This window comes from Rhodococcus sp. GB-02 (assembly GCF_053470465.1).
In genome coordinates this window covers 804,858-862,528 of record NZ_JBPUKE010000004.1, presented here as the reverse complement: position 1 = coordinate 862,528, position 57,671 = coordinate 804,858, and the positions used below count along the sequence as shown (strand labels likewise).

Sequence of the window (57,671 nt, the reverse complement as noted above, 5' to 3'; positions counted from 1 at the left end):
CGCCCGACTCCAGGTCGGGGATCGCACCTTCGACAAACCGCATCTCGTAGTTCTGTGCCCAGGCGATGAACTCGGGGAACGGCAGTAACGCAACGTCTTCGGCCGACGGGACCTCCGGCATCGTGATCTCGGTCGACGACCAGGTTTCACGCCTGGTGCCGAACACTGCCGTCGCGGTGGTGGCGACGGTTCCGTCCTGCGACAGTTCGATCGACCAGTGCTGCGTCGAGCGGTTGGTGCGCACCGGGCGGGCGGAGATCTCGAACGCACCCTCGGCGATCGGACCGGCAAAGTTGACGGTCAACGACAGCGGATCGCCGAGGCGTTCGGGGTGCTTCAGTACGGATTCGAGCAACGTGGCAGCGGTGACGCCGCCGAACGGCCCGACCATGTTGTTGTACGCCGCATTGGTTTCACCGGTCGACAAACCGGCGGTGAGCGACGCCAAGCCGACAGCAGCGTCAAAAGGATGGGGTGGTGCAACGGTCTCGGTCATCGCAGAACTCCTGGTGGTGGAATCAATTCGGCTCTATGTATGACAACATACATAGAGCCGAATTCTTCGCGACGGTCAGGATCCCGCACGTGCGAGGATGGCCTCGGCCAACTCTTCGGCTCGCTCTTCCGGGACCCAGTGGCTTCCGCCTTCGAGCACGACGAACTCGTAGGGCGCGTCCACGAATTCACCGCAGCGCTCTGCGCCTGCCCGGCCGAGCGCCGAATCGCCGGTGCTCCAGACGTACGTGGTCGGCACCGTGGTGCGATCGATGTCGCCGAAATCGCGCGTCATCGCGCGGTACCAGTTCAAGGCGCCGGTCAGCGCGCCCTCGCCGCTCAGGACACGAATGTGCTCGTCGGCGAATTCAGGATCGACCTGGCCGTCGAACATGGCGCGCAGCCGGCGGAAGTTGTCCTCCGACAACACTTCCTCGGCCTTTCCCTCCTGTCGGAGAAGGCCGATGTACGACGAGCGTTGCTTCTGGTCCTCGTCCTCGCGTAGTGCCCAGCCGAAAGCTGTGGGGTGGGGGACCGAGATCGCGGTCAGGCTGCGGATCCGGTTCGGATGGCGGCCGGCGACCTGCCAGGCGACCGCCGAACCCCAATCGTGGCCGACAAGATGTGCGTCTGGCAGACCGAGTGCGTCGAGCAATCCGACGACGTCGGCTACCAGGTGCTCAATGCGGTAGGCATCCACACCTTCCGGGCGTGCGCCGGCGGAGTATCCGCGCTGATTCGGTGCGATCACGCGGTATCCCGCAGCGGTCAGTAGGGGCGTGACCTTTCCCCAGGATGCGGCGCTCTCCGGGAATCCGTGCAGCGCGACCAGTGGAATACCGTCGTCCGGGCCTGAGATCAGTACGTCGAAGGTGAGGTCGCCAACGGGGATTTCGAATGTACTCGTGGAAGACATGACTCTCACCGTACGTCGAAAAAGTGAACCCGAGGTCAGTTTCGAGGTGGATTCCAGTTGGCCATTCCGAGCATGATGATTCGCAGCTGCTTCTTTGCTCGTGTGATGACGGCGGCTTCGTCGCGATGTCCGGCAGTTCCGGCGTCCAAGAGTTCGACGACGGCACCGAACATCGTCGAGACGATCAGATCGGCGGCCATTTCCAGATCGTGAGACGACCAGCTTTCGAGTCCGGTAGTTCTGGACAGATCGAGGGTCAATTCGCTGACGAACAACCGCATTTCGGTGGCTATCGCGCGTCGCACCTCGCTGACGCCGCTGTAGCGTTCACGGCAGAGGAACCGAAACTGTCGTTCGTGCGTATGTACCTGTCGCACAAGGATGCCCAGTGACGTAGTGGCGTCCTTGGTGCTGGGGTTGCGCCTGGCGTCGCGCAGCATCTGACGCAACATGCGCATGCTTTCCTCGACGAGGACAACGCCGAGATCTTCCAGGGAAGCGAAGTGGCGATAGAACGCGGTCGGAACGATTCCGGCTTCCCTGGCGACCTCTCGCAAGCTGATTCCGGCGAAGCCTCGGTCGGCCGAGAGATCCATTGCCGTGTCCAAGAGGGATTGGCGCGTGCGCTCCTTTTTGGCGGCACGGCTTTCCGGTTCCTTGTTGTCGGGTTCCCTGTTCTCTGGGTTCACCGGTCCGGCCTTCGTCACGACGTCGAGTGTAGGTACAGGCATCCCGGCTCCTTTCGGCAACTCATGTAACCCGGGTCACATTCTTGTTGACATGTACTTGTGTGCACCTGTCACACTATCTTCGGTGAACATTTGTACACTGAATTCACGCAGTCGGGGAAGCCAGCCCGGCAAACGATTTACCCGGCAATCGAAACACGAGGAGGGTCATGACAATCGCATCTGCTCCTGAGAACACGACACCGAAGCCCACAGCTCGGCGCGGACTGTCCTTGGTGGGACTGATCGAAGCCATGGCTGCTCCACATCAGATCGACCGGTACCTCGAGTTGGTCAACCCGATGGCGACCGTTCGTGACATCCGCGCGCAGGTTGTCGCCGTCGACCATCCGACCGCTGACTCCGTCACTCTGACGCTGCGTCCGACTCGCCAGTGGCGGGGTTTTCAGGCGGGCCAGTTCGTGCAGTTGGGCGTGGTGATCGACGGTGTTCGTCACACTCGCTGCTACTCGCCGGCCGGGGGCGCGACTACGCGAAACGGGCTGATCGAGCTGACCGTGAAGGCTCATCCGGGTGGATTGGTGTCGCGGTATCTGTACGCCAACGCTGTGCCGGGACTTGTAGTCAGTCTTTCGCAGGCAGACGGGGTGTTCTCCCTCCCGGTCGACCGCCCGCGTCGAGTGTTGTTGATCAGTGGTGGCAGTGGAATCACCCCGGTGATGTCGATGCTGCGGACGCTCGTGGACGAGGAGCATTCGGGCGAGATCGTGTTCGTGCACTACGCGAACACCGATGCCGACGTGGCGTACACGCGCGCCCTGAAAACCATCGCCGAACAGAACTCGAACGTGAAACTGGTACTCGTGTACACCGAAAGCGGTGGAGGTGATCTCGAAGGTTTCTTCGACCGTGGTCACCTCGACGCGGTGGCCCCGTGGATCGCTGATCCGGAAACGGTCGATGCCCAGGCTTATCTCTGTGGGCCTCCCGGACTGATGCGAGGAGTGCGCGAGGTTTTCCGTGAGGTCGACGTCGAGCACTTGCTCAATACCGAGGAATTCGCACCCGCGGTGGCCGAGCCAGGTGAGGCCGGCGGTGAGGTGTCATTCACCAAAAGTGGAGTGGCGGCCGAGAACTCCGGCGAAACACTGCTCGAACAAGCGGAAGCTGCGGGCCTTAATCCCGAATACGGATGCCGGATGGGAATCTGCTTCTCCTGCACCTCCGTCAAGAAGGCGGGTCGTACCCGCAACGTGCGCACCGGTGAGACCGACGACGAGCCGGACAAGAAGATCCAACTGTGCGTCAGCGCTCCCGTCGGCGACGTCACCGTCGACATCTGAAGTCCCATTTCCCTCACGACTGTCTGGAGACCGACATGTTTGGACTTTCACTTCCCACGCTCCCTTTCCTCGGCAACGGTTCCGATGCGAAGAACGACGCTCCTGTTGTCCTGACGTACGAGCAGGTCGAGGAGATCGGCCGCGAGTTGGACGCACTGCGTGATCGCACCGTCGCCTCACTCGGTGCTGAGGATCGGGAGTACATCTACAAAATCATCAAGGCGCAGCGTGGTTTCGAGGTCGCGGGTCGCGGCTTGATGTACCTCGGCTTCCTACCTCCGGTGTGGCTCGCGGCGGTCGGTGCATTGAGCGTGTCCAAGATCCTCGACAACATGGAGATCGGCCACAACGTCATGCACGGTCAATACGACTGGATGCGTGAGCCCGGGCTCAATTCCGAAGTCTTCGAATGGGATACGGTGTGCCCGGCCGACCAGTGGCGCCACTCGCACAACTACATGCACCACACGTACACCAACATTCTCGGCAAAGACCGCGACATCGGATACGGCATCCTGCGTATCGACGACGCGCAGAAGTGGAACCCCTATTACCTCGGTAATCCGGTCTGGGCTTTTGCGTTGATGATGCTGTTCGAGTGGGGGGTGATGATGCACGACCTCGAGATCGAGAACGTCATCCAAGGTAAACGCAAGTGGCACGACGTCAAGCCGCTACTCAAGGGTTGGTGGAACAAGGCCGGCAAGCAGGTCCTCAAGGACTACGTCATCTTCCCGGTTCTCACGGGGCCGCTGTTCGTGACCACTCTCGCGGGGAACGTCACCGCCAATCTGGTCCGGAACGTGTGGACCTACTCGATCATCTTCTGTGGCCATTTCCCCACCGGCGTCCAGAGCTTCACCGAGGACGAGACGGCGGACGAGACTCGCGGTCAGTGGTATGTGCGGCAGATGCTCGGCAGTGCCAACATCGAGGGAAGCCCGCTCTTCCACATCATGTCCGGCAACCTCTCGCACCAGATCGAGCACCACCTGTTCCCGGACCTGCCTGCGCATCGTTATCCGGAACTCGCTCTCCAGGTGAAAGAATTGTGTGGGAAGTACGGTTTGCCGTACAACACCGGTGGGTTCTTCAAGCAGATCGGTTCGGTGTGGGGCAAGATCTTCAAGCTCGCTCTTCCGCCCGGTTTGGTCAAGTCGAAGACCCCTCCCGGTGTTATCGTCGAGCGCCAGCGAACAGCAGCCTGAGAGGCACACACTGATGGTCGGGAAATTCGAACGCCGCAAGGACACGGTCCAGGAACTGACCGAAAGTGCAGCCAACCACGTGGGCTCCATCGCGATGATCATCGCCGGGGCAGTTCGAGACGTGACGCGCGAGATCGGTGACTGGGTGTCCGACGGTATCGAGATGCGTGAAGCGGCGAAAAAGGCTGCGGCTGACGATCGTTCGGAAGCTGTGACTATCGAACACGACGACACTGATCCGCCTGAAGACTGGCGTTGATCCGACTGCGCCGTACCCGTTCGGCATGACCGACGACGTTGCCCTCCGTCCTTTGTGGCGGAGGGCAACGTCGGTTTCATGGACCGCATCCCGATCAATGGCGGTGAATTAGCCACTGATCAGTGGGAGATGCTAAGCAGCGCTCCCGAGACTTGCCGAGTCGAAGCTGCCGAGCCCGGTGCTACCGAGACCGCTGCTGCCGACCCCGCCCAAAGCGAGCGCGTTGCTGCTGCCCGCGCTCAGTAGCTGGACGATGATGTTGATGACGATGGGGTCGCCGGTGAGCGGGATTGTAGGCACAGGGAGACCTGCTTTCTGTTTCGAGATGTGGTGAGAATGTGAGCGGCGACGGGATCGTCGACGTAGTCAGGACGTCTGTTTCAGGCACTTCCGGTGCTGCCGAGCGACACGATCGAGCCGTTGCCGAAGCCGAGTGCCCTGGAGAGTGAGCCGAAGTCGATAACCAGGCTGCCCTGGGTGTGCGGGTTTATCACGGTGATTCCTGTCTGCGCCGCGACGTTTGTGGTGCGAGCGGGTAAGTCGATCAGGGAGCAGGCGTCGTGGGAGTTTCGCCGCCGCCGCCGATCGGAGAGTTGTCGGTGTAGAGGAAGCTGCTGCCCGCGTTGAACATCTGAAGGACGGTGTTCAAGACAACGGCCAAAGCGCCTGTGGTTGGTGCGGCGATCATGTGCTGGCTCCTGGTTTCAGCGGTGGCGACATGGTGGTCACCGTGGTCACCGCCCTCACAGTGTCAGGCGGCTTGGAGCGGGCCCCGTGCGAGAGAATCTCGCCCAGGGCCCGCGATTCGTCCTAGGAGACGCCGCCGCCATCCGTCGAGCCCGTGCCGGTGCTGCCCGCGTTGAAGAGCTGCAGGATGGTGTCGAAGAAGGCACCGAGGAGAGCGTTGTCCTGGCCGTTGATCATGTGGTTCCCCTTAATTGTTACTGGTTTGCGCGGTGATTCGCACCACACTTTTATAGCCCGGCTCGGTGCGGAAAAGTGGGGTCGAGGCCACCATTCGTGGAGAGCTAATAGCGAGGGTGTGAGTGTTCACACTTTCGCTGGACGGTTGTCCACATCAGTGCTGGCGAAAGAAAGCGAGATCATCGCAGCGCGCAGTTTGAGCAGCTCAGAGGGTAGGGCTGGATCCAATCCGGTCAGGGCGGCGATGCGCTTGATCCGGTTGTCGACGGTGTTCGTGTGCAGGCCCAGTGCCGACGCGGTGCGCTGGCGGTGCTGGCCGTTTGCGAGATGTATGGACAGCGTCTGCAGCAGCTCCGGATTGCCGTGGAGTGGCTTGAGTAGGTTGATCAAGCTGTCGCGGCCTGCGCCGCTCCGCGTCAGTTGGTACTCGAGCGCGAGGTCCTCCATCCGGTATGACCGCGCCGGCAGTCTCAGGCGCCGCACGAGTTGCGCCAATTCATGTGTTGTTGCCTGGGCGGCGGCAATGTCTCCGACGGCGGCACTCTCGCCGATGGCCGTGATCTCCACCCCGACCGTCGCACGCGCACTTTGGATGATCTCGCACACTGATTTCCAGTCGGGTGTGCCCTCGATCAGGACCAGACCGCGCTGCGGTGCAGGCGCTTCGAGCAGTGTCGAGCCGAAGTGCGCCGCGATCTTCGCCTGAACGACCGTGAGATCGCGATAGGCCTGTATGCGCTGGTGCGTGCCGTTTCGGGCTCCAGTTCGAGCAGGCGGAAGGTTGACCATCAGCCGCAGAACGAGATAGCGGGGTGCGAGCTCGATGCCCATCTGTAGTGCGAGTTGGGTGGGGTCGTCCCCGTCCAGCATGGCTTTCACGAGGGCGCCGGCGGAGTATTCGCCGAGCTGGGAACCGGCTGGAAGAGCCGCGAGATAGCTGATCGAGATGAATGAGTGAAGCCGCTGCGCCAGTGCAAACAAGAACTCGTTGAGATCTCCGAGATTGGCGGAGTCCCCGGCGTCGGCCCGACTGAGGATGAGGGTGCGGAAAGTGCTGATGCCCTCGTTCGTCAAGCTGAGAATTGCGCTGAGTGGCACGCCTTTCAGTGCTTGTTGGACGGTCATGGTGTGAATGCCGTCCAGGTCTTGGTCGGTGGGGAGTTTGCGGTGATCCAATAGCTGGATCCCTACTTGAAGCCCCTGCACGATTACCGCGATCAGCTCCCGACGTACTGCCTCCGTTTGGAGGGAAGCCAGCGTCGGGTTGGCGCGGGACAAGTGATCTACGAGATCGCTTGCCAGTGGGATGACGTCATTGACCGCTGTGGAGGCGGGCTTGCCTCCCAACATGAGCGGTCCCGGGTTGTTCAGCAGCGCTGGGGACATGGGTGGCCTCCTCTAGACAGGTGCGTCGCCTGGCACAGGCACCCGGAGGCTCGGCGCGTTACGAAGCGGGGTACACGCTGAGGCCTTGTTCGGGGGCATACTCGCCGCTGAAATTTGCGGATCGAATTGCGCCAGGCGTTGTGATTTCTACCACATGAACGATCGTCCAACTGTGAAATGGACAAATGTGAAGATAAGTCCATATGCCCCACGCGCTGCGGACCTAAACAATCGTCCACTTACGGTGTTTTTCGACGTCACAGCGGAAAACGGATTCGGAGGACACCACGAGTTCCGTCTGCGATCATCGCCGTCGCCTACGGGGTGCGTCGCGGGCGATTTGCTCAGATCATGCTCGAGGGCCCTGGGTCCGACGCTGTCGCGGGACCCAGGGCCCTCGAGGCCTAGGTGTTGATTCGACCAGTCCGACGTACGGGGACCGGTTCAGGGTGGAGGCACCCTTTTCTGTGCTGCCGTCTGTGTTGCGAAAATCTCTAGATGACGCCCAGCGAAATCATGGCGTCGGCGACCTTCACGAAGCCTGCGATATTGGCGCCGTGAACGTAGTCGCCCGGCTTGCCGTACTCGGCAGCGGTGTTGATGGTGCGCTTGTGGATACCGCGCATGATTCCGGCAAGGCGCTCGTCGGTGTACTCGAAGCTCCAGGAATCACGCGAAGCGTTCTGCTGCATTTCGAGAGCAGAGGTTGCAACGCCACCGGCGTTGGCTGCCTTGCCGGGGGCGAAGGCCACGTTCGCGTCACGGAAGAGCTGGATGCCGCCGGGGGTGGTGGGCATGTTCGCGCCTTCGGCAACGGCCTGAACTCCGTTGGCGATCAAAGTCTTTGCGGCATCTTCGTCGAGTTCGTTCTGAGTCGCGCAGGGGAGTGCGACGTCGCAGGGCACGTCCCAGATGGAACCGTCGGCGATGAACTCGGCATGCGGAACTGCGTCTGCGTACTCGCTGATGCGGCCGCGGCGAACTTCCTTGATCTCCTTGAGGAGGTCGAGATCGATGCCCTTCTTGTCCACGATGTATCCCGAGGAATCCGAGCAGGCGATCGCGACGCCGCCGAGCTGGTGGATCTTCTGGATGGCGTAGATGGCGACATTGCCGGATCCGGAGATCACGACGTTCTTGCCTTCGAGGCCTTCGCCCTTCGCCTTGAGCATTTCGGCGACGAAGTACGCGACGCCGTAGCCGGTGGCCTCTGTGCGAACCTGCGATCCGCCCCAGGTGATGCCCTTGCCGGTGAGGACGCCCGACTCGTACGTGTTGGTCAGCCGCTTGTACTGGCCGAACAGGTAGCCGATCTCGCGGCCGCCGACTCCGATGTCGCCGGCCGGTACGTCTGTGTATTCACCGATGTGCCGCTGCAGTTCGGTCATGAAGGACTGACAGAAGCGCATGACCTCTGCGTCCGAGCACCCCTTGGGATCGAAGTCCGAGCCACCCTTGCCGCCGCCGATAGGCAGGCCGGTGAGTGAGTTCTTGAAGATCTGCTCGAAGCCGAGGAACTTCACGATGCCCAGGTTGACGCTGGGATGGAAGCGCAGGCCGCCCTTGTAGGGGCCGAGTGCACTGTTGTACTGCACGCGGAAGCCGCGGTTGACGTGAACGTTGCCCTGGTCGTCGGTCCACGGCACGCGGAAGATGATCTGGCGTTCCGGCTCGCAGAGCCGCTCGATGAGTCCGGCGTCGGCGTAGCGGGGGTGGCGTTCGAGCACTACGTGAAGAGACTCGAAGACTTCTGCGGCGGCCTGATGGAACTCGGGCTCTCCTGCATTGCGAACCAAAACCTGATCGTAAATCTGCGCTACGCGGTCACGTACGGACACCGCTCACCTACCTCATTGTGAGAACTCTTTTACATTTCCGTTACATACTAGGCGCCTTTATTGCTGTACCGGACAACTGTCCTGTGAAGGTGAAATCGAACACAGCTGTCACTTGTGTCAGTTGAACGGGCGATTTATAACAATTTGCTCAGCTTTCACTCTCTTAACACAGTCCAAATGGTTTGCTTCTGCGGTCGGGGATCACTGTGCCTGTGGTCCGAACGCGAGTCGAAATGATCAGAGGGGCTGCACGTGCGTAAAAAACACTCCATGTCGGCGATGTTGTCGATAGGCGTCGTCACGATTGCCGCGACGATTGCCGCAGCACCGTCTGCGTCGGCGATCGGTGGACCGTGTGGTTCGGGAGGAAGTGGCTCCGCCGGATCGATGACGGGTTCGCTCGGTTCGCTGACCGGATCACTCGGCAGTGGTTCCGCCGGTACCGGCTCCCTCGCCAACGCGTTGCCTTGGATCACCGGCGCGCCCAACGGCGCTCTGCCGGTGCTGACCGGCCGGACCAAAGCGATCGAAATGGTCACTGGTCCAGGCAGTCCCAACAACACTATCGAGCGGTTCAACGTGTCGGGAACCGACCTCGGAATCATGTGGGACAACGGTCTTTCGGGGCCGAATCACGACGTACTGATGGCATTCGGCGATACGGTTGGCGACTGCGACACCCCGGGCGACGACTGGCGCAGCAACGTGTTGTTTCGCAGCAACGACACCGCCATCGCCGATGGCATGAAGATCGACAGTTCTCCGTTGGACGGCCCCAATCATTCCAAGGAGATCATTCCGGGATTCGGCATTCCGGGCGAGTTCACCACCATCCCGACCGCTGGAATCTCTTACGGTGGTGTGCAGTACATCAGATTCATGTCCGTTCGGTCGTGGGACGAACCCGGAGCCTGGACCACCAACTATTCGGCTCTGGCTTTCTCGACGGACAACGGTGAGAACTGGGAGCTCGATCCGGCGACGGTTCGCGCGAATACAGAAGGACTCGGTATCCCGGGGATTCCGGCGGTATCACCGATCAATTCCAACTTCCAGCAGAGTGCCTTCCTCGACGGTCGGGACGGCTATATTTACGAATACGGAACTCCCTCAGGTCGTTTCGGTAAGGCGATCCTGGCGCGAGTGGCCGGAGCCGACATCAGAAACCTTGGTGCCTACGAGTACTGGGACGGCTCCGGTTGGAGTCCGCGAGATACCGATGCGGTGCAGGTCATCAAAGCGCCGGTCAGTGAACTTGCCGTGCAGTGGAACGACTACCTGGACAAGTACGTTGCCATGTACACCAGTGCCGAGGGCAACCTCGTGATCCGTCAGGCCGACCAACCGCAAGGCCCGTGGAGTGGCACGCAAACTCTGTTGAGCGGAATCACGTTGCCCGCGTTGTACGGCGGATTCATGCACCCCTGGGCGAGCGGACAGTTCCTCGAATTCGTCGCCACCACGTGGGACCGTTACAACGTCATCTACATGCGGACCGATTTGAACGGACTCCAGATGGCGTCGTCGGATTCCCGCGATCGTCCGGACCCCGCGACCACCGGTGAGGCTCGCGTCCTCGAAGTCACGATGCCGGAAGACCGCTAGCCCGAACAACGCTCAACAACTGTGGCCTGCAACTCGATCGAGTTGCAGGCCACAGTTCTGTGGGCGTTGATGTTCGGGTGATGCTCAGAGAATGAAGAGCATTTCCTGATACGTCGGGAGTGGCCAGTGATCGTCGGCGACGATGGTTTCAAGGTAGTCGGCTGCGGCGCGCACCTCGGCCATCGCGGGCAGTAGTGCGTCCTGTGCGTGCTTGGCCTGATCGAACGGTGACTCGCCGGCGTCGGCGTCGATGGCGGCGCGCAGGGTGGCGAGCGCAGTTCGCAGGGCCGCAACGGGCGCCGACACTTCTTCGAGTGAAGCAGAATCCGGTTCGAGGCCGGCGGACTTCAGTGCGACGAAATTTTGAGCAACTTCCGTCTGGTGGCGCACTGCAGCCGGAAGGATCAGCGTCGTACCGATTTCGGCGGCCAGGCGGGCCTCAACGCCGATGCTGAGTGCGTACTGTTCGAGTCCGACCTCGTAGCGACTGTGCATCTCTCGGTGGTTGAACACCTTGTACTTCTCGAAGAGTTCCATCGAGGACTCGGTGATCAGTTCAGGCAGGGCGTCCAGCGTTGTCCGAAGGTTCGGCAGCCCGCGAGACTCGGCCTCGATCTGCCAGTTTTCCGAGTAACCGTCGCCGTTGAAAACAACCGCACCGTGGTTGGTGATGATTTCGGTGAGCAGGTTCTGGACGGCGGTGTCGAAATCGGCGCCGTCGGCGACGGCGGCTTCCAGTTCGGTGGCCATGTAGTCGAGAGCCTCGGCCATGATCGTGTTGATGGTGACCATCGGACCGTTGACTGTTTGCAGCGATCCCGGCGCGCGGAACTCGAAACGGTTGCCGGTGAAGGCAAATGGGCTGGTGCGGTTGCGGTCGCCCGGATCGGTCGGCAGGACAGGAAGGGTGTCGGCGCCGATCATCATGGTGCCCTTGTCCTTCGACGACGTCGCCGCACCCTTGGCGATCTGCTCGAAGACGTCGGCCAGTTGATCGCCGAGGAAGATCGAAATGATGGCCGGGGGAGCCTCGTTGGCGCCGAGGCGGTGATCGTTGGTGGCTGATGCGACCGACGCGCGCAGGAGGCCCGCGTATTTGTGGACGGCCCGGATGACTGCGGCGCAGAATACGAGGAACTGGGCATTGTCATGCGGATTGTCTCCCGGGACAAGCAAACTGCCGAGTTCTGAGTTGCCCAGAGAGAAGTTGACGTGCTTGCCGGAGCCGTTGACGCCTTCGAACGGTTTCTCGTGGAAGAGACATTCCATGCCGTGCTTCTTGGCGATGGTCTTGAAGGTTGTCATCAGCAACTGCTGGTGGTCGGCGGCGATGTTGCCTCGCTCGAACATCGGGGCGATCTCGAACTGGCCGGGCGCAACCTCGTTGTGCCGCGTCTTGGCGGGGATACCGAGTTTGAACAGTTCACGCTCGGTGTCCATCATGAACCCGAGCACACGTTCCGGGATCGCCCCGAAGTAGTGGTCGTCGAACTCCTGGCCCTTGGGCGGCTTTGCACCGAAGAGGGTTCGGCCGGCGTTGAGGAGGTCGGGGCGGGCGAGGAAGAAGTGGCGATCGATCAGGAAGTACTCCTGCTCGGGACCGCAGAACGACACGATGTGCTCGGGGTCGGTGTGGCCGAACAACTTCAGGATTCGCTCGGCGTGGTAACCCATGGCCTGCTGTGAGCGCAGCAAGGGGGTCTTGTGGTCGAGCGCTTCGCCGGTCATCGAAACGAACACGGTCGGGATACACAGTGTGTTGCCGTTGGGGTTTTCGAGAACGTAGGCCGGGCTCGTGACATCCCAGCCGGTGTAGCCGCGAGCCTCGAACGTGTTGCGCAGCCCGCCGTTCGGGAAACTCGAAGCGTCGGGTTCACCTTGGATCAAGGTCTTGCCGGCGAACTCCGCCAACGCACTGCCGTCACCGACCGGTTCGAGGAAGCTGTCGTGCTTCTCGGCCGTCAGCCCGGTCAGCGGATAGAAGACGTGGGCGTAGTGGGTTGCGCCTTTCTCCAACGCCCAGTCCTTCATCGCGGACGCGACTGCGTCGGCGACCATGGGATCAAGCGGTTTGCCTTGCTCGATCGTCGCCATCACCGACTTGTAGACGAGCTTGGGCAGTCGCTTCTGCATGACCACCTTGTTGAAGACGTTGGCACCGAACACCTCGCCGGGTGTCTCGTCGGTTGTGAAACTGACCACTGGAGGTGTGTAGGCCTCGACGTCCTTGATCGCTTGCAAGCGAACTGCATTTCCACTCATGTGCTTACCCCTCGCCCGGGCCCAGGGCTGCGCTGCTGATTGCGAGCCCGACTTCGGCAAACCCTACGAACCTCCGGTATCGGGGGTGTTTCGTAGATATTGCGCCTGTCCGCAAACTTCGAGTCACAACGGAAATGTCGATCTGTCGGAGGTCTACGGGAGACTTCGAGCAGAGGGGTCAATGCTGGACAGTCGAATCGGAGGGTCTTCTTGATCAGGGTCTTGGTGCCAACCAGAGTGGATCGGGGCGATCTCGCGGAAGTGCTTCGGTTGTACGACGAACTTGTCACCGAGACCCGAAAAGAGGACGGCTGCATCAATTACGAGTTATTGCAGCGCACCGACAATCCCTGCGAGCTCGTATTGGCCGAGGAGTGGGAATCGCAGGAGCACCTCGACGCACACACCCATACCGAGCACTTCGTCAGGTTGGTCGCGGCGCTGGACAAGCTCGAGACGGCGGCCCCGGCGCAGATCTTCACGAAGGTTCTGTAGCGGCGGTGCGCGGCTTCGGTGCCCACCAAGGGGGCAGACAACATTCCTCAGCTGCCCTGAGCGTCGACCCGACCCGACCCGACCCGATCCGAGACCGGGAAACGGCCCCGCGTCGGCATCGGTAGACGGTCTGACATCGCCAGTTCGGCGACTGTGCTTTCAGTGTGCGATCGGGTAACTGGTGAAGCGCCGCCGCACACCGGAGATGAACTCCCGCCGAAGCGGACACCACTTTCCTTCGCCTACGAAGATCACAGTAACTCTGTCGACTCGACATATGGCAGCGGTCTGCAGGGCAGGGGCCGCGAGCTTGCTGGCAGCGCCAATAGGGACACCGGTGGCCCCTGCACCCAGCCAGTGGTGATCGACCGTAAGAAATGTCGCTCAGAACCCCGAAATTGGACGAATGTTCAGATTCTTCTCAAAACGCCCACCAGAATCTATTTGCGACGGCTACGCTACCCGTCAGTAATGTCGTGAAGATCACATTTTCATTCACCTTGGTAGTTCTACCTGGAGGTATCCATGCGCCAATCCTTGATCCGTCGCCTGGCGACACCCGTCATCGCGGCCGGTGCCGCGATCACGCTGATGTTCAGCGGTGCCGGCACTGCCGTCGCCGATGATTCGACCCCACCGCCGCCTGCGTGGTCGGGAGACAAGACGGCTGACAATCTCAGATGGAGCCTGAGCTTGTCCGCCGTGAACGGGAACGCGGTCGACCGTACGCAGCCGGGTGTCAATGTTGTTCACCCCGGCGACACCGTCACCTTGACCTCACAGATTTGGAGTGCCGGCGGGATCGGCCGTTACATAACCGGAATGCGGCAGATCCAGCCTGCCGGCTTCGAGTACCTCTCTCACACGGTCAGCAGGGAGTCGTCAGTCACGAACGGGGGCGCCGCGGGGATTACGGCCTATTGCGCGGGCGGCGGTTGCAGCAAGGTGCCGATCCTGGGAAACAAGGGCTATTACGATCAGGTGATTTTTGCCGTAACCTATCAAATCCCCACTACCCAGGCGTTTGGCGACTTCAATGCCGGTTTCGTGTTCGATGTCTACGCCTTCGGTTCGCAGTCGGGGGCTAACCCTTCGAGTGCGGGGGTGCGCGTCGTCGATCCGAATGTGACGACCACAGCCACTCTGACCGCCCCGGCCGACGCAAAGACAGGTGAGCAGGTCGACCTCAGCGCCAACGTCGGCCCTGCGAACGCCGTCGGTACCGTCCAGTTCAAGGACGGCGACAACAACATCGGTGGACCGGTCACAGTATCGGGTGGTGCGGCATCTACACAGCACACCTTCGATGCGGTAGGTACGCACGCCGTCACTGCAGTCTTCACCGGCGGAGCCGGATTCCATGACGCCACCTCCGCAATCTCGACCGTGAACGTTACTGCTGACACCACGACCACATTGAGCGCTCCGGCCACCGCGGTAGTTGGCGCCGACGTCACGATCGCGGCCACCGTGACGCCCGCCGACGCGGTGGGCACTGTTCAGTTCAAGGACGGTTCCGTCAACGTCGGTGAACCCGTCGCAGTCGTGAACGGTCAGGCCACGATCACCCGCACTTTCGTCGAGGCAGGCTCGCACAACTTCACAGCTGACTTCACCAGCGAAGCCGGATTCAACGCTTCTACATCTACCGCGTCGGCACTGAACGTCACAGACGCCGACTTCGGCACCACCACTACGGTCCTCGAGCCGGTCACGGCGACCGTTGGAGTCGAGACGAACCTTTCGGCGACCGTGCGTCCGATCCCCAGCGCCGGTCAGGTCGAGTTCACTGTCGACGGCGTACCGGTTGGCACTGCCAGCGTAGGTACCGGTGACGGTGTCGCGGTTCTCCCACATACCTTCGACACCGTCGGAACATCCAATGTGGTCGCGAAGTACCTCGGAACCCCCGGTTTCACCGATTCCACATCTGCCCAGTACTCGGTAAACGTCACGGCAGTCCAGCCCAACCGAGCTGACACCAACACCGTCCTCGGCGTCACCGGACCCTCCAGGGTAGGCACCGCAATGACATTCACCGCAACTGTCGCTCCGTCGACCGCAAACGGGATGATCCAGTTCAAAGTCGGTACCACCCCGATCGGTGCACCCGTCGCCGTCGTAGACGGTGTCGCCACCACCTCGCACACCTTCGAAACCGAAGGCACCTACCCAGTTACGGCCGTCTTCACAGGCGGCGACGACTGGAAGGACTCCGTGTCCGGCCCCACCGTCGTCAGTATCTCCACCGCAACCACTCCCGAAGGCGGCACCGGCAGTTTAGGTTCGCTCTCCGACATCTTCGGTAGCTAGTTCCGCGCCCGTAGCCAGGTTCGGAGCGCACGCACGCAGCGCCCCGAAACCTTGGGCGGGCAACACCGTACTTCCACTCATCCGTAGGAGAATTCGTGCAGAAGAAGAGGATTCGCCGACTCGTCACACCGATCGGTGTGGGAGCGCTCGTCGGCGTCACAGTGTTCGCCGGAGTACCTGCCCAGGCTCAAACCGTCGACACCACATTCCTGTCGTCGTGTCTGGCAACGCCGTCTGCGGTAGCCGGGCCGACCGCCATGAGTCAGTTGGCCACGGTGTCCGCCGAGGCTCCAGCATCGGTCAATGCCGGTGACGAGTTTGACGTCATCATTACACCGCCGCCGATATCGGTCCCTAATTCGGTCTCGGGTGCGAGTGTGAAGAGTGTTTCGCGCATCAAGATCGACGTAGATATTCCCCAGAACGCCGAGTATCTGGGCGGTGAGATCGTTCCGGGCACCAGCGTCGGCCTCAGTGGTGTGGCGCCGAATGTGCTGCGCATCAATGAATCCGGATACCCTGACCCCGCCGGTAAAATCATCCGACTCTCGGGCAACAATGCCACGATCGGAAACGGTCCCAACACGAGCACCAGTAGCGAGGGCGGCATCGTCGCTTTGGCCACCAGCGGCGAAAACACGACCTTCAAGTTGCCGCAGGTCAAGGCGAGGCTCAGAGCCGGCGAATCGGGCAAGGTCGAGATGACATTGCGCACTGGCGGCGACTCCGGGACGTGGAACAACGACAAGAACTTTCTGTCGTTCCTTCCCAAGGCCACTTTGGTGATTACCGCGTGGGCGCCGACCCGTTGTACGCCACGCGACAACGAAGCCTCGCCACTCAACGCCGGTGCAGGCCCATTGGTTACGACCAATATCATCGAAGCCGACAAGCAGACCACCACCACCATCGATGCTGCTGGTGCTGTAAAGAACGGCGCGGAGGTCACCCTGACCGCGAACGTCGCCCCTGCTGCGCAGGGTGGGACGGTCGAGTTCTTCGACGGCGCAACCTCTCTCGGGACAGTCGACGTCGCTGCCGGCAAAGCTTCGATTACGCACACATTCGACACGGATGGTGACCACGCGATCACAGCGGCATTCTCCGGTTCGGCTGGTTTCATCGCTTCGACGTCGGCGGTCAAGACAATCAATGTCAGCACCGACGACACTCTCACCACCCTCACGATGATGAGTCCGGACGAGGCGTACGTGGGGCAAGACGTCAATCTTCGCGCGCAGGTCACCCCCGCAGTTCAGGGTGGCACCGTGGAGTTCACCGTCGACGGCAACAACACAGTCTCCGGTACCGTCGGCACCGACGGCACCGCGGTCGCGCCGTACAATTTCGACAGCACCGGCACCCATAAGGTTGTCGCACGTTATTCGGGTACTCAAGGTGTGTCAGGTTCTGTTGCACCGGCATTCCCGGTCAGTGTCACCAATGCGCCGCCGGCGGCTGTTCAGTCCACAACCACGCTCGACGCGGTTGGAACGATTGCCAAAGGCACCCCGGTCACGCTGAGAGCAACGGTCGATCCGGCCAATGCCAACGGTACGGTCCAATTCAAGATCGGTAGTGCCCCACTCGGCGGTCCCGTCACTGTGGTGAACGGCGTTGCGACGCTCCCAACCACGTTCAACAATTCGGGTGAGTACAGCATCACCGCTGAATTCATCGGCGCTGCAGGGTTTATCGGTTCGGCTTCTGCTCCGCAGGCGCTGACGGTTCCCGGCTCTACCGATCCGGGTACCCCCGGCGATGGAGGTAGCCTCGGCGATCTGTTCGGCAATATCTTCGGGTCCTGATCCCGCAGAGTTCGGATATCTCGTCAATTTCCAGGCAACGTGGAGTGCGCCTTCGGAAGTCGGTGCACTCCACGGGTGCAGGGCCGTGACACAAGGCGATGGCCGAGGTCGCCGCCTGTGAAGCGATCAGTGTGCGGCATGGTCTGATGACCATCCCCGCAAGATGACGTGGAACCGGAGGGACGTGGGCTCGTCGACCGGCAGTCCCCGAGGTTTCTCGCGGTAGGCGAGCCCCCACTCGATCAAGTCGAGATTCGTCGTACGCCAACCGACGTGAATCGACACCGAGTATTCAAGTCCAGATCTGAATCCCTAGTCGGACAAGTTAATCCATCCACACATCCAGTAGGAGTTTCCGTGCGCCGTATCCCGCTCTCAGCACTGATAGTCGCGGGCTCACTGATACTGGGCGGCGGAATTGCCGCGGCTCAGGGCAGCCTGCCCACGTCGGGGAGCGACGGTGGCACTTCGATGTCACCGTCGTACCTGACCGACGACGCCGGCCGCTCCTTGATCCTACGAGGGTTCAACACGGCGTCGAGCGCAAAAAGCGCACCCGACGGCATGCCGAAGTTCACCGAAGCCGACCTCGAACGAGAACACGGCGACATGGGAACGAATTTCGTGCGTTTCCTGATCTCCTGGCGTTCGGTCGAACCAGAACCAGGACAGTACGACCAGGAGTACCTCGACCGCGTCGAGGACCGGGTCAGCTGGTACGCCGAGCGCGGATACAAGGTCATGCTCGACATGCATCAGGACGTCTACTCCGGCGCGATCACACCAGAAGGCAACAGCGGCAACGGCGCCGGCAACATCGGCAACGGCGCGCCGGCCTGGGCGACCTACATGGACGGCCTTCCCGTCAGCCCTCAAGACCGGTGGGAGCTGTACTACATCCAACCCGGGGTGATGCGCGCATTCGACAACTTCTGGAACACCACCGGCCAACACCCCGAACTGGTCGAGCACTACGCGAACGCCTGGCAGGCGGTGGCCGAACGTTTCGCAGGCAATGACACCGTCGTGGCCTACGACCTGATGAACGAGCCGTGGGGCGGTTCCCTCCAAGGCCCCGCATTCGAAGGTGGACCACTCGCCGCCCTGTATCAGCGAACCACCAACGCCATCAGGGAAGTTGATCAGGACAGCTGGGTATGTGTAGCCCCGCAGGCAGTCGGCGTCAACCAAGGTGTCCCCAGCGGACTCACCAAGATCAACGATCCACGAGCCGGCGAACAGCGAATAGCCTACTGCCCACACCTGTACCCACTGCCCCTCGACCTCGGTGACGGATACTCCGGCCTCTCACGCACCCTCACCGACGCGACCATCGACACCTGGCGCGACAGCGTCGAACACATCGCCGGAAACGTACTCGGCGGCGTCCCGGTCATTCTCGGCGAATTCGGGCTCGACACAACACTGCCCGGCGCAACCGACTACATCGACCGCGTCTACACGACCGCCCGAGAACTCGGCGCGGGTGTCTCCTACTGGTCCAGTGATCCCGGGCCTTGGGGCCCGTACCTGCCGGACGGAACGCAGACACTCCTCGTCGACACCCTGAACAAGCCGTATCCGCGTGCCGTCGCGGGCACACCCACCGAATGGTCCTCGACCGTTGACCGCCTTCAGCTGACGTTCACCCCGGACCCCGCGGTGACGGCACCGACCGAGATCTATCTACCCGCGAGCGGCTTTCCTGGCGGCGTCGACGTCGCAGGCGCCGACATCGTGAACTGGAACCCCCAAAGCCGTCTTCTCACAGTGGAAACCGCGGACGATACGGGTCCCGTCACGGTCACGGTGACGCCGGCAGCCTGATCCACATCGGATGTGACTCGACAATCGTGAAGGTCTGACCCTCTCGGAAGCAGGCTGATTCTGCTGTGCCACAACGGGTGAGCGGACGAGGTCATGGCACGTACTCGTCTTGATTCAGTGCCCAACATTGGTTTTTGGTTCTACCGCTTCAGCACGGCACAGAAGCCCACCACCGATGAGGCCTGAGCGGTGCGCAGGATGCGGGAGGGGAGAGGCCCGCGCGGTCAAAGACTTGACGGTGTTTTCGAACTTGCCGAGTGATCGTAGCGGCATGAAGGTCGGGGGTCAGGATCAGCGCTGCCAGCCAACTCCGCGCCAACCGACCGGCGGCATGTGCAGTGGATCCAATTCTGTTGGAGGGATTTACGCAAATGCCAGCCGGCCTGAACGGGCGGTCTAAACGGTGACGTCGGAGTAGGGCATGTGCTCTGACACCCAAGGAAATACGAATTCCATCAGTAGTAGCACGACCGCGACCACGAGAACGATCGCCAGTAGGGCCTTCACTGGTCGGGGGCCGGGGAGCGCGGCCCAGAGGTAGCCGTACATTCATTGCTCCTGGAATGCCGAGGGAATGGTGCCCGAAGTCTTCGAGATTGTTTCGACGAGAACAGCATGGACGATCATGCGTTCGGTGTTCGAGTAGAGCGGATGGCACGTGGTCAACGTCAACATGCTTTCCAGTTTGGTGTCAGGCTCGGGCCAAGGATTGCCGGGCAGCGGGTTGACGACCGCAACATCCCCGGGCACGGTGATGTGCCGCCCGAGGAGATGGGAGTAGTCGCCGTCGGACACGCGGTCGGCTTGCTCGGGACTCAAGCAGGCTTGCGCCGCAGCGCGACGTTCGGGCGAAGCCTGGTCGAGTGGGAGCAACCGGTATGTCACCCATTGGAACTCGGTCTCCACGACGACGGCATCACACGAATCGAGTCGATCCAAGTGTTGGAAGACTGCGCCGAATCCGATGCGATGCCCGGCGAGTGCGAAATTTCCTGCTTCTCCGGGCATCTGCGATTCGGGGTAGTGGCCGGGGCCGGCCCGTAGGTCCTCGTTGCGTGTGCCTTCGACGACGGCTGATACCACGTCGGCACCGAGTGTGGGGAGGTACACGCGCGCGAATCCCTCGCCGAGCACCGGGGCCGGCGGTGCAACAGGGTTACCGGCCGCAACCTGGTCTTTGTCCTTGCCCCACGATTCCTCCAGTTGGGCGTTGACCTCGTCTTGCAGCCGCCCCGAGGCGATATTGGTCCAGAACGCCTCGTAGATGACGAAAAGCAGGATGAGGACCCCGGCCGTGAGGAGCAGCTCACCAATGACCTGGCCTAACCGCGGCCGCCCAGGAACCGGATGCTGTGAATCTCTCATGGACCGGGATTCCTCTCCGCCGCCGGACTAGTTGCCCGCGCTGATCGTGGCGCTTCCGGTACCGCCGAGAAGGTCGTACAGGAATACGGACAGGCGACCGAGGCCGTCGATCGCCGCAGAACCGGTGGTCTGGATGTCCTTGATGATGATCGGGAACGGGAGGATGGACATGGTGTTTCTCCTTCGAGGGGTGGGCCGCGGGGGCGGCCGAGAGATAGTTACGTCGTGACGGTGAAACAGGGCGGGTGCGACCAGGTGTAGGTCGCACCCGCGCTGTTTCGGTATTCCTGGTTGGGAGTTACTCCTGGCCAGGTGCCCGCTTGCGGCTACGCAGGGCAAGCCATGCGCCACCGCCGATCAGTACCAGCGCCAGAACGGCGAGCCAGACGACGTTCGCGCCGGTTACCGGCAGTGACGATGACTGGTCCGGTTTGGCCTGAGCAGGATTTCCCGGAGCAGGCGTGCCCGGAGCACCGTTGTGTCCACCACCATTATTGCCGGGAGTGTTGTTGCCGGGAGTCGACACGTCAGTGCCTGCTACCCCGGGTACTTCAGAGCCCGGCCATGTCGGGATTTCCCACGGCGGCAGCGGAATCGGGATCGGGATGATGATCAGCCCATTGCTGCTGGTTTTGTTCTCGAGTCCCAGGATCACCGGTTTGTTTGCTTCGCCGGTGAGCTTGACTGAAGCTCCGGTCGGTTCGCCGTCGATCTTCGAGACGTCCGCCTTGCCTTCCTTGACGCCCCAGATCACTTCACCCCACTTGACGTTGGTGACGTCGGTGTGAGCACCGGTTTCTGTGAAAGTGATGTCGGTGTTCAGCGGGAACTGGACCCGGCCGTCGATGACGGAGGCGTCGCACTGGGCGGTCGGGGTGACCGAAGCGCCAGGTTTGACATCGAGGACGCAAGACCGCGCCTCATTGTCGATGTCCGTCCATGTAGCCGTGACCTGGAAGATCGTGGATCCGTCCTTGGCCACCTGGCTGCCCTTGGGGCCGGTCACGATCTTGTCGATGTCCACCTCGGTGGTCGGTATCGGGCGGTTGTGGATCTCCACGACAGCCTGCTCGCCGGCCACCACCTTGACGGTGTCGCGGTATTCGGCGTCGCCGGCATCCGCGGGCACGTAGTAATACGGCCGCGCCCAGTCGATACCGGCCAGGGGCTTGGGGTCGACCTCGGAGAAGGTGATCACCGTGTTCCGCGGCACAACCTCGTCGGAGGTCCAACTCCAGTCGTTTCCGGCATCGAGGGTGATGGTCTGGCCCACTGCCGGGAAATCAGTTCCAGCGGGGAGCGCCGGATCGATTCCGTCGATACGGACATCGAACGTCGCGCCGTCAGGCAGGTCGGCCTCGGGGGCGCGGACGGGGTTGCCGTCAGCGTCGAGGATGAACTTCGTGAATTCGACCGATCCGAATTTCCACAGCGCCTCGTTCGACAGCGTGATCAGTCGACCGTCGGTCGGGTCGTCGGAGACTATGCCCGTCGCGGTTCCGTCGAGGTTCGAGTGCAGCCACGATTCGCCTTCCGGGCTGGTGCCCCAGGAGATCGTGCCCCACTCGACTCCGGCGACTTCGGGACGGCCGGTCTCGGTGAAGGTCACCTCGGTGCCGACGGGGAGGTCGACGCCGAGCGGTGTGGTCTGTCCCTGCTTGACGCTCAGCACTTGGGTGCGGTACTCCACACCGTCGCGCCAACGCGCCTCGACCGTGAACTCGACGTCGTCGCCGATGGCCTCGGCGGCCTCACCGCCGACCTGCTTGGCGATGCGCAGAGTGCCGTCGTTGACGTCGACGAAGTTCGACACCTCGATCTTGCGCAGATCCTTGCCGATGGTCACCACGGCTGCGTTGTCCGGATTGATCCTGACATTCCCGGAGTATGCGGGCACGCCATAGGCGAGACCGTCACCGTTTGCCGGAACTAGCTCTGTCAGTGTGACTTCGGTGCCGCCGGGCAGGTTCTCGCCGAACGGAACCGGGGTGCCGTCGGACGGAAGAGACAGCGTCTTGCTCTGCGGGTTGTCGTCCGTGTCGAGCCAGGTGGCAATCACGTCGAAGCTGGCCGGTACGGCCTTGTCGAACGCCTTCGGACCCGTGAGTTTCTTGCTCACTTCGAAGGTGCCCTGCGTGATCGTGGCCTCGTTGGTGACGGAGACCGTGTTCGCCGACGCATCGGTGCCGATGGTGAGCATTTTCGGGTTGATCACCGGCTCCGACCAGGTTACGAGGTCGGTGTTCATCGGTTGGACCTCGGTGAAGGTGACTTTCGCTCCGATGGGCAATTTGCCCAGGTCGTAGTGCTGACCGTCTTTCAGGGTGAATTGACGCAGCTCGTTGCCGGCGGCGTCGTCGCCGAAGGCGATCTCTGCGTTGACGACGAAAGCTTCGAGTCCCGTGCGCGCTCCGTCACCGATGACGGACTTGGTGATCCTCGCCGATCCCAGGCTCGCTTTGTTGAGCAGTGTGACACCAACATTGCTCTTCGGCGTGATGGTCACCAGCGCCTCGGTGCGGTCCCCGTTGAGCGTCACGCCCTCTGACGGTCGGAACGTCCCTCGCTCGAAGTACACGCCGTCAACGGTGGGGAGGTTGATCTCGGACAGGCGGATCTGCCAGCCGGTGCCGCGGGGGTTGAGTCCGCTGACCGGCGTTCCGTCAGCCTTCACCTTGATCTCGTAGGAACTGGCCGGGGAGTCGGTCGCCGGATTTTGCCCCGGGGCGAACTCCTCGACTTTCACAGTGAACTCGGTGTTCTCCGGGAATTTTTCGGAAAAAGGCGCGATCTCCTTCAGCAGCGAGAACGAGCCCCGCGAGACACCTTGGCCGGTGCCGCCACCGCCCCATTCCTGCTTGACACTCTGCGTCGACTGAGTCTTGCCGTTGTAGAAGACCGAGTTCCCGTAAACCGTGCCGCGCTGATCCAGCCCACCGCTGCTGGTGCAGAGGGTGTAATCGATGAAATAGCGTGTCTCACGGTTGTAGTCGCCCGCGTCCTTCGGGAGGGTCACCGCAATCCCGTTGTCGCCGCTGCGTGTGATCGTCGTGCCCGCGGTGATGTCCGTGCCGCCCTCTTTTGCGAGGAAGTCGCGCGCGGTGACCTTGAAATTGAGGTCCTTCTTCAGATCGCCGCTGACATCACACACCGCCAAGCTGTCGGAGAACGTGTCAGTGATGACCGCCGGTGCGTCGAGTCCCTCGAGGGTGTGTCCAGAGACCTGTACCTTCCAGTCGATGGTCGTGCCGGCAGGCTGCTTCTCGCCTGCGACGTCCTTCGGTTCGGTGTTGAGCGTGCCGGTCTTGCCGCCCTCGAACTTGGGCCCCGTCACCGAAGCTTCCTTGGAAGTGCCGTTGACGACCGCCCTGTTGGTGAACACATCAGAGGAGTCCGGCACCTCCTTCTCGATCACACAGGACCGGAACTTCACGAAGTAGTACTGCGTCGAGTCTTGCTTGATCTTTTCCTTCGGCGTGATGGTCATGCTGAAGGATTGGGCACTCGCCGTGGCAGCGGAAGCGTCGATGTTGAACTCGGAGGTGACGTTGACGTGGTTGGTTGTTTCACCGTTCAGCCCGGGTAGACGGTTCGCGCGCCAGACCGTCGGGACGAGGCCGCCCTCGCAGACCTCGTGATTGGCGCCAAGAGTCTCCTCGATGATGACTTTCTGGTCGGGGAGGCCCGCGATGAAAGTGCCCGGAACCGTTATGCTCCAGTCGATCTCGTTGTACCTCGTGCCCCCGGCCCAGCCGCCGGACTTTGACGGCCCGGTCTGTGGTGCCCAGTCCTGGCCGACGCCTTCCGCGCTCACGGTGTTCCCACCGATGGTCACGGAGTTGTCGTAGACGGTGCCCGTGCTGTCCACCTCACCGCTGGTTGTGCACGAGGTGTACTCGATGCGGTAAAGCTTGTTTCTTTCGAAGGGGCCGCCGTTGTCGAGCGCAATGCTGACTGGATCACCAGCGGCACTCTGGGTGACGGTGACGCCGCCTGCGACTGGCTTGAGATCGTTCGGGCGACCTGACAGCAGCTTCGCGTTGAGCAGGCTACTCTCGCACAGCTTCATGTTCTCTGAGAGCGCGTCGTTCAGGGTCACCGAACCGGTGCCGCCCGCGTCCAGTGCGGCCAGATCGGCACCGGGAAGGTCGATGGTCCAACGCACAGACTGCTTGTTGCCCTGGAGTTGGCCGGACTTCTTGGCATCGCTGATCACGCTGCCGTCGCTGATGCCGCCACCGCCGGGTAGCTCGTGCGTCACGTCGAAACTGCCGTTGATCGTGAAATCAACTTTCTCTTCCGTGGTGTACGCGACAGCCTTGGTGTACACGAAGAAATCGCCCTTCACCTCGCTCGGGCGATCTGCCACGGCATCGGAGAGAACACACGTCATCAGATTGGTGGCTGCCACAAGTTCGCAGGTTCCCCAGAGCGTCCCGTCATCACCTACAAGGTCGATCTTGGGGTTGCTCTGAAGCTTCAGTTCGCCAGGGAAACCAATGGTGAACTGGTCGCCCGGCTGAGGACTCGCGCTTGACGCGTCCCAGGTGCCCCGCACAGTGACGGAGTCCCCGACCGTGATCTGCTGGTCGTTCTTTCCTTCGACCTGGACGTCGGTGATCTTCACATCGATGCCGGGATTGACTCCGCGCGCGGCCAGTCGCTGCGCTGGCACAGGAGCCGTAGGCGAGGGCGGCGTCGCCGTGAGCGGGGGCTTGGCAGACGTGGGCGACTCCGAGGTGGAAGTAGGCGGCGCCGTCGTCTTCAGTGGCGCCTCCGTTGGGGTTCCGGACGGCTTCGTCGTGGTCGGAACTGTGGTGGTCGGAATAGTGGTGGTCGAGGTCCCGACGTCATCTGCCGAGGCAACCTGGACGAATGAGAACGACGATATGACCAGCGCCAGGACCGCAACAATCATCCCCAACGCCGCCCATCGAGACACCACCCCCTCCCCGGCACGACGCGGGAAGACACGGTTACGCATGACGAACACCTTTCGTTCAGAACACATGATTTAGGCCCCGTCTCCGGGGCCGCCGAATAGCGAAACGGGGCCTTGGAACAGCTCTGTTGTCTTGGGGCCTGGATGCGAGCGTTGATGATTCTCAGGCGACCTATTGCCAAGCCGAACAGGTGGTAATCGGGCCCGGCTGACGCCAGCGCAGACCGACGGCCCGGCTCTGGGTAGGCCAGGTAATGCCCATAAACTCGACTGCCGGTGTTACCTAACGCGACGACCTACAAGGCCTTAGAGGCCGCAGTTGAGGTTTTTTCCTGCGGGATTCATTGCAGTCCGCGCACGAGCACCATCCCGGATAGCAATAGCACCAGCGCGATGGCTCCGAGGGGGAGTTTTCGTACTGCGTGCGACGCGGCCGTGACGGTTTTCATGAAATTCCTTTCTCTGACAAAACGTGAAGATATTTACCCGAGGCGGTTCGCGAGAAAATGCAAAAGCCGCGCGAACAACGCAGAAGGCGCAAACCGGGCGATGCGCAATCAGGAACCTAACACGAGCAAATCGCATAGCTGGACGTGCCGTAAACGTCTGTCCATGCACGAAAGGCTTCGTTTACCTGGCTATATGTGGAATCTTCGGATTCTTCTCAAGTTAACTGGCTAGTTCGTCACAATTCGATCTCAACCATCAGTTGCGTGCCTCTCCTGGTCCTTGACGACAACCGATGAGCGGCCGATCCAGCTCGGCGCTTCTGTGCCGAAAGAGCCTTTATGCAGTTCACTGCCCTTTAATGCTGTCGCAACGACAAGGCGTGGAGCGCCTTATCTGTGTACACACGCTCGGCATAAATGCAAATCATTCTTCTGTAAATAGGAGAAGGGTGAATTAGGGGGTGAATTTAGTCGCTGGTCATCGAAACCTGGAATCTCTGAAAGGATCCAGAGATAGGGGTCACATTAGTTTCGCTATTCGTAGCAGATTGAATTCCGGCCTGAGTTGACGGCGATAATGCTCCACTGTCTGACATGGCACTTCGAGATCTGGATGTGCGTGGGTCCCGAAAGGGGCATGCCGTAGGCTTCCTCGAAGATCTCGAGACCCCGCAAGTTCAGGTCGTTCTCACGTGGCTTGGCTTCGATGAAATGGCTTACTCTTCAAGCGCTTTCGATGCCTGGAGTCAAATGGTGACGGTCGTTGCGTAGCTGCTGGGGGTCGGTATCGGTCGCAGTGGTCGCAGATTGTGTCAATGGTGCTACATCCACGGCTGCCCGCAAGGTCCGACTACTCCGGTTGCTGTTACGCCCTGGGATCCGGAGCCCAGAAATTCTGTGACATTCGCGGCCGCTCCGCATAGCGTGTTGCATGCGACTCAGCCGGCAGTGGTGGACTCCTGCCTACCGACTTGTCGTCGTAGAACTTCGTGAGACGACCTTTGTCACAAGGGACGGGCTACAACGATTGATCGGGCCCGGTCAACGATGCAGGACCGGTCGTCGGTTGGTGTGCGGCGGTGAACCGCTCGACGACGGATACCACGACGATCGCGAGTGTCAGGATTCCAACGGTCCGGGCGAGTGACTTCAGGGTCTTCGGAAGTGCCTTCGTCATGCGAGGCAGATTACTGCGGACGGCACGCAATTTGTGGGCTAGGTTTCGACCCGAATCGGATCGGTTTGGACAGAGACCACTTTGTCCACGCAGCGTGACTATCCGTGATGCAAATCTTGTGGTGCCCCCGGCAGGATTCGAACCTGCGACCAAGAGATTAGAAGGCTCTTGCTCTATCCCCTGAGCTACGGAGGCGCGTGGAACATCATACTCGAGGGTTCGGGATGTGACGCGCACCGCCCAACTCCGACGCGTTGTCGTAGTCGGTTCGCGAAGGTCCTACCCTTGAGGTATGGCTACACCCGACCTCGCGCCGACAGATTCCCCACCGGAGTCCACTCCGCACAGCGGTGCACCCGCTTCTTCGACTGCCATATTCGTGGTCAGTGGACTCATCGCAGGGCTCACCGCAGCCGTTGTGGTGGGATTCTCCGCGTCGCAGGCATTGACTCTTCTGGGTATCCCGGATCCAGGGCCGATCACCACATACGGCCTGCCCGCGATGCGCGCATTGGGGGAAATCGCCGCGGTCATCGCGATCGGGTCACTGCTGCTGGCCGCGTTCTTCGTGCCACCGCAGAAGTCGGGCGTCCTCGACGTCGACGGCTATCGAGCAGTCCGAACCGCATCGCACGCCGCGATCGTGTGGGCAATCTGTTCGTTCATGATGGTGCCTCTGACGCTCTCAGACACGTCGGGTCAGCCGTTTGCCGAAGCCATCAAACCGGCAAACCTCTGGTCGGGACTCGATCAGGTCGAGATCGCCGGCGCCTGGCGCTGGACGGCAATCATCGCGGTTGTTCTCGCGATCCTGGCCCGGCTGACACTGCGCTGGTGGTGGACTCCGCTCCTGCTGCTGGTCGGTCTCCTCGGCCTCATGCCGCTCGCTCTCACCGGTCACTCGTCTTCGGGCGGATCGCATGACATCGCTACCAACAGCCTGATCCTGCACCTCGTGGCGGCTTCGCTCTGGGCCGGCGGCTTGTTCGCGCTACTGGCCCACGCCAGGCGCCGCGGAGATTACACCGACGTAGCAGCCCGACGCTTTTCGACGGTCGCATCCATCTGCTTCGTCGTCATGGGATTCAGTGGCGTGATCAATGCGATTGTCCGTCTGCCTCTCGACGACGTATTCACCACGACGTACGGACGACTGATCGTCGCCAAAACCGTTGCACTGATCATCCTCGGGTTCTTCGGTTGGGCTCAACGGAGTCGGGCGTTGCCGGCATTGGCCGAGAACCCGAAGAGCCGCTCTGCTCTGATTCGATTTGCCGGCGCTGAAGGCATTGTGATGGCCGCGACCATCGGTCTCGCGATCGGCCTCGGTCGTACTCCGCCGCCCCCGCCGCTCTCGATTCCCTCGATCCCTGAGGTCGAACTCGGCTACAACCTTCCGGACCCGCCGTCGTTCATGGCGTTCGTGACGGACTGGCGATTCGACCTAATGTTCGGCACCGCCGCCGTTGCTGCGGCGATTCTGTACGGCATCGGCCTGCGCAAGCTGGCCAAGCGTGGAGATTCCTGGCCCGTCGGCCGAACCATCGCCTGGATGAGCGGTTGCGCGGTGCTCCTGATCGCTACGTCGTCCGGTGTCGGCAAGTACGCGCCGGCAGTCTTCAGCGTTCACATGGGCGCGCATATGGCGCTGTCGATGTTGGGCCCAGTCCTGCTGGTTCTGGGTGCGCCGATCACTTTGGCTCTGCGGGCCCTCGATCCGGCAGGCAAGGACGGCGTGCCAGGCATTCGCGAGTGGATTCTGACCGCGCTGCACAGCCCGTTCTCGCGTTTCATCACCCACCCGATCGTGGCGGCAGTTCTCTTTGTCGGCGGTTTCTACGCGCTGTACCTCGGCGGAATCTACGGTGCGACGGTCGACTCGCACAGCGCTCACCTGCTGATGAACCTGCACTTCATCCTCAGTGGCTATCTCTTCTACTGGGTGGCGATCGGAATCGACCCGTCACCGCGTCAATTGCAGCCGGTGACCAAGCTGGCAATGGTCTTCGGCTCACTTCCGTTCCATGCTTTCTTCGGTGTGGCATTGATGAGCACCACGGCCGTAATGGGCGGTGCGTACTTCCGTTCGCTCGGCCTGGGCTGGAACAACGACCTGATCGGCGATCAGCAGTTGGGCGGCAGCATCGCCTGGGCGACCGGCGAGATCCCGCTCATGGTGGTCATGCTCGCGCTTCTGGTTCAGTGGTCGCGCAGTGACGGCAGGACGGCGCGCCGAACCGACCGTGCGGCTGAACGTGACCACGACGCCGACCTCGCCGCACACAACGCGATGTTCGCCGAATTGGCCAGGCGAGACCGCGAAGGGTGGAAACCCCGTGAGGCTGCTGACGCGGAGACTGCCGGCGAGGACACTGCCGACGGGGCGTCTAGCGAGAAGAAATCCGACGAATCCACCACTAGCACTTAGCTCCGACACTGCCCGGGCCATTCGGTCCGGGTAGTGCTGTTTTCCACAGCTGTCCCGCCTGTACACAGGTCGAAGTCGATCTCTCGCTCTACGCCTTTGCCGTTCCACAATCGAAGCTGCCGACGCAATGATCGGCCCCGTGGCAGTTGGCGGGTTCTGGAGTTCGAAGGGGGATCGGATATGTACGAAACGCATGCAACCGTTGTCGGAACCGTCATCACCAATCCGGTGAAGCGGCAGACCACCAATGGTGAAGAAGTGCTGAGCTTTCGGATGGCGAGCAACACACGTCGCAAAGACGCGGTGACGGGGGAGTGGACGGACGGAGCGACCCTGTATCTCACAGTCAGCTGCTGGCGACGGTTGGTCACCGGCGTCGGCGCATCGATCATGAAGGGTGATCCGGTCATGGTGGCGGGGGAGTTGCGCACCAACGAGTACACGACCAAGGAGGGTGTGCCTCGTTCCGATCTCGAGCTGCGGGCGACGGCAGTAGGCGCCGACCTTGCTCGTTGCATCTCGAAGATCGAGCGTCAGAGCAAGTCGACGTCAGCGGAGAACACGGAGAACACGGAGAACACGGAGGACGCAGTCGACACCGTCGCTGCGTGAGGACTCAGGCCGAGGGTGTCGGGCAGTCGCGGGGCCGAGAGCAATCGTGCCCCGCGTCCACTCGCTCGAGGAGTTCTGTGAGAGTGGCTCGCTCCGACTCGTCGAGGTCGTCGAACACATCCGAGGATTCGCGTCGTTGAGCTTTCGCGACGTCCGCAGCCAGGGCAGCGCCGGCGTCGGTCAACTCGAGCAGCACTGCTCGCCGATCGTTCGGGTCGGGAGTGCGGCGCACCCATCCGGCATCTTCGAGGGAATCCACGACGTCGGTCGCCGACCGCGGAACTATGCGCAATCGCTCGGCAAGAAAACCGAGTCGAACCGGTTCGCCCACTCGGGTCAGCACTCGCAGCGCTCGGCTTTGCGACGGCGAGAGGCTGAATGGTTCCAGCGCTGCCACTTGGCGTCGGCGGATGAGCCGTGCCACGGACATCACGACGTCGGTGAGTTCGCGCTCTCGGGAATGCATGGCGCCAGTCTAGCGTTGTTGGTGTCAACCTCATAGTGAGGTAACCTCATCAATATGAAACTAGGGTGAGAAAGCCTCCAGGAGGTAAACGTGAAACCAGATCACATGCGAAGCATCGAACGAACCGCTGTCGAGATCGCTCCGGCGGAATCCGTACCGGCAAAGCGCGTACTCGGACTGTTCGCGCCGTACCGAACTCAGATCGCCATCGTCACCGCGGTCATCACACTCAGCGCGATCGTCGCGTTGGGCAGTCCGCTGCTCCTACGCGAAATGCTCGACAAGGCGATCCCGGACAAGAACCTCGGACTCGTCAGTGTTCTGGCCATCGGCATGATCGCCATTGCCGTGATCACGAGCTGTCTCGGCGTGGCGCAAACCTGGATGTCCAACAGCATCGGCCAGAAACTGATGCACCAACTGCGCGTGCGGGTCTACTCGCACCTGCAGAATCAGTCCCTCGGATTCTTCGCTCGAACCCGAACCGGCGAAGTTCAGTCGCGCATTGCCAACGACATCGGCGGTATGCAGTCGGTGGTCACCAACACGGCAACGTCCATCGCGCAGAATGCTACGACAGTAGCGGCCACGATTGTTGCTCTGTTCCTTCTGGATTGGCGACTCGCCATCTTCTCGCTGGCGATCTTGCCGGTGTTCATCCGTATCGCACGCAAGATCGGTGACGAGCGTCGCAAGATCTCGGGCAAGCGGCAGAAGCTGCTCAGTGATTTGTCGGTCCAGGTTGAGGAATCTCTCTCCGTCAGCGGCATTCTCCTCGGCAAGACGACCGGCGCGAAGTCGGCTCTGACGGATCGATTCACCGAGCGTTCAGTGGAAGTCGCGGACGTCGAACTCCGGGCCATGATGGCCGGCAAGTGGCGCATGGCGACCATGTCGATCACCTTCGCGGCCATGCCCGCACTGGTCTACTGGTTTGCCGGTTTCACTCTCGATCACGGCAATACCATCACCGTCGGCACCCTCGTCGCATTCACCACACTGCAAACACAATTGTTCCGACCCACCATGATGCTGCTCAACACGGGTGTCGAGGTGCAGAGCTCGATGGCACTGTTCAGTCGCGTGTTCGAGTACCTGGATCTGCCGATCGACATCGCGGATCCGGAAGAGCCGAAGAGCTTCGATCGCACCAAGATGTCCGGCGAACTTCGGTTCGACCACGTCGACTTCTCGTATCCAGGAACCGACAGCAAGACTCTCGACAACATCGACCTCACGGTCCCAGCCGGCGGAACCTTGGCGCTGGTCGGCTCCACCGGTTCGGGCAAGACCACTCTCGGATACTTGGCCGCACGTCTGTACGACCCGACTGCGGGATCGGTGAGAATCGACGACGTCGATCTGCGGGACCTCGATCTGGCGACGGTCTCCGACCTGGTGGGCGTGGTGTCGCAGGAGACATACCTCTTCCACACGACGATTCGTGAGAACCTGCGGTTCGCGAAACCCGACGCCACCGACGCCGAGATCGAGCTGGCAGCGCGCATCGCTCAGATTCACGAGTTCATTTCCGGTCTCGACGACGGGTACGACACCATGGTCGGCGAGCGCGGCTACCGATTCTCCGGCGGTGAGAAACAGCGCATCGCGATCGCGCGCACAGTTCTGCGGAATCCGCCGATCCTCGTCCTCGACGAGGCGACGAGCGCCCTGGACAATCGCACCGAACGTGCGTTGCAGGACGCGCTCGACGAGCTGATGGTCGGACGCACCACTCTTGTTGTAGCGCACAGGCTTTCCACGGTTCGAGATGCGGACCTCATTGCGGTCCTCGACCGGGGCGTGGTTGTGGAAAAGGGCACTCACGACGAACTGGTGCAACAAGGCGGGCGGTACGCACAGCTGCTTGCGGCCTCGGGTAATGACGCAGTCGAACTCCCGTCGGAACTGCAGACCGTGTGAGTGCAAGAAATATCGGCCATTTCACTTCCGCAAATTTCTAGAACGTGTTCTACTTTAATGGTCGTGGGTCGACTATCAGTGGAGGCGGAAAAATCATGGGTCAGGTTCTGGACAACATCTCACAGTTCGCCGACGAGATCCGCGCCGACGGAGTCGAGGGCGACAAGCTGATGCGCTTGACGGACGGCAGCGCGAAGCGCCTGCGCGACTCCGGTGTCATCCGGATGTTGCAGCCGAAGGAGTTCGGAGGCCTCGAGGCGCATCCGCGTGAATTCGCCGAGACGGCAATGGCTATCGGCGCGATGGACGGTGCGACGGGTTGGGTCAGCGGCATCGTCGGTGTTCATCCGTGGGAGCTTGCGTTCTTCGACCGCAAGGCTCAGGAAGAGGTGTGGGGAACCGATCCCGATACGTGGATGGCGTCACCGTATGCGCCGATGGGTGTTGCGAGGCCGGTCGAGGGTGGCTACATCCTCAATGGTCGTTGGTCGTTCTCCTCGGGTACCGATCATTGTGACTGGATCATGATCGGCGCGATGGTCGGTGACGAATCCGGCAAGCCGTTGATGCCGCCGAAGCACCTGCACGTACTGCTGCCGCGCTCCGATTACGACATCGACCAGGACAGCTGGAATGTCGTGGGTCTGCGCGGAACCGGGTCGAAGGACCTGATCGTCAAGGACGCGTTCTTGCCCACCTACCGCACGATCGACGCCGGAAAGGTGTACGAAGGGACGGCGTGGAAGGAAGCGGGCCGTACGGAGACGCTGTACAAGTTCCCGTTCTCGTGCATTTTCCCGCTGGGAATCACCTCGTCGTTGATCGGTATCGCCGAGGGTGCGTTGGCGTGCAACATGGCGGCGCAGCGTGAGCGGGTGACGGTCAGTGGTGTTCCGATCAAGGAAGATCCGTACGTGCTGTTCGCGATCGGTGAGGCTGCGGCCGAGATCGCTGCTTCTCGGGCTGCGATCTTGGAGACGGTGGATCGTTTCTGGGACATGACCGAGAAGGGGCAGGAAGTTTCGTTCGAGCTTCGTGCGATCGGTCGGCGTACGCAGACTGCTGCGGCGTGGCGGGCGGTGCGGGCGGTGGATGAGATCTTTGCTCGTTCCGGTGGTGGGGCGTTGCAGTTGAGCACGCCGATGCAGCGGTTCTGGCGTGATGCGCATGCCGGTTTGGCGCATGCGATCCATGTACCCGGTTCGATTTTCCATTCGTCGACGCTCTCGCAGCTTGGCGGCGAACCAAAGGGCATCCACCGGGCAATGATCTGAGCCGTCCGCGGGGCACTCGGAAGTCGCCCAATCGCGGTTTTGATGGGGGTCGAGAAGCATGTCGACGAATCTGGTCGATGACCTCGGACTGTCCGCAGAACCCGCATCGGTGTGACAGCCAACGCGCAATGTGGGTTATAGGACAAACACCGATAGGCTGGCGGCCATGGCTGAGTTCATTTACACGATGAAGAAGGTGCGCAAGGCGCACGGTGACAAGGTCATCCTCGATGACGTCACGATGAGCTTTTACCCCGGCGCGAAGATCGGTGTCGTCGGACCGAACGGCGCTGGTAAATCCAGCATCCTCAAGATCATGGCCGGACTGGACCAGCCGGGTAACGGCGAGGCATTCCTGGCTCCGGGCGCGACCGTCGGCATCCTCATGCAGGAGCCGGAGCTCGACGAGACCAAGACCGTTCGCGAGAACGTCGAGGACGGCCTCGGTGAGACGATGGTCCAGCTCAAGCGGTACAACGAGATCGCCGAGCTGATGGCCACGGATTACTCCGACGAGCTCATGGAAGAGATGGGCGAACTGCAGGAGAAGCTCGATCACGCAGACGCGTGGGAGATCGACTCGCAGCTCGAGCAGGCTATGGATGCCCTGCGCTGCCCCCCGCCGGAAGAGATGGTCACCCACCTCTCCGGTGGTGAGAAGCGACGCGTTGCACTCTGCAAGCTGCTGCTGAGCAAGCCCGATCTCCTGCTCCTAGACGAGCCCACCAACCACCTCGACGCCGAATCTGTCCTGTGGCTCGAGCAGCACCTAGCTGCCTACCATGGCGCAATCCTCGCCGTGACCCACGATCGTTACTTCCTCGATCACGTCGCGCAGTGGATCTGTGAAGTCGACCGCGGACGTCTGTACGCGTACGAGGGCAACTACTCCGTCTATCTGGAGCAGAAGGCTGCACGCCTCGAAGTTGCCGGCAAGAAGGATCAGAAGCTGCAGAAGCGTCTCAAGGACGAACTCGCATGGGTTCGTTCCGGCGCCAAGGCCCGTCAGGCCAAGAACAAGGCTCGTCTCGATCGCTATGAAGAAATGGCGAACGAAGCCGAGAAGACCCGCAAGCTCGACTTCGACGAGATCCAGATCCCGGCACCGCCGCGTCTGGGTGACGTGGTCGTGGAGGTCTCGAACCTCGACAAGGGCTTCGACGGTCGCGTTCTGATCAAGGACCTCTCGTTCACGTTGCCGCGCAACGGAATTGTCGGCGTCATCGGCCCCAACGGTGTCGGTAAGACGACGCTGTTCAAGACCATCGTCGGTCTCGAGGAGCCTGATGCCGGTGAGGTCAAGATCGGTCAGACGGTCAAGCTGAGCTACGTCGACCAGAACCGTTCCGGCATCGACCCCAGGAAGACGGTCTGGGAGACCGTGTCCGACGGGCTCGATTTCATCGTCGTCGGCCAGACCGAGTTCCCGTCGCGCGCGTACATCAGCTCGTTCGGTTTCAAGGGCCACGATCAGCAGAAGCCAGCCGGCGTTCTCTCCGGTGGTGAGCGCAACCGCCTGAACCTAGCGATGACGCTCAAGCAGGGCGGCAACCTGATCCTGCTCGATGAGCCCACCAACGACCTCGACGTCGAAACCCTCGGCTCGCTGGAGAACGCTCTCGAAGAGTTCCCCGGCTGCGCCGTCGTGATCTCGCACGATCGCTGGTTCCTGGACCGCACCTGTACCCACATCCTCGCGTGGGAAGGTGGCTTCGGCGACAACGAGGCAGCTTGGTACTGGTACGAAGGCAACTTCGAGGGCTACGAGGCGAACAAGGTCGAGCGACTCGGCCCCGACGCCGCCCGCCCGCACCGCGTCACTCACCGCAAGCTCACCAGGGACTGATCCGTGTCCGACGTATACACAACGCAGATCCAGGTCCGGTGGGGCGATTCCGACCGGTTGGGTCACGTCAACAACACGCGATACGTCGAGTACATGCAGGAAGCTCGCATCCAGTTCCTGGAAGCGAAACTGGCGCCCCTCGGCGGCCGGCCGGGATACCTTGTGGTTCGAAAGATGACCATCGAGTTCCTCAAGCCGGTCACCGATCGGTCCGGTCCCTTGAACGTGGAGATCTTCACGACTCACGTCGGGACTTCCTCGTTCACGGTTCGGCACGTCATCCGTGACAACGCGGGTGTCGAGTGCGCCTTCGGCGACGCATTGATGGTCGGATTCGACACGGTGTCCGAAAAGTCCAGACCGCTGGCAGACAGCGAACGTGCGGTGCTCGAAGCATCGCTTGTTCAGATGACGACATCGTAGATTTCGTTTCTCAGTTCACCCTAGGTCCTGGTTGCCGCGGCTAGTCTCGAGTCAGAGATTGGTCGCGGCGATCAGAACCCACAAGGATGTGAGCCAGGAATGACAGACCGTGTACGGCAGCAGGGCACAGGCCTCGACGAAGCGACGTTGTTGACGCGTCTTCGCGAGGCCTTTTTCACGCACATCGACGAGGGTGACAGCGACGACGTCATCAACGGTCGATCGGATCGAGTCCTGCTCGCACATCTCGCGCTCGGGAGGCAGCGGACGCCAGGCACGGCCGTATGGCGTGTGTACCGCCCGTCAGGATCCGAAGGTCTCGGCGCTGCTGTCCAGATCGTCACCGACGACATGTCGTTGCTCGTCGAGTCCGTCACCGCGATGCTCAACCGACAAGGTGTGGGAATCAGTCAATTCGCCCACCCGATTCTGACGGTCGAACGCGACGACTCGGGCAATCTGATTTCCTTGGGCGACAGTGGTATCCAAGAATCCTGGATGCACGTCCAGTTGGACTTCGAAGTCGAGGATTCCGCGCTCGACGCGATCGAAGCCCACCTCGGCAAAGTGCTCGCGGACGTCCGCCAGGTCGTTGGTGACACCCCGGATATGAAGGCACTGCAACTGCGCGTTGCCGACGAGTTGGAGAGTGCTGCAGAAACTGCCTCCGGGAGGATCACCCCCGAAGAATTCTTCGATACCGCTCGACTGCTCCGGTGGATGGCGGACGGAAACTACGCCGTACTCGGATACCGGCGATTCGAGGGCACGAAGGACGGCTCACGCACGGTCACCGGCAGCGGACTCGGCGTGCTGCGTTCCGACGCGATCACCGAAGGCCCGATGAGCTTGCCTCCCGTCGCAGATCTCCCGGATCGACCACTTCTGGTCCTGACTCAGGGATCGTTCCCCGCCACGGTGCACCGCGCTGTCTACCCGTACTTCGTGGGTGTCTCGATCCTCGACGACAACGGAAACATCGTGGGGGAGCACAGATTCCTGGGAGTGTTCACCGTGGTCGCACTCCACGAGAACGTTCTCGCGATTCCCCTGATCGAGCGCCGCGTCCGCGAAGTCATCGCGCGTGCCGGCGTCGACCTGCATTCGTACTCCGGGCAGGCGATGCTCGAGGTCATCCAGTCCTTCCCGCGCACCGAGTTGTTCTCGAGCGATGCAGAGACCCTGTTCGAGACCGTGCACGCCGTGCACAGCATCGGACTCCGCCGCCAGGTGCGACTCTTCGTTCGTGAGGACACGTTCGGCCGCTTCGTATCCTGCCTGGTGTATCTGCCTCGCGACCGATATACGACGCGGGTGCGACTGGCGATGCAAAACCTGTTGTGGCGCGAATTCGGCCCAGGCACAGTCGATTACACCGCCCGCGTTACCGAGAACGATCTTGCACTGTTGCACGTGACGATCCGTCGCGACCCGGACAGTGAGCCGGTTCATCTGGATGTCTCCGAGGCCAACCGCGAGCGAGTTCAGGCCCTGCTGACCGAAGTCAGTCGTAGCTGGGACGACCGCATCAACGACCTTGTTCGCGACATTCCGGGTGTGGATCCGGAACTGGTGCAACGGTATTCGCGAGTACTTCCCGATGGATACAAGGAGGACTTCGAACCGTCACGCGCGTTGGCCGACATCGCCAGGCTCGAGGCGTTGGCGCCAGGCGCGATCGACGTACTGCTCTATCGCGCTGTGGACTCCGCGCCCGGCGCCTGGCGCTTCACGCTCTTCGTCGGCGGCGACGGTATCTCGTTGAGTCAGGTGCTACCGGTGCTGCAGTCACTCGGCGTCGAAGTTCTCGACGAGCGGCCCCACGTCGTGCAGCGCCTCGACGGCGTTCAGTGCTGGATCTACGATTTCGGGTTGTCGGTACCGGCGGATCTCCGAGCGTCGGTCGAGATCGACCTCGATGCGCAGGTGCCGCTCGAGACCAGTACTGTCCCGCTGACCGAGGTTCAGAAACGATTCACAGCCGCGTTCGGCGCAGTCTGGTTCGGCCGTGCAGAGGCGGACCGATTCAACGAGCTGGTGCTGCGCGCCGGTATGTCATGGCGTCAAGCCGTGGTGCTGCGTGCATACGCAAAGTATCTGCGGCAGGCTACATTTCCGTACAGCCAGTTCCACATCGAAGGAATCGCGCTCACACATCCGCAGACCGCGTTTGCATTGGTGCAGTTGTTCGAGGCGATGTTCGACCCCGAGAAGCAGGACGACGTCCGCGTCGCGGAATTGGACGAGCAGTTGCGTGCATCCATCGACGAGGTACTCAGCTTGGATGCCGATCGCATTCTGCGTGGAATGTTCTCCTTGGTGAAGGCGACCTTGCGTACCAATTTCTACGTCGTCGACGCCGACGGCCGCTCTCGCGACTACCTGTCGGTCAAGCTCGATCCCTCGCGGATCAGCGAGTTGCCCAAGCCGCGGCCGGCTTTCGAGATCTACGTGTACTCACCCGAGGTTGAAGGCGTCCACCTACGATTCGGCGCAGTCGCGCGCGGCGGACTCCGCTGGTCCGACCGGCGCGAGGATTTCCGCACCGAGGTGCTCGGCTTGGTGAAGGCTCAGGCCGTCAAGAACGCGGTGATCGTCCCGGTCGGCGCCAAGGGCGGCTTCGTCGTGAAGAATCCGCCTCTGCCGACGGGTGATCCAGCCGCTGATCGAACGGCGACGCTGGAAACCGGCAAGGCCTGCTACACCACGTTCATCTCCGGATTGCTCGACATCACCGACAATGTGCACGCAGACACCGGCGAAGTTGTGACGCCGGATCGCGTGGTGCGCAAGGACGATCAGGATCGCTATCTGGTGGTCGCCGCAGACAAGGGCACGGCGACGTTCTCCGATCTCGCGAATTCGGTTGCCGCCAAGTACGACTTCTGGCTCGGAGACGCGTTTGCCTCCGGCGGCTCCGTGGGATACGACCACAAGGGCATGGGTATCACCGCTCGCGGCGCCTGGGAAAGCGTCAAGCGGCACTTCCGCGAACTCGGTGTCGACACGCAGACCGAGGATTTCACGACGGTAGGCGTCGGCGATATGAGCGGTGACGTGTTCGGCAACGGAATGCTCCTCAGTCGGCACATCCGACTGGTGGGCGCGTTCGACCATCGACATATTTTCCTCGACCCGAACCCGGACGCAGCGAGTTCGTTCGTGGAACGTCAACGGCTCTTCGAGTTGCCTCGGTCGTCGTGGGCCGACTATGACACCAGCCTGATCAGTGAAGGCGGCGGAGTCTGGGATCGCACGGTCAAGTCGGTTCCGATCGCCGAAAGCGTCCGGATTGCACTGGGTCTCGCCGAGGGTGTCACGAAGCTGTCGCCGCCGGAGTTGATGCAGGCGATTCTGTCGGCGCCGGTGGATCTGCTGTGGAACGGCGGAATCGGTACATACGTGAAGGCTTCGACCGAGACTAACGCGCAGGTCGGAGACAAGAGCAACGACGCGGTGCGAGTCGACGGTCAAGACCTACGAGTCAAGGTGATCGGTGAGGGCGGCAACCTCGGCGTGACTGCTCTGGGACGAATCGAGTTCAGCGCCAACGGTGGTCACATCAACACCGACGCCATCGACAACTCGGCAGGCGTCGACTGCTCCGATCACGAAGTGAACATCAAGATTCTTCTCGATTCGCTCGTGCGCTCACAGTTGCTGCCGACGCAGGAACGGAATCCGTTGCTGGCGTCGATGACCGACGACGTGGCTGCGCTGGTGTTGGCGGACAACATCGCCCAGAATGCGCTGCTCGGAATCTCCCGCGTGACCGCGTCGCAGATGCTCGGTGTTCACCGCCGTCAGTTGACGGATCTGACCAAGGCACGTGGCCTGGACCGCAAGCTGGAGGCGTTGCCGACCGACAAGGAGATCGAGCGTCGACTCGAGTCCGGTGTGGGTCTGACATCGCCGGAATTGGCGACGTTGACGGCGCACGTCAAGCTTTCACTCAAGGACGATCTGCTCGCAACCGAGTTGCCGGACAACGATTTCTTCGCCCAGCAGATCCCGCAGTACTTCCCGACCGCTGTTCGTGATCGGTTCGAAACGGAGATCAAAGCACACCCATTGCGGCGGCAGATCGTCGCGACGATGCTCGTCAACGAAGTGATCGACAACGGCGGAATCACCTACGCCTACCGCTTGGCCGAGGAGACCGGAGCGAGCAGTACGGACTCGATCCGTGCCTACGCCGCTGTGCGAGAGGTCTTTGCGCTGGACGAGGTGTGGTCGCGAATCCGCTCGGCCGGCGTCAGTGCAGAGATCGAAAACGAACTGATCGTGGAGTCCTGCCGCTTGCTCGACCGCGCGTCACGGTGGTTCCTGGCCAATCGGCCCCAGCCGATCGCCGTCGGCGCCGAGGTAGCGCGCTACTCGGCGGCGTATCGGGCGACAGCACCTCTGGTTCCCGGACTGCTTGCCGGCCATCAGCTCGACGATCTGCTGGTGCGGGCTCAATCCGTGATCGACCGCGGGGCTCCGGAAGCGTTGGCGCTGGACGTGTTCCGGCTGCTCGACGTCTACTGCCTACTGGACATCGCGGATATCGCCGACATCGCAGATCACGACATCACCGAAGTTGCGGAGCTGTACTACGCCTTGGATGCGCATCTGGGAATCGACTGGTTGCTGAGCGCCGTTTCGGGACTCGAGCGCGGCGATCGCTGGCACTCGCTCGCGCGGCTCGCGTTGCGAGACGACCTCTACAGTTCGCTTCGGCAGCTGACGATGGAGGTTCTGGCCGGCGGAGAGCCGGGGGAGTCACCGCAGGAAAAGATCGACGAATGGGAATCGACCAACGCCTCGCGGCTGAGCCGGGCGAGGGCAGCTCTCGTCGAGATCTTCGAGTCTGGGACGCTTGACCTCGCGACGCTCTCGGTGGCGGCGCGTCAGGTTCGTAGCATGGTGCGCAGCATGGGCACCCGATCGGAGGTAGGACGTTGAGCGAAGGATTCCACGCCGAAGTTGTGGTTCGGTGGTCGGACATGGATGCCTTCCAGCACATCAACCACGCACGGATGGTGACGTTGCTCGAAGAGGCGCGGATTCCTTGGTTGTTCGAAGACTCGCGTCCGACGGTCACTTTGCGTGACGGGGCTGTGATTGCCGATCTGCATGTGCGGTACCGCGGGCAACTGCGGCATGACGATTCACCTCTCGATGTCTTCATGTGGGTGGAAAAGGTTCGCGCGGTGGACTTCACGATCGCGTACGAGGTTCGCCCGCGCGGCGCCGATCTCAGTGTCCCGCCGTCCATCGTGGCATCGACTCAGATCGCGGCCTTCGATATCGACACTCAACGTCTGCGTCGCCTCAGCGGGCCCGAGCGCGAGTACCTGGAGAGCTGGCAACGTGCATGAACGTGTACTGACCGTGCCCGAGGAGGCCGAGCGCAAGAACTTGGCCGGCTTCATCGGTCACGCCTTGCGTTTGGACGAGTCCGCGGTCATCCGAATGCGTCGACGCGGCGATGCGCACCTGAGCGTCTGGGCATCAACGGGTTTCGACGCTCTCGCTACGCGAACCGTGGCGGGCACCATCAACCCTGACGACACCTCGGCAGCCGGCGATCAGTTGCTTTCTGCGGTGGAGCAGGCAGCGGGTGAGCTGATCGATCCGGGGTTCGCCATGGATTCGGCGTGGCGTGGGGCGTTGCCGCCGATGGACGGCTTCGAGCACCTGGACGACGTACCCGCCCGGGTGCTGATCGAACTGGCGCAGCGGGGCAACGCCTTGGCCCTGGAGCATGGAAGTAGTCACGGTCCGCCGGCGTCGTTGCTCGATCAGGATGTGCTCGAGGTCAGTGGTCCGTCCGGCACGGTCGGGATCTCGATGCGGGTTATTTTTGCCTTGACCGCAATGGGATTCGTTCCTCACACCGGATCCGAAGCGATGACTGCCGACATCGATCTAGAGCAGATCGACGCGTCGGAACTGGTTCGGGTGCGGGCGAGCAAATCCTGGGTGCGGCTCGATGCACGGTTCGGTTCGATCTACCGTCACCGCGGTGGTTCGATACCGCTGATGGTCGCACGATAGGAGTTCAGGTGGCGGGTGCGGTGTTCCCTCAGATCAGCCACGCCGCAGCGTTGACGGGCAGCTGACCGTCGACGAGTGGTGCGCTGCTCAACAGCAGCTGCCCGCTCGGCAGTGCGATCGGCACCTCCGTGGTGTTGAGAGCACAGATCAGACCACCGCGTCGACGGAAAGCGAGGCAGCCGGGGGGACTGCCGTACCAATCGATGTCGGTGCCGGAGAACTCCGGCCTGGCGCTACGAAGTTCGAGGGCGGCGCGATACAGCGAGAGCATCGAGTCGACGTCCTCGATCTGAGCCTCCACGGTGAGCGTCGACCACTCGGCCGGCATCGGCAGCCAGGTACTCGCACCGGTAGTGAATCCGAAAGGCGGCTCGGTTCCTTCCCAGGGAAGGGGCACTCGACAGCCGTCGCGTCCTCGCTCGGCATGTCCGGATCGTTCCCAGACCGGGTCCTGTAGTGCGTCGTCGGGCAGGTCGACGTTCGGCAGGCCGAGTTCGGCTCCGTTGTAGATGAAGCTCGCGCCCGGAAGCGCCAACTCGACGAGGATCATCGCCCGTGCGCGTTGCGTTCCGATCTCGCCCCCGCCGTAGCGCGTGACTTCACGTTCGACGTCGTGATTCGACAGTGTCCACGTGGGCACACCCCCGACCTCGGCGACGGCCGCGAGGGAGTTCTCCACGGCCTCTCGGACGGACTCGGCGGAGAATTCGGTTTCTGCAAGCCGGAAGTTGAATCCGAGATGCAGTTCGTCTGGCCGGATGTATTCGCCGAACTTCTGGTTGTCCTTCACCCAGATCTCTCCGACGGTCATGGCCTCCGGGAACTCGTCCATGACCTTGCGGATCCCGCGGTGGATTTCGTGAACGGCCGGGTTGTTGAATCGCGGGTCGTCGTCGGAATTGCGCATGAGCTCGTTGAGCTCCCAGTCGTGGTCCGGCAAACCGTCGGGCTTGGCCATTCCGTGGGCCACGTCGATGCGGAATCCGTCGATTCCGCGCTCGAGCCAGAAGCGCAGAGTCTTGGCGAGGTCGTCGAAGACCTCCGGGTTGTCCCAGTTCAGGTCGGGCTGTTCCTTGGCGAAGATGTGCAGGTACCACTGGCCGGGTGTTCCGTCGGCTTCGGTGACGCGGGTCCACGCCGGGCCGCCGAAGATGCTCGGCCAGTTGTTCGGCGGTTCGTTGCCATTCTCACCTTTGCCGTCTCGGAAGATGTACCGGGATCGCTCTGCCGAACCGGGCGCCGACGCCAGGGCTGCCTTGAACCACTCGTGCTGATCACTCGTGTGGTTCGGGACCAGGTCCATCGTGACCTTGATTCCGCGTTCGTGGGCTGACGTGATCAGCGAATCCATCGTCGCAAGAGCACCGAACAGGGGATCGATGTCGCGAGGATCCGAGACGTCGTAGCCGTGGTCTGCCATCGGTGACCTCATCACCGGGCTCAACCAGATTGCGTCGATGCCGAGCAGTTCGAGGTAGCCGAGTTTCTCCTCGACTCCGCCGAGGTCGCCGATACCGTCGCTGCCCGAATCGGCAAAGGAACGCGGATAGATCTGATAGAAGACCGCCTCGTTCCACCACGGGGCTTCGGGCCGGCTTACAGAGGACGAATCCGCGGGGGTGCTCACAGCAGTTCATAGTGCCAAACGTCTGGCACTCTCACGACTTGGACACGGCCAAAGCGTGACTCTTTACCTAGCCTTGGTGTACTTTGCATTCACGAGGTGACACCATGTGGCAACTTTGGTGTTACTGCCGGGGGAGAAGTATCGGGAATTCTACCAAGGGGGCTTGGCCTTGACTTTGTCGGCAATCGAAGCGGTCAGTTTGGATCATGTACTGCTCGACGATGATCCGATCAACCGCGACTGGATAATCTTCGGCACACCGGTTGCGCGCTCGGCGCAATGGTCGGCGAGTAAAGACGGGACCACGACTACACACGTCTGGGATTGCACGAAGGGGCGCTTCCGCTGGTACTTCCACGCGGACGAAATCGTGCACATCATCGAAGGGTCGGTCACCGTTCAGGCCGACGGAATCGCCAAGCGAACCCTGGGCGTCGGCGATGCCGCACTCTTCCGTGCGGGCAGCTGGTCGGAGTGGGAGGTCGAAGAGTACGTGCGCAAGCATGCAATCCTGAGCTCGCCCCTGCATCCCACGGTGTCGTTCGGGGTACGCGCAGCCCGCCGGGTCGCGCGCGTGTTCAGGCCGAAGGCGAAGTAAACGGTCAGATGGCGGAGTTCACCATGGACGCAGCTGCCATCTCCATGTAGTCGATCAACTGCTTGCGGTGCACCGGGCTCAGAGTCTTATCGTCGATGGACGCGATGGCGACGTGCATGCACCGAAGCCACGCATCGCGCTCGATCGGGCCGATCACGAACGGATTGTGGCGCATCCGCAGACGCGGGTGCCCACGCTCTTCCGAGTACGTGTGCGGCCCGCCCCAGTACTGCTCGAGGAACATCCGCATCCGCCGCTCGGCCGGGCCGAGATCGGCCTCGGGGTAGAGCGGGCGCACAACCTCGTCCTTCGCGACTTCTTCGTAGAATCGCGCGGTGAGCTTGTGAAACGTCTCGGCTCCGCCGACGGCGTCGTAGAAGGTCTGCTGCACGTCGTGCTGTACGTCATTCATGGCAACTTCCATTGTGCCTGACGGCCGTAGTGGTCGGTTTCCGGGTCGACGACGGTGGTATCGGGTCGGACTGCGTACCCATTCACCGGAAATTCACCGGCCGTCCTGGCAATTTTGTTCGAAATGGGAGTGCGTAACGCGATCATCCGTGGTCAACTTGGGGGCAGTCTCCCGGAGGTCGTATGAAGAACCGACATGCTGCACGCAATCACCGACAACTCCAGCCCACTAGCGCGCGGAACGACCACGCGTTAGGGGCTGTTCTGGAAGTTGTTCCTGACGGGTTCGCGCACACTGCCGACCCACTCTTTTCCGAAGAACGTTCTCACCTCGAGATGTTCCCTCCCGATCGCGTCGTGCCCGAGTGGGTGAAACGTCGGGTGCTACTGCTCAACGTCACGTACGAACCGCTGACCGCCCTTCCTGCCCGGCGCGCGGTCGTACTGATGGCCTGCGGCAAGGCCGATACCGTCCACGAGGACGAACAAGGCCCGGTAGTCCATTCTGCGGACTGGTCGGTGCAGGTTCCCTCGGTCATTCGATTGCGCACCTACGTGCGCGTTCCGTATCGCGCCCGTATCCCCATGACTCGTGCCGCACTGATGCATCGTGACCACTTCCGATGTGCGTACTGCGGAGCCAAAGCCGAAACCATCGACCACGTCGTTCCTCGCAGCAGAGGTGGCGGGCATTCGTGGGAGAACTGCGTCGCGTGCTGTGCCCCCTGCAATCACCGCAAGGCCGACAAGATGCTCAGCGAACTCGGATGGACGCTCCGTGCGGAACTGGTTCCGCCGTCCGGCCCGCACTGGCGTCTACTCGCGGCGACCAAGGAATTGCATCCGGCGTGGATGCCTTATCTCGGCGTGGGCGCAGCCTGAGGCGCGTTCTGTCTTCACCGAAACGAAATTGCCCGAGAATTTGTGGCCCTGACGCTTTCCTTCCTGGCGTTCTGGGCTACGTTATCTGGTGTGAGCATTCTCGAGGTAGTACTGATATACGTTGGGATTCCGGCCTTGATCACCGCGTTCTTCGCGGCTGCGTCCTTCCTCGGGAAGAAGACGCCGGGACCGGTTCCGCCGGCGTTCCATCTCGGTGAGTCGTGGGATCACGCTCCCGTGCTGTGGAGTGCTGTCGACGAGGTCACCGTTCGCGGTGGCCATCACGGCAGTGCACACGCAATCGAAGCCGGTTCGGCTGATCTGATCGGAGGGTCCGCAAGTGGCAAGTGGTGATCATTCGACCGCGCTCGCAGTAGCGCCCGAGGACCTGCCCGTCGGCAGCGTCGTCACGTCCAGTGGACGCGTATCCGGTGTGCATCGCATCGGCGAGCCGTTCACCGACGATCTTCCGTTCGAGACCATGGATCTGGTCGCGCTCGACGTCGCGATGACCGAAGCGACGCGGGCCACCAAGGTGCGATTCAACGCGTACATCGGTGATCTCGGTTCCGATCCGGCAGCGGGTGCCGACGCACTGTTCCCGACCACGCCCGAAGCCGAGCGTTCCGTGCTGATCGCCGTCTCGCCCAACCAGCGCACCGTCGAGGTACGCAGCGGGCGGGCAATCGCCGATCGGGTCACTGATCGCGTTACCCAGCTCGGAGCAACGGCAGCTGTTGCATCGTTCAGCGAAGGCAATCTGATCGACGGACTGATCAGCGCAATCCGCGTTATGGCAGCCGCAATTTCAGCGCCCTGACTTGCAAGACACAGGCCGGTGCCCGCGTCGATTCGTGAGAATCGACGCGGGCACCGGCCTTTCGCATGTCAGCTCGCGTCGAACTTTCGTGCTGCGAGTGAACGAACCACACCGGCCTGGCCTTCGACGACCAGACGGCGCAACGCGGGAGGGATGTCGCCTTCGAGGAATCGGTCTGCGGCCGCGACGGATTCTGCAGAGATCGACCACGACGGGTACAGCCCGATGACAACCGTCTGTGCCACTTCGCTCGAGCGTCGTTCCCACACTGCCGCGATGTCGGCAAAGTAGCGGGAGACGAAGGGTTCGAGCAATTCGTCCTGGCCTTCGCGAGCGAACCCGCCGATGATCGATCGCGCGGTGATGTTGGGCAGCGAGTCGTCGCCGACGACCTTCGCCCAGACCTCTTCCTTGACAGCGGCCTGCGGACGTCCGGCCGCGGCCGCGGCGGCTTGACGAGCGCCCGCAGCGGTCGGGTCATGCTGGGCTTCGGCGTCGATGAACGGAGTTGCAGTTCCTTCGGCGTCGATCTCACCGGCAGCTGCGAGTGCCCCGACGATGCGCCAGCGCAGGTCCGTGTCGACGATCAGGCCGTCGAGCCCAACTGTGGAGGGATCGGCGTCGAGCAATTCGCGCAGTACCTCGGTGTGCCACGGGGAGAGTGCTGCACCGGTGAGTGCGTTGACGAATGCCAGCTGGTGGTCGGACCCGGCCTCTGCCTCACGTGCGAGTTCGAGCAACCGATTGGCGAAGCTCGCCGCGCCTTCGGCCTCGGCCCAGGCCGGATCTGCGTAGGAGCCGATGGCGGTTTGGGCTTGGAGCAAGAGACGTTGCACCACACCGACTTCGGTCTCCGAACTGATACCGCGCTCGACCAGTGCGACGAAGTCGCGTGCCTTCAGTTCGGCCTGACGGGTCATTTCCCACGCCGCCGACCAGACCAGGGTGCGGGGGAGTGAGTCGGTGATGTCGCCGACCCGCTCGATCGCCGTCGCCAACGATTCGGGATCGAGTCGCACGGAGCCGTAGGTGAGATCGTCGTCGTTGACCAACACGAGTGCACCGCGGGCGACGCCGACAAGTTCGGGGACATCCGTGCTTTCCACAGCATCGAGGTCGAGTTCGACGCGATGGCTTCGCACCAACTTGCCGTCGACGTCGTCGTAGATGCCGATGGCGATCCGGTGGATTCGCCGCTCGCCGGCGCCTGGTGCAGCACCGTCCTGCAGGACGGCGAAGCGGGTGAACTTTCCGTCTGCGTCGACGTCGAAGTCGGGGCGCAGGATGTTCAAACCGGTGGTCTTGAGCCACTGCCGGCCCCAGTCGGAAAGGTCACGACCCGAAGACTTTTCGAGTGAACCCAGCAGATCGTCGAAGGTTGCGTTTCCGAATGCGTGCTCACGGAAGTACTCACGCAGTCCGGCGAGGAACGGCTCGAGTCCGACGTAGGCGACCAACTGCTTGAGGACGCTGGCGCCCTTGGCGTAGGTGATGCCGTCGAAGTTGACCTCGACTGCGGCCAGGTCCGGAATGTCCGCGGCAATCGGGTGCGTCGACGGCAACTGATCCTGGCGGTATGCCCACGACTTCTCGACGTTGGCGAACGTCGTCCAGGCATTCGTGTACTCCGTGGCCTCGGTCTGGCACAGGACCGAAGCGAAGGTCGCGAACGACTCGTTGAGCCACAGGTCGTCCCACCACGCCATCGTGACGAGGTCGCCGAACCACATGTGCGCCATTTCGTGCAGCACCGTCTCGGCACGACGCTCGTACGAGTAGCGGGTCACTTTGGAGCGGAAGACGTAGTCCTCGAGGAAGGTCACGGCGCCGGCATTCTCCATCGCGCCCGCATTGAATTCGGGGACGAAGAGCTGGTCGTACTTGCCGAAGGCATAGGGAACACCGAAGTTGCGGTGGTAGAAGTCGAATCCCTGTTTGGTCTCGGTGAAGAGCCGCTCCTCGTCCATGAACTCGGCCAGCGAAGCGCGGCAGAAGATTCCGAGGGGGATGTCGCCGTGCTCGTCGGAGTAGATGTCGGTCCACTGCGCGTAGGGACCGGCGATGAGCGCCACCAGGTACGTGCTCATCTTCGGGGTGGTCCGGAAGACGTGCTGGCCGGGATCAGCGGCGAGGGTCTCGACGACCGCGGAGTTGGAGATGACCTTCCACGACGTGGGGGCGGTGACGCGGACGTCGAACGTGGCCTTCAGATCGGGCTGATCGAAGCACGCGAACATGCGCTTGGCGTCAGCCGTCTCGAATTGTGAATAGAGGTAGACGGCGTCATCGGTCGGGTCGACGAATCGGTGCAGTCCTTCGCCGGTGTGGGAGTAGATGCAATCGGCCTCGATGACCAACTCGTTGTCGGCAGCGAGGTCGGGCAGGCTGATGCCTGTCGACTCGTCGTAACCGGTGACGTCGAGTGCCGTTCCGTTGAGGACTGCGGAATGGACTCGGGCAGCGACGATGTCGATGAAGCTGCTTGCCCCGGCCGTAGCCGTGAACGTGACAGTGGTCTTCGAAGAGAACGTCTCCTCGCCGGGTGCGTCGTTGCCGTCGGTGAGATCGAGTTCGATCAGGTAGTTCTCGACGCTCAGGATTGCTGACCGTTGCGCTGCGGTTTCGCGTGTCAGGTTCGGTGCGACCACAAAGATCTCCTCGTTGATGGTGCGGATCTATTACGTCCATCCCATCACGAAGAGAACGGCTTTACTCAAGCGGACGCTTCTGCCAGCGGAATCTGTGGATCGGCCAACCGATCCGGATCGACGGGGCGCGAAGATGCGACCAGTTCCTTGATGGCGTCACCGGCATCCCAGATGTTCACGTTCATGCCGGCGAGTACCTTGTTCGCGGAATCGAGCCAGAACGCCAGGAACTCGCGCTTGTCGACGTCACCGCGAGTGACCACACGGGAATAAGCGCCATGCGGTGCGTGGCCCACGTATTCCATACCGAGGTCGTACTGATCGGTGAAGAAATACGGCATGCGCACGTACTCGGCGGGCCGCCCCAACATGGTGTCTGCAGCCGTCTCGGGTTGGTTGAGCGCGTTTGCCCAGTGCTCCACCCGAATTCGTGCATTCAGAATCGGATGCTGTGCGGCCGCGATGTCTCCTACCGCGACGACGTCGCCGTCGCTGCTCTGCAGACCGGCGTCGACGAGAACTCCGTTGTCGACGTCGATACCCGCCTCCGACGCCAACTCGGTGTTGGGCAATGCGCCGACAGCGATCAACACGGCGTCGGCGGGAATCACGGTTCCATCGCTCAAGGTGACACCCGAGGCTTGATCGCCGTCGACGGAGATTGCGCTGACGTCCGTGCCGGTGCGCAAGTCGACGCCGTTCTGGCGGTGCAGTGCGGCGAAGACCTCACCCATTTCCGGGCCGAGCGTCGATTCGAGCGGGAGGTCGGCATGTTCGAGCACGGTGACGTCGACGTCGAAACCGCGAGCCGACGCGGCAATTTCGAGACCGATCCAGCCGGCACCGATCACGACGAGTTTCTTGTCGGCGGCCAGGGTGCGCAGCAGCGCAGCGGCTTGATCGACTGTTCGCACGTAGTGAACGCCTTCGGCGTCGGCCCCCGGGATGTCGAGGCGCCGCGAACGTGAACCGGTGGCCAGGGCGAGCTTGTCGTAGCCGATCGTGGAACCGTCCGGAAGTGAGACGGTGTGCGCAGCGGTGTCAATCGCCGTTGCCGTGGTTCCCGGTCGAAGATCGACGCGATGGTCGCGGAACCACTCGCCGTCGTGGACGGTGAATTCGGGGAGTGTTTTCTTTCCCGCGAAGAACTCTTTCGACAGCGGCGGACGCTCGTACGGAAGGTGGTCTTCTTCGCTCAAGACGGTGATTTCACCGTCGAAATCTCTGTCACGCAGGGCTTCTGCCATCTTTGCGCCCGCGAGCCCGCCGCCGACGATCACGAATCTCCGGTTGGTGCTCATTACCGAACCACTCCTTCGCACTCGTTTCTTTTCGACACTACTGCGATCGGAAGGTGGTTCGGGGGAAAGCGCGGGAAGGATTGCGGGTTCATGATTGTTGGCAGGACGGGAGATATGTCCCCGAACTGATATGACCTGACCGACATGAACTGATAGGGAGTTTCTTCGTGAGCGCAACCTCGAGCAAGACCACGGACACTGCTGACTTCTGGTTCGACCCGCTCTGCCCGTGGTGCTGGATCACCTCGCGCTGGATTCTCGAGGCCCAGCAGGTACGCGACATCGAGGCCAAGTTCCACGTGATGAGCCTTGCGGTTCTCAACGAGGGCCGCGACCTGCCAGACGAGTACCGCGAGATGATGACCAAGGCCTGGGGACCGGTCCGCGTCGCTATCGCTGCAGCGCAGCTGAAGGGTGACGATATCCTCCTGCCGCTGTACACGGCGATGGGCACGAAGATTCATAACGAGGGAAACAAGGACTTCGCCGACGTCATCAAGTCGTCGCTCGCCGAGGTCGGACTGCCGCCCGAACTGGGCGAGGCTGCCGACACCGACAAGTACGACGAGGCACTGCGCGAGAGCCACCACAAGGGCATGGACGCCGTTGGACCCGACGTCGGAACCCCGACGATCCATGTCAACGGCGTGGCGTTCTTCGGTCCCGTGCTGTCACGTATCCCGCGCGGCGAGGATGCAGGCAAGGTGTGGGACGGCGCCGTCGCGCTGGCCGGCTACCCGCACTTCTTCGAGCTCAAGCGGACCCGCAACGAGGATCCTCAGTTCGACTGAGCGGTAGTGAGCGCCGGATTTCGGTAGAGCTGACCGGGCCGGAAGAACAGATGTCCTGAGTGCGTGCGGTTGCGAAGCGCGGCCGCACGCCAGGTCAGCACCGGATGCGACGACAAGATGTTGACGAACCACGGGAAGAAACCGGATTCGAGTGTCGCGCGATCGGCGAGTTCGTCGAACCCGACCAGACCCACGAGATACTTTCCGGCGCCGAGGACACCCATCGCGCCCGGTGCGCCCTGTGGGCGCATGTGAAAACCGAAGTTGTCTGCCGTGTACTCCATGGAACGCGACAGCGAAGATCCGATCACCGGAATGTAGTTCGACGCGAACTGTCCCCACTGGCGCCAGTACGACGCATGCCCAGCAGCGATGTGGCCGACCTCGTGGCCGATGATGAATGCGAGCGCATCGGGCTCGCGTGCCTGCCCACCGACTTCGAACAGGTCGCTGTAGACGACGACAAAACGGCGAAATCCGTGCCCTGACGCAAACGCGTTGATCCGCCCGTTCCCCAGCACGACGTAGGCATCCGGCGGAGTTTTCATGCCGAACCGTGCGGCAGCCTCGGCAACCAGCTGATACCCCTCCGGAAATTGTGAAGGCGTCATCTTGATTCCGTTGACCTGCTGCGATCCGTACAGCTGACCTCGCGCGAGGAACAGCAAGATCGGAGCCGCGAGCACCACGAGGATCCACGTCGACAGATCACCCGCAGCGATCAGAACGATCGCCACCACATAAGTGACGACCGTCGTCAGAACCGCGAGCACGAGTAGCGGGATTTCCCACGGGTGGCGAACCGCGTCACTGCCCGGTGACACGCGAATGGCGGGTGCAGCGGCCTGAACGTTGGCGGGGTACATGGGCACCACGATAGGTGCGCTCGCACGGCGATGCGCGCTCCTGAAAGTGTGACGTCGACCCGGGTGCGCCCGGCTGGTCGGGCCTGAGAGAATTGTTGCCATGCGCGTATACCTGGGTGCCGACCATGCCGGATTCGAACGTAAGAACGAGATCATCGAACACCTGAAAGCGAACGGCCACGAGGCCATCGACTGTGGTGCTCACGAGTACGACGCCGTGGACGACTACCCGGCCTTCTGCATCGAAGCCGCAAAGCGTGTCGTCGCCGACGAGGGCAGCCTGGGAATCGTCCTCGGTGGCAGTGGCAACGGCGAGCAGATCGCAGCGAACAAGGTTCCCGGCGCACGGTGCGCCCTCGCCTGGAGCGTCGAAACGGCGAAGCTGGCCCGCGAGCACAACAACGCTCAGCTGATCGGCATCGGCGGACGTATGCATTCCCTCGAGGAGTCGCTTGCCATCGTCGACGCTTTCCTCGCCACCGCATGGTCGGGTGAAGAGCGCCACCAGCGTCGTATCGACATCTTGTCCGAGTACGAGAAGACCGGCGTCGCACCGGCTCTGCCGCAAGCCTGATCCGAAAGTTGTTCCGTGCCTGAAGGTCATACCCTGCACCGGCTGGCACGGTTGCATGCCCGCAAGTTCGTCGGTTCACCGGTCCGCGTGCTCAGTCCGCAAGGCAGATTCGCCGAGGACGCGCGCCTGGTGGACGGACACGTACTCACGTCCTCGGATGCCTGGGGAAAGCACCTCTGGCACACGTACGACAATGGATTGACAGTTCACGTACACCTCGGTTTGTACGGAAAGTTCACCGACGCCACCCTGCCGATGGAAGAACCGGTAGGCCAGGTCCGGATGCGAATGGTCGGTGCCGATTTCGGCACCGACCTTCGTGGTCCCACCGCCTGCGAAGTCCTGCTACCGCCTCAGGTCGCCGCGATAGAAGCCCGGCTCGGGCCGGACCCACTGCGCCGCGACGCGGATCCGCAGAAGGCTTGGATGCGAATCTCCAAGTCCAAGACGGCAATCGGCGCCCTGCTGATGGACCAGGCGGTCCTGGCGGGTGTCGGCAACGTTTATCGCGCCGAACTTCTCTTTCGTCACGGAATCAACCCTGAACGACCGGGGAATCTCGTCTCCCACGGCGAGTGGACCGCCATGTGGGCAGACCTTGTCGAATTGATGAAAGTCGGCGTCAGACGCGGGAAGATGCACGTCGTTCGCGCCGAGCACGACAACGGCGATCCGGCGTACGCAAAAGATCGTCCGCGGACCTATGTCTACAGAAGAGCAGGATCGCCGTGCCGCGTGTGCGGCACACCGATCCTGCATTCCGTTATGAAGGCACGAAACTTGTTCTGGTGCCCAGTGTGTCAGTCGGCTTAGAAGTCGAAGCCGCCGAAGTCTCCACCACCGAAATCGCCGCCTCCGAAGTCCCCGTAGTCGCTGCCTCCACCGTCTGCGGTGAAATCGGTGTTGTCGATACTTCCTTGGTCCGCACCGGGATCACCGGCGTCCATGCCCTGATCTCCGGAGTCACCGGCCCCTGAATCGGCCCCTGAATCGGCGCCGGGATCGCCGCCCTGGGCGAAAGCTTCTGCGCCGTAAGGAACCCCTGCCATGCCGGAGAACATGGTCGAGAACAGCATCATCGAACCCAGACCCCAGGCGCCGGCGACGAGGGCAGGCTTCCACCAAGGCTCGGAGTACCAGCCGGCCGGGACCGGGCGACCTGCGACTCGGCCACCGGGGTAGTAGTTGGGTGTGTGCGACGACGGATTGGGTGATGCGGCGACCTTGCGGCCCTCGAATTCGACCTCACGGTCTTCGGTGACAGAACCCGCAGCCTTCTGTCCGTCGATGGAGGGGACTTCCGGCCCCGGATCCATGCCCATCGCCACCCGTGCCGCGCGGATGTAGTAAAGCCCTTCCAGGGCAGTCTGTTTCGCGAGACGAGCCTGAACCGGCGTTGCGGCCTGGTCGATCTGCGATCCTGCGGCGTTGTACCGTTCGCCTGCGTCGGCGAGGGCTTGGCGCGACGCGTCGTCACTGCCGGTCAGGTTGTAGACCTGACCGCCGAGGCGTTCGATCGCCTGCCGGGCATCGGCTTTCGCATCGTCGAGTTGTGTTGCGCTGTGGCCGGAACCGCGTTGCTGGCTTTTCATGACCAGAAATACGACTACGGCCAGAACGACGAGTATGAGAAGAATCGTGGTCACGAGTGGCCTCCCGAGCAGAATCGATCCGGACAACTCCAGGATACGGACCGCCGGGGAGTGGTCGGAGTACACAAAGTCTTAACGCAAAAATCCGCACCGGCTGGGCCGGTGCGGATTTTTGCGGAGTTTCCCTCCTGATGGAGGGGATGACGGGAATCGAACCCGCGTGATCAGTTTGGAAGACTGAGGCTCTACCATTGAGCTACATCCCCGTGCATACGACAACTCGGGATCGCCGTGTTCGTCGTCTGCGATACGAAACTGTACCCAATGCCCCACCGGATTTCATAATCGGGGGGTCGGAGAAGTTCGATACCGGCGTTCACCTGGGGAATTGCCGAATTGCTCGGCGAGTCGGGGTGTCTCGGCCGCAGGCGCGGCTTCTGATTCCGGCTCTGAATGGCAATTGAGGCAAGGCTGTATGTGGCTGCCGTCGGATGACATACTGACGGGGTCGACAGCCGGGCCGTGTACAAATGGCGGTCGGGTTCGTGAGAGAGTAGTGAGCGCGATAGGGTTGTGCGCGGTCACCGATGGTGGCTGCCTTTGTGGCCCGCTGTCTTAGTGGCCTCGGATGGCCGTATCGTGTGTTTCATGTGTTCGGTGTTTCATGTGATCGGAAACGGGATGTAGCGCAGCTTGGTAGCGCATCCGCTTTGGGAGCGGAGGGTCGCAGGTTCAAATCCTGTCATCCCGACAAGTACGTACATGGCACTTCACCTCCAGCTCGTACGGGAGTGAAGTGCCGCGCCAGACAGCAGTACCGATTCAACACAAGTTGTGAGCAAGACCAGACGAAGGAGCGAAGTTTCGTGAAGAGCACCGTCGAGCAGCTCAGCCCGACGCGAGTCCGTATCAACGTTGAGGTGCCCTTCGCGGAACTCAAGTCTGATTTCGACAAGGCCTACAAGGCCCTCGCGCAGCAGATTCGTCTCCCCGGCTTCCGTCCCGGCAAGGCTCCGGCCCGCCTTCTCGAAGCACGTGTCGGTCGCGGCGCTGTGCTCGAGCAGGTCGTCAACGACGCTCTGCCGTCGCGTTACTCCGAGGCTGTCACCAGCGCCGGCGTGAAGGCCATCGGCCAGCCCGAGATCGAGGTCACCAAGATCGAAGACGGCGAGCTCCTCGAGTTCACCGCCGAGGTCGACGTGCGCCCCGAGATCGAGCTTCCCGACTTCAGCTCCATCAACGTCGAGGTCGATCCGATCGAGATCACCGACGAAGCCATCGAAGAGCAGCTGCTTTCGCTGCGTCAGCGTTTCGGCACCCTCACCGGCGTCGACCGCGCAGTCGAGGACGGCGACTTCGTCTCGATCGATCTGTCGGCCACCGTCGACGGCGAGAACGTTGCCGAGGCAACCGCGAGCGGACTGTCGCACGAGGTTGGTTCGGGCCAGCTCATCGAGGGCCTCGACGAAGCCATCATCGGCCTCGAGGCGGGGGGGTCCAAGGACTTCACGTCGACGCTGGTCGCCGGCGAGCACGCAGGCAAGGAAGCTGTTGTCACCGTGACCGTGCAGACGGTCAAGGAGCGCGAGCTTCCGGCTGAGGACGACGAGTTCGCTCAGCTCGCCAGCGAGTTCGACACCCTGGAAGAACTGAAGGCTGACCTCCGTGAGCGCGTCGCACGCGTCCGCAAGGTCGAGCAGGCCGGTCAGATCCGCGACAAGGTTCTCGAGCAGCTGCTCGAGACCGTCGAGGTTCCGTTGCCGGAGGCCGTCGTCAAGGCTGAGGTCGACGCAGCACTGCACGACGCCGTTCACGGTCTCGATCACGACGAAGAGGCACTGAACAAGCTCCTCGAAGAGCAGGGCAGCAGCCGCGAAGAGTTCGACAAGGATGCACAGGAAGCTGCTGAGCGCTCCGTCAAGACGCAGCTCTTGCTCGACTCGATTGCCGATGCGGGCAACGTCACCGTCGGTCAGGACGAGCTCACCGAGCGCATCCTGTTCCAGGCGCAGCGTTACGGTATGGCTCCTGAGCAGTTCATCCAGCAGATCCAGCAGGCCAACCAGCTCGGCGCCGTCTTCGCAGACGTTCGTCGCGGCAAGGCTCTCGCGTCCGTCGTCGAGTCGGCCGGTGTCAAGGACACCTCCGGCGCAGTTGTCGACACCGCAGAGCTGTTCGGCAGCAGTGAGGCCGAAACCGAAGCGGACGAGTCTGATTCCGCCGAGAGCGAAGACAAGTAAAAACGCAGGCGGACGGGTGTTTTCACCACGATCGACTGCACTGAGTTTTCCGCTTTGAGCGAAGTAGGGCGGCACCGGGACTCCGGTGCCGCCCTACTTCGTTACTGTCTGTGTCAGTAGAAGTGTTTCGCATAGACGATCCACCGCACAAGTAGATCCACATAGAAGGCAGGTACCGTGACTTCCAATCACCTGGAGACTTTGCAGAGTCCCGCCATGACTTCAGCGACCGCTGGGTTGAACCTCAGCGACTCGGTGTACGAGCGCTTGCTGCGAGAGCGCATCATTTTCCTCGGTACCCAGGTCGACGACGACATCGCCAACAAGCTGTGCGCACAGATCCTGTTGCTCTCGGCCGAGGACCCGACGCGAGACATCTCGCTCTACATCAACTCGCCCGGTGGATCCGTGACCGCAGGTATGGCGATCTTCGACACGATGCAGTTCGCCGAGTGCGACATCGCCACCTTCGGCATGGGCCTTGCGGCGTCGATGGGTCAGTTCCTGCTCTCGGCAGGCACCAAGGGCAAGCGATACGCACTGCCTCACGCCCGCATCATGATGCACCAGCCGTCCGCCGGTATCGGTGGTTCCGCCAGCGACATCGCGATCATGGCTGAGCAGTTCAAGCACACCAAGCGCGAAATGGCCGAGCTGATCGCTCAGCACACCGGTCAGACGGTCGAGCAGATCACCGCGGACTCCGACCGTGACCGTTGGTTCACGGCGAAGGAAGCTCTCGAGTACGGCTTCGTCGACCACGTCGTCTCCCGTGCGAATCAGGCCGGCGGCACCGGCAACTGAGCCGGTTCGTCCATCCCTTCGCTGCCCAATTCATACTTTGGAGAACTGATGACCAATCTTTTCGGAGCTAACTCGCTGGGCGGCCAGACGCCGTCAGGCCCCCAATCGCGCTACATCCTGCCCCAGTTCACGGAGCAGACCAGCTACGGCGTCAAGACGTCCGACCCGTACAACAAGCTGTTCGAGGAGCGCATCATCTTCC

At 62.0% G+C, this 57,671-nt stretch carries 47 protein-coding genes and 3 tRNA genes (2 of these 50 cut by a window edge); 28 read left to right on the top strand and 22 right to left on the bottom strand.

What is annotated here, in order from left to right; all coding sequences use genetic code 11:
* The 3 genes from ACSW29_RS28765 to ACSW29_RS28755 all read right to left on the bottom strand — a co-directional run.
* Positions 1 to 496: the 5' portion of an acyl-CoA thioesterase gene (locus tag ACSW29_RS28765; RefSeq protein ID WP_317829191.1), read on the bottom strand. 326 nt of this gene lie to the left of the window's left edge; 496 of the gene's 822 nt are visible here — the first part of the coding sequence; its start codon is at positions 494 to 496; its stop codon lies off the left edge, out of view.
* 75 nt (positions 497 to 571) lie between these two features.
* Complete coding sequence (locus ACSW29_RS28760; RefSeq protein WP_317829190.1) at positions 572 to 1,411, bottom strand: alpha/beta fold hydrolase; 840 nt, start codon at positions 1,409 to 1,411, stop codon at positions 572 to 574.
* A 35-nt stretch (positions 1,412 to 1,446) separates the two neighbouring features.
* The gene (locus tag ACSW29_RS28755) at positions 1,447 to 2,142 is read right to left on the bottom strand and encodes a TetR family transcriptional regulator (protein WP_230814058.1); all 696 of its coding nucleotides are present in this window, start codon (positions 2,140 to 2,142) and stop codon (positions 1,447 to 1,449) included.
* A gap of 167 nt (positions 2,143 to 2,309) precedes the next feature.
* On the opposite strand from ACSW29_RS28755, the gene ACSW29_RS28750 reads away from it, so the two are divergent.
* From ACSW29_RS28750 to ACSW29_RS28740, 3 genes are read left to right on the top strand one after another with little or no spacing between them, the layout of a single operon-like run.
* Entirely contained in the window at positions 2,310 to 3,443 is a 1,134-nt protein-coding gene (locus ACSW29_RS28750) for a ferredoxin reductase (RefSeq protein WP_448278919.1), read from the top strand.
* 35 nt (positions 3,444 to 3,478) lie between these two features.
* Positions 3,479 to 4,651, top strand: coding sequence for a fatty acid desaturase family protein (locus ACSW29_RS28745; protein WP_448278918.1), 1,173 nt, complete (start codon positions 3,479 to 3,481; stop codon positions 4,649 to 4,651).
* A gap of 13 nt (positions 4,652 to 4,664) precedes the next feature.
* Positions 4,665 to 4,910, top strand: coding sequence for a hypothetical protein (locus ACSW29_RS28740; RefSeq protein WP_317829187.1), 246 nt, complete (start codon positions 4,665 to 4,667; stop codon positions 4,908 to 4,910).
* A 132-nt stretch (positions 4,911 to 5,042) separates the two neighbouring features.
* On the opposite strand, the gene ACSW29_RS28735 is transcribed toward ACSW29_RS28740, so the two are convergent.
* The 4 genes from ACSW29_RS28735 to gdhA form a co-directional block, all read right to left on the bottom strand.
* A complete protein-coding gene (locus ACSW29_RS28735) occupies positions 5,043 to 5,210 on the bottom strand; it encodes a hypothetical protein (RefSeq protein ID WP_003945367.1) in 168 nt (55 codons plus the stop codon).
* 244 nt (positions 5,211 to 5,454) lie between these two features.
* A complete protein-coding gene (locus ACSW29_RS28730) occupies positions 5,455 to 5,598 on the bottom strand; it encodes a hypothetical protein (protein ID WP_003945326.1) in 144 nt (47 codons plus the stop codon).
* A gap of 362 nt (positions 5,599 to 5,960) precedes the next feature.
* Positions 5,961 to 7,220, bottom strand: coding sequence for a PucR family transcriptional regulator (locus tag ACSW29_RS28725; protein ID WP_317829186.1), 1,260 nt, complete (start codon positions 7,218 to 7,220; stop codon positions 5,961 to 5,963).
* 494 nt (positions 7,221 to 7,714) lie between these two features.
* Positions 7,715 to 9,058, bottom strand: coding sequence for an NADP-specific glutamate dehydrogenase (gene gdhA / locus ACSW29_RS28720; protein ID WP_317556274.1), 1,344 nt, complete (start codon positions 9,056 to 9,058; stop codon positions 7,715 to 7,717).
* A 270-nt stretch (positions 9,059 to 9,328) separates the two neighbouring features.
* Here gdhA and ACSW29_RS28715 point away from each other — a divergent pair, with 270 nt between their 5' ends.
* Positions 9,329 to 10,663 (top strand): DUF4185 domain-containing protein, encoded by a 1,335-nt coding sequence (locus ACSW29_RS28715; protein ID WP_448278957.1) that lies wholly within the window; start codon positions 9,329 to 9,331, stop codon positions 10,661 to 10,663.
* 84 nt (positions 10,664 to 10,747) lie between these two features.
* Here the strand turns inward: ACSW29_RS28715 and ACSW29_RS28710 are convergent, their stop codons facing one another.
* Positions 10,748 to 12,925, bottom strand: coding sequence for a glutamine synthetase III family protein (locus tag ACSW29_RS28710; protein ID WP_448278917.1), 2,178 nt, complete (start codon positions 12,923 to 12,925; stop codon positions 10,748 to 10,750).
* 237 nt (positions 12,926 to 13,162) lie between these two features.
* Between ACSW29_RS28710 and ACSW29_RS28705 the strand changes: the two genes are divergently transcribed.
* The 4 genes from ACSW29_RS28705 to ACSW29_RS28690 all read left to right on the top strand — a co-directional run bounded on the left by ACSW29_RS28705 (position 13,163) and on the right by ACSW29_RS28690 (position 19,368).
* Positions 13,163 to 13,420 (top strand): putative quinol monooxygenase, encoded by a 258-nt coding sequence (locus tag ACSW29_RS28705; protein WP_448278916.1) that lies wholly within the window; start codon positions 13,163 to 13,165, stop codon positions 13,418 to 13,420.
* A gap of 525 nt (positions 13,421 to 13,945) precedes the next feature.
* A complete protein-coding gene (locus ACSW29_RS28700) occupies positions 13,946 to 15,733 on the top strand; it encodes an Ig-like domain-containing protein (protein ID WP_347874132.1) in 1,788 nt (595 codons plus the stop codon).
* Between the two features lie 95 nt (positions 15,734 to 15,828).
* A complete protein-coding gene (locus ACSW29_RS28695) occupies positions 15,829 to 17,541 on the top strand; it encodes an Ig-like domain-containing protein (RefSeq protein WP_448278915.1) in 1,713 nt (570 codons plus the stop codon).
* Positions 17,542 to 17,898: 357 nt separating this feature from the next.
* Entirely contained in the window at positions 17,899 to 19,368 is a 1,470-nt protein-coding gene (locus ACSW29_RS28690; protein ID WP_448278914.1) for a cellulase family glycosylhydrolase, read from the top strand.
* Between the two features lie 396 nt (positions 19,369 to 19,764).
* Here ACSW29_RS28690 and ACSW29_RS28685 read toward each other — a convergent pair whose 3' ends face one another.
* The 6 genes from ACSW29_RS28685 to ACSW29_RS28660 form a co-directional block, all read right to left on the bottom strand.
* A complete protein-coding gene (locus ACSW29_RS28685; protein ID WP_347874129.1) occupies positions 19,765 to 19,917 on the bottom strand; it encodes a hypothetical protein in 153 nt (50 codons plus the stop codon).
* Positions 19,918 to 20,733, bottom strand: a complete 816-nt coding sequence (locus tag ACSW29_RS28680) for a class E sortase (RefSeq protein ID WP_448278913.1) — start codon at positions 20,731 to 20,733, stop codon at positions 19,918 to 19,920.
* A gap of 27 nt (positions 20,734 to 20,760) precedes the next feature.
* Positions 20,761 to 20,904, bottom strand: a complete 144-nt coding sequence (locus ACSW29_RS28675; protein WP_448278912.1) for a hypothetical protein — start codon at positions 20,902 to 20,904, stop codon at positions 20,761 to 20,763.
* Between the two features lie 127 nt (positions 20,905 to 21,031).
* Positions 21,032 to 25,717 carry a DUF5979 domain-containing protein gene (locus tag ACSW29_RS28670; RefSeq protein WP_448278911.1) on the bottom strand — a complete coding sequence of 1,562 codons (4,686 nt, stop codon included), beginning with the start codon at positions 25,715 to 25,717 and terminating at the stop codon, positions 21,032 to 21,034.
* Positions 25,718 to 27,142: 1,425 nt separating this feature from the next.
* Positions 27,143 to 27,301 (bottom strand): hypothetical protein, encoded by a 159-nt coding sequence (locus ACSW29_RS28665; RefSeq protein WP_448278910.1) that lies wholly within the window; start codon positions 27,299 to 27,301, stop codon positions 27,143 to 27,145.
* Between the two features lie 119 nt (positions 27,302 to 27,420).
* Positions 27,421 to 27,496, bottom strand: a tRNA-Arg gene (locus ACSW29_RS28660).
* Positions 27,497 to 27,593: 97 nt separating this feature from the next.
* Between ACSW29_RS28660 and ACSW29_RS28655 the strand changes: the two genes are divergently transcribed.
* Together ACSW29_RS28655 and ssb are read left to right on the top strand one after the other, a co-directional pair.
* On the top strand, positions 27,594 to 29,729 hold the full coding sequence (locus ACSW29_RS28655) for a cytochrome c oxidase assembly protein (protein WP_317826152.1): 2,136 nt from the start codon (positions 27,594 to 27,596) through the stop codon (positions 29,727 to 29,729).
* A gap of 180 nt (positions 29,730 to 29,909) precedes the next feature.
* The gene (ssb, locus tag ACSW29_RS28650; protein ID WP_448278909.1) at positions 29,910 to 30,341 is read left to right on the top strand and encodes a single-stranded DNA-binding protein; all 432 of its coding nucleotides are present in this window, start codon (positions 29,910 to 29,912) and stop codon (positions 30,339 to 30,341) included.
* Positions 30,342 to 30,345: 4 nt separating this feature from the next.
* Here the strand turns inward: ssb and ACSW29_RS28645 are convergent, their stop codons facing one another.
* The gene (locus ACSW29_RS28645) at positions 30,346 to 30,807 is read right to left on the bottom strand and encodes a MarR family winged helix-turn-helix transcriptional regulator (RefSeq protein ID WP_230814024.1); all 462 of its coding nucleotides are present in this window, start codon (positions 30,805 to 30,807) and stop codon (positions 30,346 to 30,348) included.
* 105 nt (positions 30,808 to 30,912) lie between these two features.
* Between ACSW29_RS28645 and ACSW29_RS28640 the strand changes: the two genes are divergently transcribed.
* The 7 genes from ACSW29_RS28640 (at position 30,913) to ACSW29_RS28610 (ending at position 42,315) form a co-directional block, all read left to right on the top strand.
* Positions 30,913 to 32,730 (top strand): ABC transporter ATP-binding protein, encoded by a 1,818-nt coding sequence (locus ACSW29_RS28640; RefSeq protein WP_448278956.1) that lies wholly within the window; start codon positions 30,913 to 30,915, stop codon positions 32,728 to 32,730.
* A gap of 95 nt (positions 32,731 to 32,825) precedes the next feature.
* Positions 32,826 to 34,004, top strand: a complete 1,179-nt coding sequence (locus ACSW29_RS28635; RefSeq protein WP_448278908.1) for an acyl-CoA dehydrogenase family protein — start codon at positions 32,826 to 32,828, stop codon at positions 34,002 to 34,004.
* Positions 34,005 to 34,170: 166 nt separating this feature from the next.
* Positions 34,171 to 35,850, top strand: a complete 1,680-nt coding sequence (gene ettA / locus ACSW29_RS28630; protein ID WP_448278907.1) for an energy-dependent translational throttle protein EttA — start codon at positions 34,171 to 34,173, stop codon at positions 35,848 to 35,850.
* A gap of 3 nt (positions 35,851 to 35,853) precedes the next feature.
* On the top strand, positions 35,854 to 36,273 hold the full coding sequence (locus ACSW29_RS28625; RefSeq protein WP_448278906.1) for an acyl-CoA thioesterase: 420 nt from the start codon (positions 35,854 to 35,856) through the stop codon (positions 36,271 to 36,273).
* Between the two features lie 99 nt (positions 36,274 to 36,372).
* Positions 36,373 to 41,220, top strand: coding sequence for an NAD-glutamate dehydrogenase (locus ACSW29_RS28620; protein ID WP_448278905.1), 4,848 nt, complete (start codon positions 36,373 to 36,375; stop codon positions 41,218 to 41,220).
* Positions 41,217 to 41,636: an acyl-CoA thioesterase gene (locus ACSW29_RS28615; RefSeq protein WP_003944573.1), complete on the top strand. Its 420-nt coding sequence runs from the start codon at positions 41,217 to 41,219 to the stop codon at positions 41,634 to 41,636. The genes ACSW29_RS28620 and ACSW29_RS28615 overlap by 4 nt, the downstream gene beginning before the upstream one ends.
* Positions 41,629 to 42,315 carry a hypothetical protein gene (locus ACSW29_RS28610; protein ID WP_347874120.1) on the top strand — a complete coding sequence of 229 codons (687 nt, stop codon included), beginning with the start codon at positions 41,629 to 41,631 and terminating at the stop codon, positions 42,313 to 42,315. Before ACSW29_RS28615 ends, ACSW29_RS28610 begins: the two co-directional genes overlap by 8 nt.
* Before the next feature lie 28 nt (positions 42,316 to 42,343).
* On the opposite strand, the gene ACSW29_RS28605 is transcribed toward ACSW29_RS28610, so the two are convergent.
* Positions 42,344 to 43,942: a glycoside hydrolase family 13 protein gene (locus ACSW29_RS28605; RefSeq protein ID WP_448278904.1), complete on the bottom strand. Its 1,599-nt coding sequence runs from the start codon at positions 43,940 to 43,942 to the stop codon at positions 42,344 to 42,346.
* A 163-nt stretch (positions 43,943 to 44,105) separates the two neighbouring features.
* Here ACSW29_RS28605 and ACSW29_RS28600 point away from each other — a divergent pair, with 163 nt between their 5' ends.
* The gene (locus tag ACSW29_RS28600; RefSeq protein WP_317826157.1) at positions 44,106 to 44,540 is read left to right on the top strand and encodes a cupin domain-containing protein; all 435 of its coding nucleotides are present in this window, start codon (positions 44,106 to 44,108) and stop codon (positions 44,538 to 44,540) included.
* A 4-nt stretch (positions 44,541 to 44,544) separates the two neighbouring features.
* On the opposite strand, the gene ACSW29_RS28595 is transcribed toward ACSW29_RS28600, so the two are convergent.
* A complete protein-coding gene (locus ACSW29_RS28595) occupies positions 44,545 to 44,952 on the bottom strand; it encodes a globin (protein WP_448278903.1) in 408 nt (135 codons plus the stop codon).
* Positions 44,953 to 45,134: 182 nt separating this feature from the next.
* Here ACSW29_RS28595 and ACSW29_RS28590 point away from each other — a divergent pair, with 182 nt between their 5' ends.
* From ACSW29_RS28590 to ACSW29_RS28580, 3 genes are all read left to right on the top strand, one after another.
* A complete protein-coding gene (locus ACSW29_RS28590) occupies positions 45,135 to 45,833 on the top strand; it encodes an HNH endonuclease (protein WP_172436519.1) in 699 nt (232 codons plus the stop codon).
* 90 nt (positions 45,834 to 45,923) lie between these two features.
* Positions 45,924 to 46,187: an aa3-type cytochrome oxidase subunit CtaJ gene (ctaJ, locus tag ACSW29_RS28585; RefSeq protein WP_007730943.1), complete on the top strand. Its 264-nt coding sequence runs from the start codon at positions 45,924 to 45,926 to the stop codon at positions 46,185 to 46,187.
* Positions 46,174 to 46,653, top strand: a complete 480-nt coding sequence (locus ACSW29_RS28580) for a DUF5130 domain-containing protein (protein WP_019749092.1) — start codon at positions 46,174 to 46,176, stop codon at positions 46,651 to 46,653. Before ctaJ ends, ACSW29_RS28580 begins: the two co-directional genes overlap by 14 nt.
* Positions 46,654 to 46,721: 68 nt before the next feature.
* On the opposite strand, the gene pepN is transcribed toward ACSW29_RS28580, so the two are convergent.
* Both pepN and ACSW29_RS28570 read right to left on the bottom strand, forming a co-directional pair.
* Positions 46,722 to 49,301 (bottom strand): aminopeptidase N, encoded by a 2,580-nt coding sequence (gene pepN, locus ACSW29_RS28575; RefSeq protein ID WP_448278902.1) that lies wholly within the window; start codon positions 49,299 to 49,301, stop codon positions 46,722 to 46,724.
* A gap of 65 nt (positions 49,302 to 49,366) precedes the next feature.
* Entirely contained in the window at positions 49,367 to 50,602 is a 1,236-nt protein-coding gene (locus ACSW29_RS28570; RefSeq protein ID WP_448278901.1) for an NAD(P)/FAD-dependent oxidoreductase, read from the bottom strand.
* 167 nt (positions 50,603 to 50,769) lie between these two features.
* On the opposite strand from ACSW29_RS28570, the gene ACSW29_RS28565 reads away from it, so the two are divergent.
* Entirely contained in the window at positions 50,770 to 51,393 is a 624-nt protein-coding gene (locus ACSW29_RS28565) for a mycothiol-dependent nitroreductase Rv2466c family protein (RefSeq protein WP_448278900.1), read from the top strand.
* Here the strand turns inward: ACSW29_RS28565 and ACSW29_RS28560 are convergent.
* A complete protein-coding gene (locus ACSW29_RS28560) occupies positions 51,381 to 52,259 on the bottom strand; it encodes a M48 family metallopeptidase (protein ID WP_448278899.1) in 879 nt (292 codons plus the stop codon). The genes ACSW29_RS28565 and ACSW29_RS28560 overlap by 13 nt on opposite strands.
* A 100-nt stretch (positions 52,260 to 52,359) precedes the next feature.
* Between ACSW29_RS28560 and ACSW29_RS28555 the strand changes: the two genes are divergently transcribed.
* Entirely contained in the window at positions 52,360 to 52,833 is a 474-nt protein-coding gene (locus tag ACSW29_RS28555; protein ID WP_003944571.1) for a ribose-5-phosphate isomerase, read from the top strand.
* A gap of 15 nt (positions 52,834 to 52,848) precedes the next feature.
* Entirely contained in the window at positions 52,849 to 53,646 is a 798-nt protein-coding gene (locus ACSW29_RS28550) for an Fpg/Nei family DNA glycosylase (RefSeq protein WP_317826161.1), read from the top strand.
* On the opposite strand, the gene ACSW29_RS28545 is transcribed toward ACSW29_RS28550, so the two are convergent.
* Positions 53,643 to 54,425: a DUF1542 domain-containing protein gene (locus tag ACSW29_RS28545; protein WP_448278955.1), complete on the bottom strand. Its 783-nt coding sequence runs from the start codon at positions 54,423 to 54,425 to the stop codon at positions 53,643 to 53,645. The genes ACSW29_RS28550 and ACSW29_RS28545 overlap by 4 nt on opposite strands.
* A 192-nt stretch (positions 54,426 to 54,617) precedes the next feature.
* A tRNA-Gly gene (locus ACSW29_RS28540) sits at positions 54,618 to 54,691 on the bottom strand.
* 411 nt (positions 54,692 to 55,102) lie between these two features.
* On the opposite strand from ACSW29_RS28540, the gene ACSW29_RS28535 reads away from it, so the two are divergent.
* The 4 genes from ACSW29_RS28535 to ACSW29_RS28520 form a co-directional block, all read left to right on the top strand.
* Positions 55,103 to 55,176: transfer RNA gene (locus tag ACSW29_RS28535), tRNA-Pro, on the top strand.
* Between the two features lie 115 nt (positions 55,177 to 55,291).
* On the top strand, positions 55,292 to 56,665 hold the full coding sequence (gene tig / locus ACSW29_RS28530) for a trigger factor (protein WP_448278898.1): 1,374 nt from the start codon (positions 55,292 to 55,294) through the stop codon (positions 56,663 to 56,665).
* A gap of 216 nt (positions 56,666 to 56,881) precedes the next feature.
* The gene (locus ACSW29_RS28525) at positions 56,882 to 57,469 is read left to right on the top strand and encodes an ATP-dependent Clp protease proteolytic subunit (RefSeq protein ID WP_007730960.1); all 588 of its coding nucleotides are present in this window, start codon (positions 56,882 to 56,884) and stop codon (positions 57,467 to 57,469) included.
* Between the two features lie 48 nt (positions 57,470 to 57,517).
* Positions 57,518 to 57,671 carry the beginning of an ATP-dependent Clp protease proteolytic subunit gene (locus ACSW29_RS28520; RefSeq protein WP_296555113.1) on the top strand. The gene runs 509 nt beyond the window's last position, so the window shows 154 of its 663 coding nt (coding positions 1–154); it begins with the start codon at positions 57,518 to 57,520; its stop codon lies beyond the right edge, outside the window.

What these genes read in the sequence shown, in the direction of transcription:
- ACSW29_RS28760 (WP_317829190.1), bottom strand. Translation starts at nt 1,411, where the DNA reads ATGTCTTCCACGAGTACATTCGAAATCCCCGTTGGCGACCTCACCTTC.
- ACSW29_RS28755 (WP_230814058.1), bottom strand. Translation starts at nt 2,142, where the DNA reads ATGCCTGTACCTACACTCGACGTCGTGACGAAGGCCGGACCGGTGAAC.
- ACSW29_RS28750 (WP_448278919.1), top strand. Translation starts at nt 2,310, where the DNA reads ATGACAATCGCATCTGCTCCTGAGAACACGACACCGAAGCCCACAGCT.
- ACSW29_RS28745 (WP_448278918.1), top strand. Translation starts at nt 3,479, where the DNA reads ATGTTTGGACTTTCACTTCCCACGCTCCCTTTCCTCGGCAACGGTTCC.
- ACSW29_RS28740 (WP_317829187.1), top strand. Translation starts at nt 4,665, where the DNA reads ATGGTCGGGAAATTCGAACGCCGCAAGGACACGGTCCAGGAACTGACC.
- ACSW29_RS28730 (WP_003945326.1), bottom strand. Translation starts at nt 5,598, where the DNA reads ATGATCGCCGCACCAACCACAGGCGCTTTGGCCGTTGTCTTGAACACC.
- ACSW29_RS28725 (WP_317829186.1), bottom strand. Translation starts at nt 7,220, where the DNA reads ATGTCCCCAGCGCTGCTGAACAACCCGGGACCGCTCATGTTGGGAGGC.
- ACSW29_RS28715 (WP_448278957.1), top strand. Translation starts at nt 9,329, where the DNA reads ATGTCGGCGATGTTGTCGATAGGCGTCGTCACGATTGCCGCGACGATT.
- ACSW29_RS28710 (WP_448278917.1), bottom strand. Translation starts at nt 12,925, where the DNA reads ATGAGTGGAAATGCAGTTCGCTTGCAAGCGATCAAGGACGTCGAGGCC.
- ACSW29_RS28700 (WP_347874132.1), top strand. Translation starts at nt 13,946, where the DNA reads ATGCGCCAATCCTTGATCCGTCGCCTGGCGACACCCGTCATCGCGGCC.
- ACSW29_RS28685 (WP_347874129.1), bottom strand. Translation starts at nt 19,917, where the DNA reads ATGTACGGCTACCTCTGGGCCGCGCTCCCCGGCCCCCGACCAGTGAAG.
- ACSW29_RS28680 (WP_448278913.1), bottom strand. Translation starts at nt 20,733, where the DNA reads ATGAGAGATTCACAGCATCCGGTTCCTGGGCGGCCGCGGTTAGGCCAG.
- ACSW29_RS28675 (WP_448278912.1), bottom strand. Translation starts at nt 20,904, where the DNA reads ATGTCCATCCTCCCGTTCCCGATCATCATCAAGGACATCCAGACCACC.
- ACSW29_RS28670 (WP_448278911.1), bottom strand. Translation starts at nt 25,717, where the DNA reads ATGCGTAACCGTGTCTTCCCGCGTCGTGCCGGGGAGGGGGTGGTGTCT.
- ACSW29_RS28665 (WP_448278910.1), bottom strand. Translation starts at nt 27,301, where the DNA reads ATGACGAAGGCACTTCCGAAGACCCTGAAGTCACTCGCCCGGACCGTT.
- ACSW29_RS28655 (WP_317826152.1), top strand. Translation starts at nt 27,594, where the DNA reads ATGGCTACACCCGACCTCGCGCCGACAGATTCCCCACCGGAGTCCACT.
- ssb (WP_448278909.1), top strand. Translation starts at nt 29,910, where the DNA reads ATGTACGAAACGCATGCAACCGTTGTCGGAACCGTCATCACCAATCCG.
- ACSW29_RS28645 (WP_230814024.1), bottom strand. Translation starts at nt 30,807, where the DNA reads ATGCATTCCCGAGAGCGCGAACTCACCGACGTCGTGATGTCCGTGGCA.
- ACSW29_RS28640 (WP_448278956.1), top strand. Translation starts at nt 30,913, where the DNA reads ATGCGAAGCATCGAACGAACCGCTGTCGAGATCGCTCCGGCGGAATCC.
- ACSW29_RS28635 (WP_448278908.1), top strand. Translation starts at nt 32,826, where the DNA reads ATGGGTCAGGTTCTGGACAACATCTCACAGTTCGCCGACGAGATCCGC.
- ettA (WP_448278907.1), top strand. Translation starts at nt 34,171, where the DNA reads ATGGCTGAGTTCATTTACACGATGAAGAAGGTGCGCAAGGCGCACGGT.
- ACSW29_RS28620 (WP_448278905.1), top strand. Translation starts at nt 36,373, where the DNA reads ATGACAGACCGTGTACGGCAGCAGGGCACAGGCCTCGACGAAGCGACG.
- ACSW29_RS28595 (WP_448278903.1), bottom strand. Translation starts at nt 44,952, where the DNA reads ATGAATGACGTACAGCACGACGTGCAGCAGACCTTCTACGACGCCGTC.
- ACSW29_RS28590 (WP_172436519.1), top strand. Translation starts at nt 45,135, where the DNA reads ATGAAGAACCGACATGCTGCACGCAATCACCGACAACTCCAGCCCACT.
- ACSW29_RS28570 (WP_448278901.1), bottom strand. Translation starts at nt 50,602, where the DNA reads ATGAGCACCAACCGGAGATTCGTGATCGTCGGCGGCGGGCTCGCGGGC.
- ACSW29_RS28560 (WP_448278899.1), bottom strand. Translation starts at nt 52,259, where the DNA reads ATGTACCCCGCCAACGTTCAGGCCGCTGCACCCGCCATTCGCGTGTCA.
- ACSW29_RS28555 (WP_003944571.1), top strand. Translation starts at nt 52,360, where the DNA reads ATGCGCGTATACCTGGGTGCCGACCATGCCGGATTCGAACGTAAGAAC.
- ACSW29_RS28545 (WP_448278955.1), bottom strand. Translation starts at nt 54,425, where the DNA reads ATGAAAAGCCAGCAACGCGGTTCCGGCCACAGCGCAACACAACTCGAC.
- ACSW29_RS28525 (WP_007730960.1), top strand. Translation starts at nt 56,882, where the DNA reads ATGACTTCAGCGACCGCTGGGTTGAACCTCAGCGACTCGGTGTACGAG.